58 protein-coding genes (1 of these 58 running past the window's edge) are annotated in these 55,331 nt (G+C 64.5%); 23 read left to right on the top strand and 35 right to left on the bottom strand.

Features of this window, described 5'->3' with window-relative positions; translation table 11 throughout:
* The 4 genes from gspK to LQ952_RS03610 all read left to right on the top strand — a co-directional run.
* On the top strand, positions 1-268 hold the 3' portion of the coding sequence (gene gspK / locus LQ952_RS03625) for a type II secretion system minor pseudopilin GspK (protein ID WP_238621298.1). It extends 542 nt beyond the left edge of the window; the window shows 268 of its 810 coding nt (coding positions 543-810); the start codon falls outside the window, past its left edge; the stop codon is at positions 266-268.
* A gap of 69 nt (positions 269-337) precedes the next feature.
* Positions 338-1,594 carry a type II secretion system protein GspL gene (gene gspL / locus LQ952_RS03620; protein ID WP_238621297.1) on the top strand — a complete coding sequence of 419 codons (1,257 nt, stop codon included), beginning with the start codon at positions 338-340 and terminating at the stop codon, positions 1,592-1,594.
* Entirely contained in the window at positions 1,591-2,082 is a 492-nt protein-coding gene (locus LQ952_RS03615; RefSeq protein WP_238621296.1) for a type II secretion system protein M, read from the top strand. The genes gspL and LQ952_RS03615 overlap by 4 nt, the downstream gene beginning before the upstream one ends.
* Entirely contained in the window at positions 2,079-2,849 is a 771-nt protein-coding gene (locus LQ952_RS03610; protein ID WP_238621295.1) for a type II secretion system protein N, read from the top strand. Before LQ952_RS03615 ends, LQ952_RS03610 begins: the two co-directional genes overlap by 4 nt.
* 19 nt (positions 2,850-2,868) lie before the next feature.
* On the opposite strand, the gene ppnP is transcribed toward LQ952_RS03610, so the two are convergent.
* From ppnP to LQ952_RS03590, 4 genes are read right to left on the bottom strand one after another with little or no spacing between them, the layout of a single operon-like run.
* On the bottom strand, positions 2,869-3,192 hold the full coding sequence (gene ppnP, locus LQ952_RS03605) for a pyrimidine/purine nucleoside phosphorylase (protein ID WP_238621294.1): 324 nt from the start codon (positions 3,190-3,192) through the stop codon (positions 2,869-2,871).
* A gap of 21 nt (positions 3,193-3,213) precedes the next feature.
* On the bottom strand, positions 3,214-4,626 hold the full coding sequence (locus LQ952_RS03600; RefSeq protein WP_238621293.1) for an MFS transporter: 1,413 nt from the start codon (positions 4,624-4,626) through the stop codon (positions 3,214-3,216).
* A 16-nt stretch (positions 4,627-4,642) separates the two neighbouring features.
* Positions 4,643-5,656 carry a protease SohB gene (sohB, locus tag LQ952_RS03595; RefSeq protein WP_238621292.1) on the bottom strand — a complete coding sequence of 338 codons (1,014 nt, stop codon included), beginning with the start codon at positions 5,654-5,656 and terminating at the stop codon, positions 4,643-4,645.
* Positions 5,657-5,672: 16 nt separating this feature from the next.
* A complete protein-coding gene (locus tag LQ952_RS03590; protein ID WP_238621291.1) occupies positions 5,673-6,686 on the bottom strand; it encodes an alpha/beta fold hydrolase in 1,014 nt (337 codons plus the stop codon).
* A 186-nt stretch (positions 6,687-6,872) separates the two neighbouring features.
* Between LQ952_RS03590 and LQ952_RS03585 the strand changes: the two genes are divergently transcribed.
* From LQ952_RS03585 to spoT, 6 genes are all read left to right on the top strand, one after another.
* Positions 6,873-7,316, top strand: coding sequence for a DUF4399 domain-containing protein (locus LQ952_RS03585; protein ID WP_238621290.1), 444 nt, complete (start codon positions 6,873-6,875; stop codon positions 7,314-7,316).
* Between the two features lie 133 nt (positions 7,317-7,449).
* On the top strand, positions 7,450-8,460 hold the full coding sequence (locus tag LQ952_RS03580; protein WP_238621289.1) for a class 1 fructose-bisphosphatase: 1,011 nt from the start codon (positions 7,450-7,452) through the stop codon (positions 8,458-8,460).
* Positions 8,461-8,543: 83 nt separating this feature from the next.
* On the top strand, positions 8,544-9,599 hold the full coding sequence (locus LQ952_RS03575; RefSeq protein WP_238621288.1) for a thioredoxin family protein: 1,056 nt from the start codon (positions 8,544-8,546) through the stop codon (positions 9,597-9,599).
* A gap of 78 nt (positions 9,600-9,677) precedes the next feature.
* On the top strand, positions 9,678-10,310 hold the full coding sequence (gmk, locus tag LQ952_RS03570) for a guanylate kinase (RefSeq protein ID WP_238621287.1): 633 nt from the start codon (positions 9,678-9,680) through the stop codon (positions 10,308-10,310).
* 42 nt (positions 10,311-10,352) lie between these two features.
* Complete coding sequence (gene rpoZ, locus LQ952_RS03565; RefSeq protein WP_238621286.1) at positions 10,353-10,613, top strand: DNA-directed RNA polymerase subunit omega; 261 nt, start codon at positions 10,353-10,355, stop codon at positions 10,611-10,613.
* A 57-nt stretch (positions 10,614-10,670) separates the two neighbouring features.
* The gene (gene spoT, locus LQ952_RS03560) at positions 10,671-12,866 is read left to right on the top strand and encodes a bifunctional GTP diphosphokinase/guanosine-3',5'-bis pyrophosphate 3'-pyrophosphohydrolase (RefSeq protein WP_238621285.1); all 2,196 of its coding nucleotides are present in this window, start codon (positions 10,671-10,673) and stop codon (positions 12,864-12,866) included.
* Between the two features lie 83 nt (positions 12,867-12,949).
* Here the strand turns inward: spoT and LQ952_RS03555 are convergent, their stop codons facing one another.
* From LQ952_RS03555 to LQ952_RS03545, 3 genes are all read right to left on the bottom strand, one after another.
* Complete coding sequence (locus LQ952_RS03555; RefSeq protein WP_238621284.1) at positions 12,950-13,261, bottom strand: hypothetical protein; 312 nt, start codon at positions 13,259-13,261, stop codon at positions 12,950-12,952.
* 107 nt (positions 13,262-13,368) lie between these two features.
* Positions 13,369-14,004: a thiol:disulfide interchange protein DsbA/DsbL gene (locus LQ952_RS03550; protein ID WP_238621283.1), complete on the bottom strand. Its 636-nt coding sequence runs from the start codon at positions 14,002-14,004 to the stop codon at positions 13,369-13,371.
* A 398-nt stretch (positions 14,005-14,402) separates the two neighbouring features.
* Positions 14,403-14,546, bottom strand: a complete 144-nt coding sequence (locus LQ952_RS03545; protein WP_238621282.1) for a hypothetical protein — start codon at positions 14,544-14,546, stop codon at positions 14,403-14,405.
* 150 nt (positions 14,547-14,696) lie between these two features.
* Between LQ952_RS03545 and LQ952_RS03540 the strand changes: the two genes are divergently transcribed.
* Together LQ952_RS03540 and LQ952_RS03535 are read left to right on the top strand one after the other, a co-directional pair.
* Positions 14,697-15,545 carry an alpha/beta hydrolase gene (locus LQ952_RS03540; protein ID WP_238621281.1) on the top strand — a complete coding sequence of 283 codons (849 nt, stop codon included), beginning with the start codon at positions 14,697-14,699 and terminating at the stop codon, positions 15,543-15,545.
* Positions 15,514-16,281 carry a sulfite exporter TauE/SafE family protein gene (locus LQ952_RS03535; RefSeq protein ID WP_238621280.1) on the top strand — a complete coding sequence of 256 codons (768 nt, stop codon included), beginning with the start codon at positions 15,514-15,516 and terminating at the stop codon, positions 16,279-16,281. The genes LQ952_RS03540 and LQ952_RS03535 overlap by 32 nt, the downstream gene beginning before the upstream one ends.
* A 21-nt stretch (positions 16,282-16,302) precedes the next feature.
* On the opposite strand, the gene LQ952_RS03530 is transcribed toward LQ952_RS03535, so the two are convergent.
* The 6 genes from LQ952_RS03530 to gltB all read right to left on the bottom strand — a co-directional run bounded on the left by LQ952_RS03530 (position 16,303) and on the right by gltB (position 26,188).
* A complete protein-coding gene (locus LQ952_RS03530) occupies positions 16,303-17,628 on the bottom strand; it encodes a TRAP transporter large permease (protein WP_238621279.1) in 1,326 nt (441 codons plus the stop codon).
* Complete coding sequence (locus tag LQ952_RS03525; RefSeq protein WP_238621278.1) at positions 17,618-18,169, bottom strand: TRAP transporter small permease subunit; 552 nt, start codon at positions 18,167-18,169, stop codon at positions 17,618-17,620. The genes LQ952_RS03530 and LQ952_RS03525 overlap by 11 nt, the downstream gene beginning before the upstream one ends.
* 75 nt (positions 18,170-18,244) lie before the next feature.
* Positions 18,245-19,363 (bottom strand): TRAP transporter substrate-binding protein, encoded by a 1,119-nt coding sequence (locus LQ952_RS03520; RefSeq protein WP_238621277.1) that lies wholly within the window; start codon positions 19,361-19,363, stop codon positions 18,245-18,247.
* 87 nt (positions 19,364-19,450) lie between these two features.
* A complete protein-coding gene (locus LQ952_RS03515; RefSeq protein WP_238621276.1) occupies positions 19,451-19,957 on the bottom strand; it encodes a glutathione peroxidase in 507 nt (168 codons plus the stop codon).
* A 98-nt stretch (positions 19,958-20,055) separates the two neighbouring features.
* Entirely contained in the window at positions 20,056-21,522 is a 1,467-nt protein-coding gene (locus LQ952_RS03510) for a glutamate synthase subunit beta (protein WP_238621275.1), read from the bottom strand.
* On the bottom strand, positions 21,515-26,188 hold the full coding sequence (gltB, locus tag LQ952_RS03505; RefSeq protein ID WP_238621274.1) for a glutamate synthase large subunit: 4,674 nt from the start codon (positions 26,186-26,188) through the stop codon (positions 21,515-21,517). The genes LQ952_RS03510 and gltB overlap by 8 nt, the downstream gene beginning before the upstream one ends.
* A gap of 501 nt (positions 26,189-26,689) precedes the next feature.
* Between gltB and LQ952_RS03500 the strand changes: the two genes are divergently transcribed.
* Positions 26,690-27,034 (top strand): hypothetical protein, encoded by a 345-nt coding sequence (locus tag LQ952_RS03500; RefSeq protein ID WP_238621273.1) that lies wholly within the window; start codon positions 26,690-26,692, stop codon positions 27,032-27,034.
* 95 nt (positions 27,035-27,129) lie between these two features.
* Here LQ952_RS03500 and LQ952_RS03495 read toward each other — a convergent pair whose 3' ends face one another.
* The 8 genes from LQ952_RS03495 to LQ952_RS03460 form a co-directional block, all read right to left on the bottom strand.
* Positions 27,130-27,564: a hypothetical protein gene (locus LQ952_RS03495; protein WP_238621272.1), complete on the bottom strand. Its 435-nt coding sequence runs from the start codon at positions 27,562-27,564 to the stop codon at positions 27,130-27,132.
* Positions 27,561-27,755, bottom strand: a complete 195-nt coding sequence (locus tag LQ952_RS03490; protein ID WP_238621271.1) for a hypothetical protein — start codon at positions 27,753-27,755, stop codon at positions 27,561-27,563. The genes LQ952_RS03495 and LQ952_RS03490 overlap by 4 nt, the downstream gene beginning before the upstream one ends.
* A 29-nt stretch (positions 27,756-27,784) precedes the next feature.
* A complete protein-coding gene (gene tnpB, locus LQ952_RS03485; RefSeq protein WP_274521945.1) occupies positions 27,785-28,123 on the bottom strand; it encodes an IS66 family insertion sequence element accessory protein TnpB in 339 nt (112 codons plus the stop codon).
* A gap of 22 nt (positions 28,124-28,145) precedes the next feature.
* Positions 28,146-28,487, bottom strand: coding sequence for an IS66 family insertion sequence element accessory protein TnpA (gene tnpA / locus LQ952_RS03480; RefSeq protein ID WP_238621269.1), 342 nt, complete (start codon positions 28,485-28,487; stop codon positions 28,146-28,148).
* A gap of 53 nt (positions 28,488-28,540) precedes the next feature.
* Positions 28,541-28,852, bottom strand: coding sequence for a hypothetical protein (locus LQ952_RS03475; protein ID WP_238621268.1), 312 nt, complete (start codon positions 28,850-28,852; stop codon positions 28,541-28,543).
* A gap of 225 nt (positions 28,853-29,077) precedes the next feature.
* The gene (locus tag LQ952_RS03470) at positions 29,078-29,338 is read right to left on the bottom strand and encodes a BrnA antitoxin family protein (RefSeq protein WP_430733754.1); all 261 of its coding nucleotides are present in this window, start codon (positions 29,336-29,338) and stop codon (positions 29,078-29,080) included.
* The gene (locus LQ952_RS03465; protein WP_238621267.1) at positions 29,316-29,594 is read right to left on the bottom strand and encodes a BrnT family toxin; all 279 of its coding nucleotides are present in this window, start codon (positions 29,592-29,594) and stop codon (positions 29,316-29,318) included. The genes LQ952_RS03470 and LQ952_RS03465 overlap by 23 nt, the downstream gene beginning before the upstream one ends.
* Positions 29,595-30,283: 689 nt before the next feature.
* Positions 30,284-33,817 (bottom strand): mechanosensitive ion channel domain-containing protein, encoded by a 3,534-nt coding sequence (locus tag LQ952_RS03460; RefSeq protein WP_238621266.1) that lies wholly within the window; start codon positions 33,815-33,817, stop codon positions 30,284-30,286.
* Between the two features lie 157 nt (positions 33,818-33,974).
* Between LQ952_RS03460 and LQ952_RS03455 the strand changes: the two genes are divergently transcribed.
* Complete coding sequence (locus tag LQ952_RS03455) at positions 33,975-34,892, top strand: patatin-like phospholipase family protein (protein WP_238621265.1); 918 nt, start codon at positions 33,975-33,977, stop codon at positions 34,890-34,892.
* On the opposite strand, the gene LQ952_RS03450 is transcribed toward LQ952_RS03455, so the two are convergent.
* From LQ952_RS03450 to ccmE, 6 genes are all read right to left on the bottom strand, one after another.
* A complete protein-coding gene (locus LQ952_RS03450; protein WP_238621264.1) occupies positions 34,889-36,085 on the bottom strand; it encodes a Coenzyme F420 hydrogenase/dehydrogenase, beta subunit C-terminal domain in 1,197 nt (398 codons plus the stop codon). The genes LQ952_RS03455 and LQ952_RS03450 overlap by 4 nt on opposite strands.
* A gap of 156 nt (positions 36,086-36,241) precedes the next feature.
* Positions 36,242-37,501, bottom strand: coding sequence for a c-type cytochrome biogenesis protein CcmI (gene ccmI, locus LQ952_RS03445; protein WP_238621263.1), 1,260 nt, complete (start codon positions 37,499-37,501; stop codon positions 36,242-36,244).
* A complete protein-coding gene (locus LQ952_RS03440) occupies positions 37,498-37,974 on the bottom strand; it encodes a cytochrome c-type biogenesis protein (RefSeq protein ID WP_238621262.1) in 477 nt (158 codons plus the stop codon). Before LQ952_RS03440 ends, ccmI begins: the two co-directional genes overlap by 4 nt.
* Complete coding sequence (locus LQ952_RS03435) at positions 37,971-38,507, bottom strand: DsbE family thiol:disulfide interchange protein (RefSeq protein WP_238621261.1); 537 nt, start codon at positions 38,505-38,507, stop codon at positions 37,971-37,973. Before LQ952_RS03435 ends, LQ952_RS03440 begins: the two co-directional genes overlap by 4 nt.
* Positions 38,504-40,525, bottom strand: a complete 2,022-nt coding sequence (locus LQ952_RS03430) for a heme lyase CcmF/NrfE family subunit (RefSeq protein WP_238621260.1) — start codon at positions 40,523-40,525, stop codon at positions 38,504-38,506. Before LQ952_RS03430 ends, LQ952_RS03435 begins: the two co-directional genes overlap by 4 nt.
* Before the next feature lie 2 nt (positions 40,526-40,527).
* Positions 40,528-40,983: a cytochrome c maturation protein CcmE gene (gene ccmE / locus LQ952_RS03425; RefSeq protein WP_238621259.1), complete on the bottom strand. Its 456-nt coding sequence runs from the start codon at positions 40,981-40,983 to the stop codon at positions 40,528-40,530.
* 350 nt (positions 40,984-41,333) lie between these two features.
* Between ccmE and LQ952_RS03420 the strand changes: the two genes are divergently transcribed.
* From LQ952_RS03420 to ccmD, 5 genes are read left to right on the top strand one after another with little or no spacing between them, the layout of a single operon-like run.
* On the top strand, positions 41,334-42,269 hold the full coding sequence (locus LQ952_RS03420; protein ID WP_238621258.1) for a chemotaxis protein: 936 nt from the start codon (positions 41,334-41,336) through the stop codon (positions 42,267-42,269).
* Positions 42,270-42,324: 55 nt separating this feature from the next.
* Complete coding sequence (gene ccmA, locus LQ952_RS03415) at positions 42,325-42,981, top strand: cytochrome c biogenesis heme-transporting ATPase CcmA (RefSeq protein WP_238621257.1); 657 nt, start codon at positions 42,325-42,327, stop codon at positions 42,979-42,981.
* Positions 42,978-43,655 (top strand): heme exporter protein CcmB, encoded by a 678-nt coding sequence (ccmB, locus tag LQ952_RS03410; protein ID WP_238621256.1) that lies wholly within the window; start codon positions 42,978-42,980, stop codon positions 43,653-43,655. Before ccmA ends, ccmB begins: the two co-directional genes overlap by 4 nt.
* Positions 43,656-43,667: 12 nt before the next feature.
* Positions 43,668-44,417 (top strand): heme ABC transporter permease, encoded by a 750-nt coding sequence (locus LQ952_RS03405; protein WP_347402044.1) that lies wholly within the window; start codon positions 43,668-43,670, stop codon positions 44,415-44,417.
* Complete coding sequence (ccmD, locus tag LQ952_RS03400; RefSeq protein WP_238621255.1) at positions 44,414-44,599, top strand: heme exporter protein CcmD; 186 nt, start codon at positions 44,414-44,416, stop codon at positions 44,597-44,599. Before LQ952_RS03405 ends, ccmD begins: the two co-directional genes overlap by 4 nt.
* 6 nt (positions 44,600-44,605) lie before the next feature.
* Here ccmD and LQ952_RS03395 read toward each other — a convergent pair whose 3' ends face one another.
* Positions 44,606-45,076: a NapC/NirT family cytochrome c gene (locus LQ952_RS03395; protein WP_238621254.1), complete on the bottom strand. Its 471-nt coding sequence runs from the start codon at positions 45,074-45,076 to the stop codon at positions 44,606-44,608.
* A gap of 288 nt (positions 45,077-45,364) precedes the next feature.
* On the opposite strand from LQ952_RS03395, the gene LQ952_RS03390 reads away from it, so the two are divergent.
* The 4 genes from LQ952_RS03390 to LQ952_RS03375 all read left to right on the top strand — a co-directional run bounded on the left by LQ952_RS03390 (position 45,365) and on the right by LQ952_RS03375 (position 49,221).
* Positions 45,365-46,585, top strand: coding sequence for a response regulator (locus LQ952_RS03390; protein ID WP_238621253.1), 1,221 nt, complete (start codon positions 45,365-45,367; stop codon positions 46,583-46,585).
* A 23-nt stretch (positions 46,586-46,608) separates the two neighbouring features.
* Positions 46,609-47,307 (top strand): sensor histidine kinase, encoded by a 699-nt coding sequence (locus LQ952_RS03385; protein WP_238621252.1) that lies wholly within the window; start codon positions 46,609-46,611, stop codon positions 47,305-47,307.
* Positions 47,308-47,335: 28 nt separating this feature from the next.
* Positions 47,336-48,055 (top strand): GAF domain-containing protein, encoded by a 720-nt coding sequence (locus LQ952_RS03380; protein WP_238621251.1) that lies wholly within the window; start codon positions 47,336-47,338, stop codon positions 48,053-48,055.
* 242 nt (positions 48,056-48,297) lie between these two features.
* Positions 48,298-49,221, top strand: coding sequence for a recombination-associated protein RdgC (locus LQ952_RS03375; protein ID WP_238621250.1), 924 nt, complete (start codon positions 48,298-48,300; stop codon positions 49,219-49,221).
* A 62-nt stretch (positions 49,222-49,283) separates the two neighbouring features.
* Here LQ952_RS03375 and LQ952_RS03370 read toward each other — a convergent pair whose 3' ends face one another.
* The 7 genes from LQ952_RS03370 to metK form a co-directional block, all read right to left on the bottom strand.
* Positions 49,284-50,567 carry an alginate export family protein gene (locus LQ952_RS03370; protein WP_238621249.1) on the bottom strand — a complete coding sequence of 428 codons (1,284 nt, stop codon included), beginning with the start codon at positions 50,565-50,567 and terminating at the stop codon, positions 49,284-49,286.
* Between the two features lie 213 nt (positions 50,568-50,780).
* Positions 50,781-51,143, bottom strand: coding sequence for an acyl-CoA thioesterase (locus tag LQ952_RS03365; RefSeq protein ID WP_238621248.1), 363 nt, complete (start codon positions 51,141-51,143; stop codon positions 50,781-50,783).
* A gap of 33 nt (positions 51,144-51,176) precedes the next feature.
* On the bottom strand, positions 51,177-52,460 hold the full coding sequence (locus tag LQ952_RS03360) for an NRAMP family divalent metal transporter (protein ID WP_238621247.1): 1,284 nt from the start codon (positions 52,458-52,460) through the stop codon (positions 51,177-51,179).
* 20 nt (positions 52,461-52,480) lie between these two features.
* Positions 52,481-53,062: a tRNA 5-(aminomethyl)-2-thiouridylate-methyltransferase MnmM gene (gene mnmM / locus LQ952_RS03355; protein ID WP_238621246.1), complete on the bottom strand. Its 582-nt coding sequence runs from the start codon at positions 53,060-53,062 to the stop codon at positions 52,481-52,483.
* A 26-nt stretch (positions 53,063-53,088) separates the two neighbouring features.
* Positions 53,089-53,556: an alpha/beta fold hydrolase gene (locus LQ952_RS03350; protein ID WP_238621245.1), complete on the bottom strand. Its 468-nt coding sequence runs from the start codon at positions 53,554-53,556 to the stop codon at positions 53,089-53,091.
* Positions 53,553-54,353 (bottom strand): bifunctional hydroxymethylpyrimidine kinase/phosphomethylpyrimidine kinase, encoded by an 801-nt coding sequence (gene thiD / locus LQ952_RS03345; protein WP_238621244.1) that lies wholly within the window; start codon positions 54,351-54,353, stop codon positions 53,553-53,555. The genes LQ952_RS03350 and thiD overlap by 4 nt, the downstream gene beginning before the upstream one ends.
* A gap of 153 nt (positions 54,354-54,506) precedes the next feature.
* Positions 54,507-55,331 (bottom strand): methionine adenosyltransferase (gene metK / locus LQ952_RS03340; RefSeq protein WP_238621243.1); only part of this gene is annotated, 825 nt, incomplete at its 5' end.

The raw sequence follows: 55,331 nt of genomic DNA, 5'->3' as shown, positions 1-55,331 counted from the left end.
GGTGCTGGGGGTGACGACACCCATCTGGTGGGCCGTGGTGCCTTACGTGACCGCCCTGCCGGAGACCACGTCCATCATGAATCTTCAGGTGGCCCCGGAAGTCCTGCAGCGGGCCTTCGGCACCGCCGAGGATACGACGGTGGAGTCCCGGTACTTCCGTCTGGCGGTTCGCACGGAACTGGCCGGGCGGCGCTTCCTGCTCTGCAGCGTGCTCGATACCCGGGAACAGCGGGTGGTGCTGCGGGAACAGACCGCCTGCGGTCCCTGACACACCCTGAAGATCATGGGCAAAATTTGTCATGATGATGTCCGTCAGTCCCATCACTGGAGAATTTCCGTGAATCCCAGCCAGGTCTTTTTAAGACCCACCGATCCCAATGATCCCGAGGCCCCCTGGGAGGCCCTGCTGCAGATGGCGGATGGCTCCGTGCAGATCCTGCCCCCGGAGGGGCTGGATGGACTGGCGGAACGGATTCGGGCCGGGCGCCTGATCGTGCTGGTACCTGGGGCCCGGGTCTTGCTGACCCGTGTGGAAATGCCCACCCGCAACAGCCGCGCGATGATGAAGGCTTTGCCCTATGCCCTGGAGGATCTGCTGGCCGACGAGGTGGAAAGCCTGCATTTCGTCCCCGGTGCTCGAGACCCGGATGGACGTCTGCGGGTGGCCGTGGTGTCCCGGGGTGACATGCAGTCCTGGCTGGAGGCCTTGCGCGCTCAGGGGCTGGAGCCTCATCTGCTGGTGCCGGAGACTGCTGTCCTGCCCACGCCACCGGATACCTGGACGGTCCGGCTGGAAGGGAGCATGGCCTGGCTGGCCACGGCCGACGGCGACGGGGCTGCTATGGAGCGGGACAATGCGGCTTTTCTGTTGCAGTTGCAATGGGATGAGACCCCGCCGGATCGGCGTCCCGAGCGTCTGGAGATCCATCGACATGGTCCGGCGCTGCCCGGTGACGAGGCCCTGGATCGTCTGGATCAGACGTTCGGCGCAGAGGTCAGGTGCCATGCCGCCGATGAACGTCTGCTGGTTGCCATCGTCGGGGAGTGGCCGAAATCGGTACCCTTCAATCTGGCCTGCGGCGCCTTCGGTCCCCGCGACGGCCTTGGCCAATGGTGGCGCCCGTGGCGTCCGGCGGCGATCCTGCTGCTGGCATTGGTCGTGGTCCAGTTCATCACCCTGGGCTGGGAACTGCACACCCTGCAGGCGGAGCAGGATCGGCTGGATCGGGAAATCACCCAGGTCTTTGAGCGGACCTTCCCCGGCAGTCGGGTGGTAGACCCCCGGCGCCAGATGCAGAGCGCCCTCAACAGCCTGCAGCAGGGCCAGGGCGGCGGTCCCGCGACCTCGGGCCTGGATGCCCTGCTGACGGTGGCCGGCCCGGCCCTGGCCGCCGAGCAGGGGTTGACGATCCAGAGCCTGCGCTACCAGCCGGGGCGGCTGGATCTGGACCTGCATCTGGCCGATCTCCGGAGTCTGGACCGTCTTCGACAGCAGCTGGAATCGACCGTAGGCTGGAGCGTGGAGATCCAGTCCGCCAGCACCCGGGAAGACCGGGTGGACAGCCGTATCCTGATCCGGAGCAACGATTCATGACCCCATGGTGGCAAGCACTTTCATCCCGTGACCGGCGGATCCTGGTCCTGGGCGGTCTGTTATCGGCGCTGATCCTGTCCTACGGCCTGATCTGGCTGCCCCTCAATGACCGGGTCGACGCCGCGACGCGGACCGTGGAACGGCTGCAGGGGGATCTGGGGTGGATGGAGGCGGCCTCGGCGCAGGTGCGGGCCGCCAGGGGCCAGTCCGGTCCTGCGCCCGCGGCCCAGGGCACCCAGTCCCTGCTGGGGCTGGTGGATGCCACGGCTAGGCAGGCGAATTTGGCCTCCAGTCTGCGGCGGGTCCAGCCGGAGGGGACGGGCACGGTCCGTGTGTGGATGGAGAATGTCGCATTCGATGACCTGTTGCGCTGGCTGGACGGGCTGGGGCAGCAGTACGGGATTCAGGTCAGCGGTCTGGTCGTGGACCGCCAGCCGGCCGCCGGCCGGGTCAATGCACGACTGGTGCTGGAGGGGCAGGGGGCGTGAAGTCGGGTCTGAAGTCGTGGCATTACCTGGTACTGGGGGGAATCGCCTATCTGATCTTCCTGCTGGTGACCCTGCCGGCATCCTTCGCCTGGCAACTGGCCCGGGACCGGGGTCTGGTGCCTGACGGGGTGGAATCGACGGGGATGTCCGGCACCCTCTGGCGGGGTCAGGCGCGACAGGTCCGGCTGGATGAACTGATGCTGTCGGATCTGCAGTGGCGGGTACGTCCCCTGGCGGGGCTGCGCGGGGAGTTGCGGGTGGATGTCACCCTGCGGCCGGCGGGCGGGACGGCCGCCGGCCGCCTGGGTCTTCACCCTTCGGGCCTGCGCCTGCGGGATCTGCGGGTCGATCTGCCGGCGGCGGCACTGGCCGATGCCTATCTGACCCTGCCGGTGATCGTGCAGGGGCGGGTCCTGGCGGACATCTCCAGCCTGCGGCTTGACCGGCAGGGGCGTTTCAGTCAGGTGGAGGGCGTGGTGGGCTGGCTCAATGCCGCCTCGGGACTGCCCGAACCCCTCCCCCTGGGGGATCTGCGGGCCACCCTGACCGCCACCGAGGCGGGTCATCTGGAGGCCGTCATCCGCGACCAGGGCGGGCCGTTGTTCGCGGAAGGCACGGCGGGACTGGCCCCGGACGGGAGCTATCAGCTGCGTCTGCGCCTGGGGACGCGGGAAGGAGCCCGTCGGGAGCTGTCCCAGGCCCTGGGCTTCATGGGGCGGCCGGACGCGGAAGGCAGGGTCCCCCTGAACCTGTCCGGACGCTTCTGAGGCGCCGTCGCGGCAACGATTATCCGAAGTGGCAGATGTAGTGGAAGGGCTCGCCGTCCACTTCGATATCGAAGCTGGCGTCGCCGGGCACCGAGAATGACTCTCCGGCAGCGACGCTGCGCCATGCATCCTCTCCCGGCAGACGGACCCGGCAAGCCCCAGCCACGCATTCCATGATCTCCGGCGCCCCGGTGTTGAAGGTCAGGCGGGCGGGCAGGATCACGCCCACCGACTTGCGGGTGCCGTCCGCCAGGGTGAAGCCGTGGCTGACGCACTTGCCGTCAAAGTACACATTGGCCTGGGTGTTCAGGGTGACGTTGTCGAACTGTTGGGTGATGCTCATGGAAAAGGGCTCCGAAAAAGGTCAGGTCTTGCGATCCCGCGGCCGGTGGGCCGGGTCGATCCATGGGTCCTGGGAGGTCGGCGGGGCCATGCCATCACGCTCCACCTCCACCTGGGAGATGGTCATGCCGGGGGCCTTGGCCCGGACATAGAAGCTGGCCAGCATCATCAGGATATTGATGGCACCCACCAGGACGAAGGGGGCGCGGGGATCGATCTGGTCGAACAGGCGGCCGCCGATCATCATGATCAGCAGGATGCCCAGGGCACCGCTGATGTTGAACATGGCCAGTACCGAGCCGCGGGTGGCCTTGGGGGCTTCCTGGCCGATCAGGGACTGCCCGCCCAGGAACACGCTCATCTGACCGATGCCCAGCAAGATGAAGAAGATCCAGGTGGTGCCGCCGCCCAGGGGATTGTCCATGAAGATCACCGCCAGGTTGCCCAGGGCCGCCAGGCCCATGCAGACGCCCAGGGCGGTGACCCGGTTCAGGCGATCCACCAGCGGACCCAGCAGCGGCGCCGAGAGCAGGGCCGCCACCTGGGTGATGACGAAGATGAGGGTGGCCTGCTTGATGGCCTCGGGCGCACTCATGCCCATGCCGATGCCCACCGTGGTGCCCCAGAGCACGACGAAGGCGGCATTGATGGACTGGTCGCCCCGGGCGATGAAGGCGGCGCCGTAGGCCAGCAGGATGCGCGGGTTGCGGGCCTCGGTCACCCCGGTGACCAGCAGCTTGCGCACCGGCGGCCGAGCCTCCCGGGTGGGCGGCACCCCGCCCTTGAGGCCGAAGCCGATGATGATGGCGGAGACCACCGCCAGCCCCGCTACCAGCAGATGGGTATAGAGCCCGGCATCGGTGCCGCTGACCCCGCGGGCGGTGAATACCTCCGGCAGTACCCCGAACATCTGGCCGATCATCACGATCCCCAGGCCATTGAGCATGCCGATGATGGCCACCAACTTGCCCCGGGAGCGCTCCGCCGGGTAATCCGCCAGCACCGTGGACAGGGCGCCGGCGATGGCGACGATGCCCATGGCATAAATGGTTCGGTATAGGAACAGGTCGTCGCTGGAGCCCGCCAGAGGATAGAGCACGTAGGTGGCCGCCAGCAGCATGAAGCCGGCAATGAAGATCGGCCTTCGGCCGATGCGATCGATGAGGATCCCCGCCGGGATGAACAGCAGCAGGGCCACCACCTCGGTCCAGAACACCAGATCCCCGGTGAGGGTGCCCTGCTGGTCCAGGGGGATATTCAGGTGCTCGTTGAGGATGTAGGTCTGGCCGATGGTGATGAACACCAGCAGGCCGATGGAGACAAAGCCGCCGTAGAAGAAGGTCCAGCCGTGGAGGGGCAGGATGCCCGGTGCCAGATGGATGGGGCCGATCCGGTGAGTATCCACCGCTGAAGAGGGGCTGCTGGTCTGGGTCATGGGATGGGTTGAGATCTCAGGTTCTGCCAAGAAGCCGCATCATGCGGTCCAGCGCCCCGTCAACGGCACCGCTGAAGCGCTTGCCCAGGGTCTGCTTGCGACGGTAGGTGACCTCGTACAGGTCGAACTCCCTGGACAGGCGCATGAGTTCATCGTCACTGGTGCTCAGCGCATCCACCAGGCTAAGGGGCAGGGCTTGCTCCCCGTACCAGTGTTCTCCGGTGGCCACCGTATCCAGGTGGAGCTGGGGCCGGTAACGGCCCAGGAACGCCTTGAACAGGGCATGGGCCTCGTCCAGCTCCTGCTGAAACTTGGCCCTGCCTTCCGGGGTGTTCTGTCCCAGAACGGTGAGGGTGCGCTTGTACTCGCCGGCGGTGAGCAGTTCCACGTCCACCTCGCGGCGCTTGAGCCAGCGGTGCAGGTTGGGCAACTGGGCCACCACGCCGATGGAGCCGACGATGGCGAAGGGGGCGGCGACGATGCGGTGGGCCACCGCCGCCATCAGATAGCCGCCGCTGGCGGCCACCCGGTCCACGGTCACGGTGAGATGCAGTCCTGCGTCCCGCAGCCGGACCAGCTGGGAGGCCGCCAGGCCGTAATGGGGGACCATGCCGCCGCCGCTCTCCAGGCAGACCACCACCCGGTCCAGGTCCTTGCGGGCCTGGGTCAGGATGGCGGACACCTCTTCCCGCAGGTTTTCCACCCGGGAGGCGCGAATGTCGCCGTGAAAGCGCAGCACGAAAATCCGGCTGCGATCCGGGTCCGGCGGCGGGGAGGTCTTCTTGTCATCCTGTTTCCGGCCCAGCCGTCGCAGGCGCTGACCCAGGCTGCGGGGTGTCTTGAGGTGTTCGCGCAGGGTCTTTTCCATGTCCCGGTAGCGCTGGTTGAGATGCCGGACGCCCAGGTGTTCCTGGCTCCGTTCCCGGGAGCCGCCGGCGGCAGCGGTGATGCTGCCCAGCAGGATCAGGGCGGCCACCACGAAGGTGACCGCCTTGGCCAGGAACAGGCCGTACTCGTACAGGAATTCCATCAGTGGTCAGCCCCGATCAAGCGTCGCCCTTGGTGCCCAGGGTCTTTTCCACGAAGGCGTCATAGTGCTGCACGAACTCTTCGGGCAGTTCATAGAAGGGCAGGGCGCCGGTGGCGAACTCCTCCACCCGCCAGTTGGGCAGGCGCTCCACCGCCGCCTTGCCGCGGTAGTCCACGAAGTCGCCCCGCTCGCCATGGCACATGAAGACCGGCAGGGTCAGGGATTCGTAGATCCGGGTGATGTCCTTGCTGAACAGGTTGCCCGCCAGGAAATGATAGGGCGCATGTTGGGCGCCGGGCTGCCGGGTGGTGGCCACGCTGTATTCCAGCAGGCCCAGATCAATGCGGCGGGAACCCCAGGCCTTGTTGAGGAAATAGCGGATGACGCTGCGCTTGGTCAGGGCACTGAACAGGCCCTGATTCCAGGGACCCCGGGTGAGCACGGTGTGCAGCCAGGGCATGCCTCGGGTGCTTTCCGGGGGGCCGTCCAGGCGGCCGGTGCCCCGGAAGCCGGTGGGGCTGACCAGGGCCACGGTACGAAAATCGGCGGCGGATTCGGCGGCGGCCCGGGCCAGGAATTCCGAGCCCAGGGACAGGGCGATGGCATCGATGGGGCTATCGCCCATCAGTCGCCGGATTTCCTGCACCATGGCGTGGATGGCGTCGGTCATGAGGCGGGGCGTGTAGGCCCGGTCGCTGCGGTCCGAGCCGCCGAAGCCGGGCAGTTCCAGGGCAAAGACGGGGCGCAGGCGGCTGTAGTGGTCGTACAGCGGTTTCATTTCGTAGGCGGAGCCCGCGGCATTCACGCTGTGAATGAGCAGCAGGGGCACGGCGGTCTGCTGTTCTTCACGCCGAGCCGGGCCACCCTGGTAATAGCAGAGCAGGCCTGCCTTGCTGTCGAGGGTGCGCCGCTCGCCGCTCAGGGCCGGAGGCAGCGTGGACGGCGGGGCCTGGGTGTCGGTCTTGTCGGCAGCGCCCGTGACGGCTTCGGCAAACTGGATCGAGGGCTGTGAGGTGATCGTCCTGGACATGGCGGCAACTCCTGGGGATGCGTTGACTGACCGAGGGGAATCCCCTCATCAATAATTTTGCTTTGAGCGTAGGAGTATCCATGGGTGCCGGAGGTTTCTCAAGCGACGTCGGCAAAATCAATAAAGGGGCTATAATCCTAGCGGAATGCCAGGATTTGTGGTCCGTCAACCTTGGAGGATTTTCACATGTATCGTCATTTTCCGAACAGCCTGATTACCCTGTCACTCCTGGGAGTGCTGACGCTGGGCACGGCGCAGGCGGATCTGGGGCGCATCGCACCGCCCGAGGGGGCTTCGGTGTATTTCATCAGTCCGGCCGATGGTGAGACGGTTGCTGCGCCCTTTACGGTGCGCATGGGGCTCAAGGGCGCCGGTGTGGCTCCCGCCGGTGTGGATCGCCCCGATACCGGCCATCATCATCTGCTGGTCAACAAGGATCTGTCGGCAGTGAATCTGGATAGCCCGCTGCCGTTTACCGACCACACCCTGCACTTCGGGGGTGGCCAGACCGAGGCCGAGGTGAGTCTGCCGCCGGGTCGGCATACCCTGCAGCTGCTGTTCATGGATTATCGCCACGCCAGTTTTGATCCGCCGCTGGTGTCCGAGCAGATCACGGTGATCGTGGAGTAGATGTCAGCCCGGATGGTTCTACAGGATGGTTCTGATAGTATAACCGTCAGAAAGGCGCGGCGCCCCGATAGGGGAACATCACAATAACAGTGCCGCGCCGGACGGCTTCAACACCACCAAGGGAACACCATCCATGTATATCGGCACCACGCTTACCAATTTCATCATTGAGACCCAGCGCCAGTTCGAGGGGGCCACCGGTGAGTTCACCGGGCTTTTGAACGATATCGCGGTGGCCTGCAAGAAGATCTCCGATCTGGTGAACAAGGGCGATCTGGTGGGGGTGCTGGGCACCGCCGGTTCCGAGAACGTCCAGGGGGAGCAGCAGAAGAAGCTGGATATCATCTCCAATGAAATCTTCATCGAGGCCCTGGCCCATAACGGCCACGTGGCCGGCCTGGCCTCGGAGGAGATGGATGACGTCCATCATCTGCCGGATAATGCCCCCAGGGGCAAATATCTGGTGCTGTTCGATCCCCTGGACGGCTCCTCCAATATCGACGTCAACGTTTCGGTAGGGACCATCTTTTCCATTCTCAAGGCCCCGCCGGGGGTGAAGAATCCCGCCAAGGAAGACTTCCTCAAACCCGGCACCGAGCAGGTGGCCGCCGGTTACTGCCTCTACGGCCCTTCCACCATGATGGTGCTGACCACGGGGCGGGGTACCAACATGTTTACCCTGGACCGGGATTTCGGGGAGTTCCTGCTCACCCACTCCAATGTGCAGATCCCGGCGGATACTCAGGAGTTTGCCATCAACACCTCCAACATGCGGTTCTGGGAGGCGCCGGTGAAGCGCTACATCAGCGAATGTCTGGAAGGTAAGGACGGCGCCCGCGGCAAGGACTTCAACATGCGCTGGATCGCCTCCATGGTGGCCGAAGTGCACCGCATCCTCACCCGGGGCGGCATCTTCATGTACCCCATGGACACCAAGATCCAGGCCAAGGGGCAGGGCGGCAAACTGCGTCTGATGTATGAGGCCAATCCCATGGGGTTCATCATCGAGCAAGCGGGGGGCGCCGCCACCACGGGGCGGGAGCGCATCATGTCCCTGGACCCCGAGGATATCCATCAGCGGGTACCGGTGGTGCTGGGGTCGCGCAACGAGGTGGAGCGGGTCACCGGTTATCACCAGGAATGATCCGATCAGGACCCGGCTTCGGCCGGGTCCCGTCGTTTGGGGAACATCCACCGCAACAGCCCTGAGCGGGCCAGGAGGTTGCCATGAGCCCTGTCCGATCGTTCATGTTCATCCCGGCGGTATTGTTGATGGTCGCGCTGTTCGCCTGGAGCGTTGCGCCGGCCCAGGAAGCCCGCCTGGATCCGGGCATGGTCAACCCGGGCTGGGTTGAGCCGCCGTCCTGGTTCCATGAGTCCTTTCTGGATATCCGGGAAGACGTTCAGGAGGCCACGGACGCAGGCCGTCGCCTCATGCTGTATTTCTATCAGGACGGTTGCCCCTACTGTGAAAAACTGGTGCGGGACAACTTCGGCCAGCGCGACATCGCCGACCTGACCCAGCGGCATTTCAATGTCATCGCCATCAACCTCTGGGGAGACCGGGACGTCACCGACATGGCGGGTCGCGAGACCACCGAAAAGGATTTTGCCCGGGATCTGAACGTACAGTTCACCCCCACCCTGCTCATGTTCAACGAGGATTTCCAGGTGGTGGGGCGCATCAATGGCTATTTCGAGCCCCATCGCTTCCGTGCGGCGCTGTCCTGGATCGGGGAGCGGCGGGAACACGAGATCGGCTTCCAGGCGTATTTCGAGCAACTGTCGCCGGAGCCCGCCAGCGGCGTACTACATGCCCGGGAAGGTTGGCTGCCCTCTCCCCATGACCTGGCCTCAGCCCTGAGGGAGGATGAACGGCCCCTGTTGGTGCTGTTCGAGCAGGCCCAGTGCTCCGCCTGCGATGAGTTGCACCTGGATATTCTGGCCCGGCCCGACAGCGAGTCCCTGCTGGCCCGGTTCCAGGTGGCACAGATCGATGTCGCCGGTCGTGATCCGGTCATCACCCCGGCGGGCGAGGAAACCACCGCGGCGGCCTGGGCCAGGGACAGTGGCGTGCTTTACACCCCCACGCTGGCTTTCTACACCCCCGAGAGCGGCGAGGTGATCCGTGCCGAGGGTTATCTGCGGACCTTCCATGTGCAGTCCCTGATGGAATACGTGCTGACCGGGGCCTACCGGGACGAGCCTGAGTTGCAGCGGTACCTGGATCGGCGCGCTCAGTCCCTGTATGAGCAGGGGATTGAAGTGGATCTGCTGGACTGATTGCCCTCGGGCTGCATCCGGCACCTGCCTTGAGTTACCCTAGCGGGTCATCCAGTCGTCCAGCCGGGAGTCAGCAACTTGGTCAAGGGAACCCTCTTCATCGTGTCCGCACCCTCCGGGGCCGGCAAGACCAGCTTGGTGGCCGCCCTGCTGGAAGCCCGTCCGGATCTGGTGGTATCCGTCTCCCATACCACTCGCCCGCCCCGGCCGGGCGAGGTGGACGGCACCCATTACCACTTCGTCAATGCCGAGCATTTCCTGGGTATGATCGAGGACGGGGCCTTTCTGGAGCATGCCCGGGTCTTTGACCACTATTACGGCACCTCCCGCGCTGCGGTGGAGGCGGAGCTGGACCAGGGCCGGGACGTGATCCTGGAAATCGACTGGCAGGGCGCTCAGCAGGTCCGCCGCCTGATGCCCGATTGTCAGTCCATCTTCATCGTTCCTCCCTCTCGGGATACCCTGCGCGCCCGGCTTCAGGCCCGGGGCAAGGACAGCGCTGCCGTGATCGAACGGCGTATGCAGGATGCGGTCAAAGAAATGACCCATTACGTTGAATATGACTACCTGGTGGTCAATGACCGCTTTGAGGACGCACTGGCGGACCTGAAGGCCATCTTCACCGCCAATCGTCTGCGCATGTGGCCCCAGCACCACAGCAAACGGGCGTTGCTGAGCGAATTGCTGGCATCCCGGGTTCTGAACCCCTAGTATTGACCGTTTTCCGCCGTTTTTTCAGGAGCACTGCCAGCCATGGCACGAGTGACCGTAGAAGACTGTCTCGACAATGTAGACAACCGTTTCCATCTGGTGTTGGTGGCTGCCAAGCGCGCCCGTCAGCTCGCCGGAGGCACCAATCCCCTGGTGGAATGGGAGAACGACAAGCCCACCGTGGTGGCCCTGCGGGAGATTGCCGCCGGCCTGGTGGGACCGGAAGTCCTGAACGAAGTGGCTGCCCGTGACCATGCCGGCCAGTCCAAGATCAGCGACGAGGAGGTCGGTTCGGAGATCTAGCCCCGTCTGCGGATTGCTCCGGGAACCGCAACAGGGCCACTCCGCATGACAGCCGCCATGGTCGAGAGCGCCCCCACCCCCACGATCCCCAGCCCCCAGCCGCTGGACACCACCCGTTTCATGGCCGGTGACCTGTGCGCCTACCTGGAGTGCTATCTGGAGCCGGAGCAGATCAAGGAGGTCTACCGGGCCTATCTGTTCGGTGCCGAAGCCCACGAAGGGCAGACCCGTCAGAGTGGGGAACCCTATATCTTCCATCCCCTGGCCGTGGCCAAGACCATGGCCGAGATGCGGATGGACTACAAGAGCATCATCGCCGCCATCCTCCATGACGTCATGGAGGATACCCACATCAGCAAGGAACGCATCATCGAGGAGTTCGGGGATGATGTGGCCGAACTGGTGGATGGTGTCTCCAAGCTTACCCACCTCAAGTTCCGTTCCAAGGCCGAGGCGCAGGCCGAGAATTTCCGCAAGATGATGCTGGCGATCACCCGCGATCTGCGGGTGATCCTGGTGAAGCTGGCCGACCGCCTGCACAATATGCGCACCCTGGGCGCCCTGCGGCCGGACAAGAGCCGACGGGTGGCCCGGGAGACCCTGGATATCTATGCCCCCATTGCCCAGCGTCTGGGCATGAACGCCATCCGCCGCGAGCTGGAGCTGCTCGGTTTTGCCGCCCACTATCCCATGCGCCACAAGGTGCTGGAGGCGGCGGTGAAGAAATCCCGGGGCCACCGCAAGGAAGTGATGCAGAAGATCGAGACCGCCATCTGCGGTCGCATGGAAGAGGTGGGCATTGAGGCCCGCATCGTCGGCCGGGAGAAGAACCTCTACAGCATCTATCGCAAGATGAAACAGAAGCGTCTGTCCTTCTCTGAGGTCTATGACGTTTTTGCCATCCGCATCATCGTCGCCGACGTGGATACCTGCTACCGGGCCTTGGGGGCGGTACACAATCTCTACAAGCCGGTGCCGGGGCGCTTCAAGGACTATATCGCCATCCCCAAGGCCAACGGCTACCAGAGCCTTCACACGGTGCTGTTCGGACCTCACGGCATCCCCATTGAGGTGCAGATCCGCACCGAGGAGATGGACCGGGTGGCCGAGACCGGTATCGCCGCCCACTGGCTTTACAAGGCCGGTGATCGGCAATCCGCCACTGCCCAGGATCGGGCCCAGGACCGGGCCCGGGAGTGGCTCAAAGGGGTGCTGGAGATCCAGCAGGCCGCCGGCAACTCCATGGAATTCCTGGAGAACGTCAAGGTTGACCTGTTTCCGGAGGAGGTCTACATCTTCACCCCCCAAGGGGACATCATGGAGCTGTCCCGGGGCGCCACCGTGGTGGATTTTGCCTATGCCGTGCACTCCGACGTGGGCAATACCTGTGTGGCCGCCAAGATCGACCGGCGCCTGGCGCCCCTGTCCACCCCCCTGGAGAGTGGCCGCACGGTGCAGATCATCACCGCCCCCGGTGCCCGCCCCAATCCGGCCTGGCTGAACTTCGTCGTCACCGGCAAGGCCCGCACGGCCATCCGCCACTACCTCAAGAACCTGCAGCAGGACGAGGCGGTCAGTCTCGGCCGCCGGTTGCTGGAAAAGGCCCTCTCGGTCTACGAACTCTCGCTGGAGCAGGTGCCCGAGGAACGCCTGCGGGCGTTGCTGGAGGAATTACAGTTGCCGGATGTCAAAGCCCTGCTGGCGGACGTGGGTCTGGGGAACCGCATGGCCGCGTTGGTGGCCAGACGCCTGTCCGTGGCGGAGGATGCCGATGCCTCGGCCATGGAAACCACCCCCGCAGGCATGGGACGACCCTTGGCCGTGAAGGGTACCGAGGGTATGGTGCTGTCCTTTGCCAAGTGCTGCAATCCCATCCCCGGCGATCCCATCGTCGGGGTCATGAGCACCGGGCGCGGCCTGGTGGTCCACCGGGAACACTGCCGCAACGTGGCCGATTACCGGGACAAGCCGGACAAGTGGATCACGGTGGAGTGGGCGCCGGATGGCAGTCAGGAATATGCCGCCAGCGTGCGTATCCAGACCGCCAACAAGCGGGGCGTGCTGGCCAGTCTGGCGGCGGGGATCGCGGACATGGGCTCCAATATCGAGCACGTTTCCTTCGACGAACGGGATGGTCATGCCACCACGATCACCTTCACCCTGAGTGTCCGCAACCGCAAGCATCTGGCCGACATGATGCGCCGCCTGCGTCGTATCCCCGAGGTTTTGCGTATCGTCCGCGCCAAGGGCTGACGGGACTGTCAGCGGCCTTGACGTGGATCATTCAGCGCCTTTTCGGGGCCGGGAGCCCGCCTGGCCCCGCTGCAGTCGGGTATTTACTCTCCGCCGACGGCGCCTCGGGCCGGACCCTTGGGGGCGCCGCCGGTCGGCTTTTTGAAGGTCTTTTTGGTGCGAGGACCATTTCCGCTGCTGCCTGATCTTGGCTGCCTGGCTCCACGGGCCTGACGCGGACTGCTGCGTGTTTCGGCGGCCTGCTTCTCACCGCCGGTGATCTGGTTGACGGGCGCCAGGGAGATCTCCAGTTCGATGATCTCGTCCCATTGCTCTTCGGTACGCTGGTTGTCAGGGATCGCCAGCAGGGTCTGCAGGCGTCGACGGGGGGAAATCGCTTGAGAAGAATCGTTCATGGCTAGGATGTCATGTGGTTGGGCGCCGCGGGCGCTGCAGGAAAAGACATGAACAGGACGTCTGTCATTGGTGCTGTACTCCTGTTGTCGGAAGAAAACAGCCCGGGTCAGGTGCGGGCCTTGTCGATGAGTTGTCCGGCAATATCAAGGATGTCATCGAAGCTGCGGGCCTGTTCGCCGACCACGACGAAACGGCCGTCGACCACCAGGGTGGGGACGCTGTTGATGCCGAAGCGGGTCTGCAGGCGGTCGTTACGGGCCACTTGGGCTCGAATATGGGAGGCGTTGAAGACCTGGCGGAATGCCTCGGTATCCACGTCCCTTTCCCCAAGCCAGTCCATGATGGCGGTTTCGGTGAATAGGGGTTCCCGATGCACCCCGACCGCGTCAAATACCGCTTGATCCAGCTCACCGGCCAGACCGGTTTCCTCCAGGGCCAGGGCCAGGCGGGCCAGGTTGGCCCAGGCGGTGCGGTTGAAGGAGATGGGGACGCGCCGGAACACCACGTCATCGGGCTGTTCCGCCAGCCAGGGCTTCATCACCCGGGCCAGCTGTCCGCAGAAGGGGCAGCCGTAGGAAAAGAACTTGGTCAGTTCGATCTTGCCCGCGGGCGCTTCCGACTGGGGGCGGGCGATGGCACGCCAGTCCTGACCTTCCACCAGTCCGGCCAGGACATTGGGGGTCAGGGCCGCGCCCAGCCCACCTGCAAGCAATTGGTTGAAACGGCGTCGGGTCAGGGGCATAGCATCGCTCCAGGGGCTGGTTGGGTGGTGCAAGGGTTCATCGTGCCGCCATTGTGATGTGGACGACCGGTGCCCATCGGTTGGGCTGACACCCCTGTGTCCCGGACAAGGCCGGGTCTGACTGGGAGATTCTGCTGGGGTGCCGGTGTCACCGGTATGCGGGTCTCATGACCCGCTCAGCGCCGCCGAGGCGGCAACACAGCATTTCCCGCCCAGGGAGGCGGGGCCGCATGACCGTCGAGTCCTGGACTCGACGGATTGATGATTTATGTATGGTTCCTTGTCCGAGGCCTTTCAAGGCCTGACCGGCAACGTTGCCTGATTTACAGACAAAAGGCCGGGCGGGTTATTGTGGAGGATTATAAAGACTTTGTGGAAGATTTGCCCGTTTCCCGGGGTCAGCCCTGGCTGATCTGGATCAATCGTGCGATGAAGAACACGCTCAGGAGTAGCCAGCCGACAGGGTAGGGGAACACCCCGATGTACCAGGCGGTCAATGTGCCCAGCAGCAGGGCGCCGATGATCAACAGTGGAATGTCCATGGAACGATCTCCTGCGCTTGTTATCATTGGAGCGCGTCCGGCCGGGCGTTGTTCCCCGTGGTTTCCAACATCCCTGCATGGAATCTCATGTCAGTCTTTCATGGCTTTTTTATCGTCAGTGTTCCGGTCCTTGGATTGGTGCTTGGTTTGATGGTCCTTCGGTCATGGCTGCTGCGGGCCTTTCGCATTCAGGCGCGGTCATGGGTGACCGAGCCACAGGCCCTGGGCCTGTCTCCCGAACGGGTCCGGATCATCAGTCGTCGGCGCAAGGCTCTGGCCGCCTCGTTTTTCCTGCCTCATCCCGGTGCCCCGGTCGTGGTCATGGTGCATGGCTGGGGTGCCAACAGCTCCCACCTGCTGTTCATGGTGCCCCGGGTGCTGGCCGAGGGGTTGAACGCGGTGGTCTTTGATGCCCGTTGTCACGGCCTGAGTGATGATGACGGCTTTGCCTCTCTGCCGCGCTTTGCCGAGGATGCGGAGGCCGTCATGGAGGTGCTACGCCGGCGAGGATATGGGGATATCATCCTGCTGGGGCATTCCGTGGGCGCCGGTGCGGTACTGCTGGCGGCTTCCAGAACCCCGGATCTGCGCGCGGTGATCAGTCTGTCCGCCTTTTCTCATCCTGAGCCGATGATGAACGGCTGGCTGGCGGAGCAGGGTATCCCGCGCCGGCCATGGGGGGTGGTCATCAATCGCGGCGTGGAATGGTTCATCGGCCATCGCTTCGATGACATTGCCCCCCGGACCACGGTGGACCGGATCCAGGCGCCGCTGCTGTTGGTGCATGGCGAGGACGATGACGTGGTGCCCCTGCATCATCTGCAGATCCTGGCCGGTGCAAATCCCCGGGCGACAGTGCTTACCCTGCCGGGTGTGGGGCACAATGACCCGGAAGGATTTGCCCGTCATGCCGGGCAGATCATGGACTGGCTCAGGCCCTATCTGCCGAGTCGCTCCCACTTGAAGGATGCCCATCCCCGTGCCACTGGAACTGTTTGATCTTACCCTGATCGTGACCGCCGCCTTTGTGGCCGGCATCATCAATGCGCTGGCCGGGGGAGGTAGCTTTCTTACCCTGCCGGCCCTGGTCTTCACCGGCGTACCGCCGGTGGCCGCCAACGCCACCGGCACGGCAGCCTTGCTGCCCGGCTATCTGGCCGGCGCCTGGGCCTACCGGGACCTGATCCAGGCGCCCCGGGGGATGACGGTGCTGGGGGTGGTGCTCATTGGTACGGCGGGGGGCGCGGTGGGGGCCTTGCTGCTGCTGGCGACCTCCAACGAGGCCTTCCGGGTGATCGTGCCCTGGCTGTTGCTCTTTGCCACACTGCTGTTTGCCTTCGGCCCCCGCCTGAACCAGTATCTGGCCCGGCGCAGCCGGGGCACCGGCGGTTTCTGGGGGCGGCTCGGGGTGTTGGGTGTGTGCGGCTACGGCGGCTATTTCAACGGCGGCATGGGCATTGTCATGCTGGCCATGTTCCGGCTGCTGGGCGTCAATGACCTGAACGTGGCCAACGGTCTGAAGAACCTGCTCTCCGCCGTACTCACCCTGATGGCGGTGATCATCTATGCCTGGGGCGGCGCCATCTCCTGGCCGGAGATCCCCCCCATGGCCCTGGCGGCAGTCCTGGGCGGTTTGGTGGGTGCCCGCATCGGTCGTGTACTGCCGCCGACGGTCCTGCGCAACGGCATCGTGGTGGTCGGCGCGGTGACCACGGCACTGTTCTTTTTTCAATAATCCAAGAATAAAGATCACGCCCTACCATCCGATGGCTTCCGGTAGCCACAGGGCGATCCCCGGGAACAGGATCAACAGCCCCAGGGCCATTAGCTGGATGAATACAAAGGGGATCGCCCCCCGGTAGATATCCGCAGTCCGTATCCCTTTGGGCGCCACTCCCTTCATGAAGATCAGCGACCATCCAAAGGGCGGCGTCAGGAACGAGGTCTGCAGGTTCATGGCGATGAGGATCGCGATCCAGACCATGGAGAACTCTGGATACCCCGCCAGGAACGGCATGAACAGGGGGACGGCGATGTAGGTGATCTGAATCCACTCCAGGAAGAACCCCAGCAGGAAAATCAGCAGCATCATGAACAGCAGGGTGCCGTAGGGTCCGCCGGGCACCCAGTTGAACATGGCCTCCACCAGGAACTCCCCGTCCAGCCCCCGGAACGCCAGGGCAAACACCTGGGAGGCGATCAGCACGAAGAACACCATGGCGCTGATACGCACCGTGATGATCAGTGCCTCGTTGACGACCGGCAGGCTCAGGCGCCGCATCAGCGCCGCCACCACCACCGCGCCCACCGCGCCCACCGCCGCGGCCTCCGTGGGCGCGGCGATGCCGCCGATGATGGCCCCCAGTACCGCCGCCACCAGGGCCAGGGGCGGCAGCACCGAGGTGAACAGGTCCTTCCAGAGCTGTGCCTTGCTTATGGCCGCCCGTTCCTCGGCATCGATGGCCGGCACATCCGCCGAACTGTACCAGGCCAGAAACAGCAGATAGACCACGTAGAGTCCGGCCAGCAGCAGGCCCGGCACCAGGGCGGCGGCGAACAGGCTGCCCACGGACAGGTTCATGGTGTCCGCCAGCACCAGCAGGACCAAGCTGGGGGGAATGATCTGCCCCAGGGTGCCCGAGGCACAGATGGTGCCGCAGGCCACCGACGGTTTGTAACCGCGGTGGATCAGGGTGGGCAGGGCCATCAGGGTGAGGGTGACGATGGCCGCCCCGACAATGCCCGTGGCCGCACCCATGAGCACACCCACCAGGATTACTGCCAGCGCCATGCCGCCGGGCAGGGCGCCGCTGGCGTGGCCGATCACCTCCAGCATGCGTTCCGCCACCCGGGTCTTGTCCAGCATCACCCCCATGAATACGAACAGCGGGATGGCCAGCAGGGTGTAGTTGGTGATGGTGCCGAAGATGCGGGAAGGCAGCAGCTCGAACAGCCAGCCTTCGAAACCGATGAAGCCGAACACGAATCCCACGGCGGCAATGGCGAAGGCCACCGGCATCCCGGTGAGCACGAGGACGAAGAAGGCACCCACCATCATCAGCGCGATGTACTCAAGGGGCATGGACAATCCTCCGGCGGGGTCCGGGGCGGCGATAGTGGAACAGCAGGCGTCGACCGATGCTCAGGGTCTGCCGCAGGGCCTCGCTGAGGATGAGGGCAAAACCCAGCAGGATCATGGCCTTGGGAAGGAACAGCCAGGGCATGCCGCCAGCGTTGGGCGAGCCTTCGCCGCGCACATAGGAGATGTTGACGAAGGGCCAGGTGTAGAAGAGGACCAGGGCCGCAATGGGGATGGCCACCAGCACCATGGTGATGCCGTTAAGCCAGAGCTTGCCCACCCGGCTCAGACGATGGGAAAAGACATCCACCCGAACGTGTTCATCGGCGCGCATGGCATAGGCGATGCCGGTCATCACGCTCAGGGAGAGCAGATACCATTCCAGTTCCTGCAGCCACACGGCGCCGGTACCGAAGGCGTAGCGGGCGGTCATGTTGCCGAAGATCAGCAGTATCATGGCGGCCATGGCGACGGCCGAAACCCCGCCGGCAAGGCTGGTGATCCGGTACAGCACACGCTCGAAGCGGAGGAGGAGCCGGGGCATGGCGATCTCCAGGCGATCCCGTCGGAATGAGTCGGATGAGCCCCGCTCCCGAGGGAAAGGGGCTCCGGAGCAGGCTCAGGCGAGGATCTTCCCGCCCAGGTCCCGGATCTGGGTCTGGAAGGCCGTTTCCGAGTTTTGCTGCCAGCGGTCATGGCGGGCCTTGAACCCGAAATAGCTCTCATGCACCCGGCGCACCAGCGGGTCCTTGGCGGCCCGGTCGCTGAGAATATCCCGGGTGGCTTCCAGCAGGGCCTGGATCACGTCGTCGGGCAGCGGCCCGAATTGCACCCCATGATTGGTCACCAGGTCGTCCAGGGCATCGGCGTTTCTGGCCTCCAGCCAGGCATGGGATGTGATGTTGCAGGCCGCCGCGGCGTTGCGCATGATGGCCTGCAGATCCTTGGGCAGGGATTCCCAGGCGCGGCGGTTGACCACCACCTCGGTGCTGGTGGCCGGTTCGTGCCAGCCGGAGGAATAGTAGTACTTGGCGGCCCGGTGCAGACCCAGTTCGCGGTCGGAGTAGGGACCCACCCACTCCGCGGCATCAATGGCACCCCGCTCCAGGGCCGCAAACAGTTCACCACCCGGCAGCAGGCGGGCATTGGCGCCGATGGCGTTGTAGATGTCCCCAGCCAACCCCGGCATGCGGATGTTCAGGCCGCGGAAATCCCGCAGACCCTCGACCGGGCGCCGGAACCAGCCCACCGGCTGCACCCCGGTGCAGCCCACCACCAGGGGCACCAGATCAAAGGGCTTGTAGACCTCTTCGTACAGTTCATAGCCGCCCCCCTCGTTGAGCCAGGCGTTATGACCCTGGAAGGTCATGCCGAAGGGGACGGTGGTGAAGTATTGGGCGGCGAAGGACTTGCCGGCCCAGTAATAGGCGCAGCCGTGATTGAGCTGGACCTGACGACCGGAAGAAGCGGCATCGAAGCCCTCGAAGGCGGGCACCAGTTCATTGGCGGAATAGACCCGGATGCGGATACGGCCGCCGGACATTTCCTCCACTCGCCGGGCGAAGTCGGTGGCACTGCCGGGTCCGGTCTGGAAGAAGGGCAGGCCGGCGGGCCAGGTGGTGGTCATGCGCCAGTTGAAACGCTCTTGGGCCTTGACGATGGCCGGTGCCCCGATGATGGCGGCCCCGGTGGCCACGGCGGTGCCGGCCTTGAGAAAATCTCGACGCTTGATGGACATGGCCTTGATGCTCCTCGGTGGTGGGTTCGCTTGATGTTGTTTTTGGAATATGAACCAAACCGGTTATGCGTGACAACCTTGTGCCGATTAGGTTGGTGGCATCTCAAGCAGGCGCTCGATCTCCCCAGCGATGGCTTCCGGCGGGACATTGGGGGCATAGCGCCGGACCGCCCGACCATCTCGACCCACCAGAAACTTGGTGAAATTCCACTTGATGCCCTGGGACCCCAGCAGACCGGGCGCGGCGGCCTTGAGGTGACGAAACAGGGGATGGGCGTCAGCGCCGTTGACCTCCACCTTGGCAAACAGCGGGAAGCTCACCCGGAAGCTTGTGGTGCAGAAATCGGCGATCTGGTCCTCGCTGCCCGGTTCCTGGTTGCCGAACTGATTGCAGGGAAAGCCCAGCACGTCGAACCCCCGGTCGTGGAAACGATCCTGCAGGGCCTGCAGGCTGCTGTACTGTTTGGTGAGGCCGCAGCGGCTGGCCACGTTGACGATGAGCAGAACACGACCGGTGAATTCGGCCAGGGTGCGGGGTCGGCCCTGGATGTCGGTGGCCTCGAAAGTGTGGATAGTGCCTGGGTCGGTGGCCATGGCGTGTGCTCCAGTGGTGGGGCGGCGGGGGTTCACCGCAGAGTATCCCGGCCCCGGAACGAAAAAAAGCCCGGCAAAGCCGGGCTTTTTTCATGGCGTCACCGCGGCAGATCGGAACTTCCCATCAGCCACTGATCCACTGCCCGGGCGCACTGGCGCCCTTCGCGGATGGCCCAGACCACCAGGGACTGGCCGCGGCGCATGTCGCCGGCGGCGAACACGCCGTCCACGCTGGTGTGATAGGCCTTGGCGCCTTCGGTCACACCCTTGACGTTGCCCCGGGGATCCAGCTCCAGGCCGGATGCCTGCTGCAGTTGGGCCAGCATGCCCTCCTGTACCGGATGCACGAAGCCCATGGCCAGCAGCACCAGATCACAGCGGATTTCCCGCTCGGTGCCCGGTACTTCGCTCATCTGGAAACGGCCCTCGGCATCCTTCTCCCACTTCACCGTCGCCACCCGGGCGGCTTTGACCCGGCCGTGGCCGTCGTCGATGAAGGCCTTGGTGGCCACGTTCCACTCCCGGGTGCAGCCCTCTTCCTGGGAGCTGGAGGTGCGCATGCGGTTGGGCCAGTTGGGCCAGGTCAGCCCCTTGTTCTCCTTTTCAGGCGGCTTGTCCAGGATCTCCACCTGGGTGACATGGACCGCGCCATGACGGTTGGAGGTGCCGATACAGTCGGAACCGGTATCGCCGCCGCCGATCACCAGCACGTGCTTGTCCTGGGCGCTGAGGAAGTCCTCGTCGGGTACGAACACGCCCTGGACTCGCTTGCTGTTGCGGGTGAGGAAATCCATGGCGTAATGCACGCCCTCCAGTTCACGGCCGGGCACCGGCAGATCGCGGGGCTTTTCGGCCCCCCCTGCCAGCACCACCGCATCGAACTCCGCCTGCAGTTTCGCCACCGGGATGTCCACGCCGATATGGGTCTGGGTGTGGAACTGCACCCCTTCCGTGCGCATCTGCGCGATACGGCGGTCGATATGCGTCTTGCTCAGCTTGAAATCGGGGATGCCGTAGCGCAGCAGGCCGCCGATGCGGTCCGCCTTCTCGAACACCTCCACGCTGTGACCGGCACGGGCCAGCTGCTGGGCGGCCGCAAGACCCGCGGGGCCGGAGCCCACCACCGCCACCCGCTTGCCGGTGCGGCGCTGGGCCACCTGGGGCCGGATCCAGCCTTCTTCCCAGGCCCGGTCGACGATGGCGCACTCGATGGTCTTGATGGTCACCGGGGTGTCGTCGATGTTCAGGGTGCAGGCGGCCTCGCAGGGGGCGGGGCAGATGCGGCCCGTGAACTCGGGGAAGTTGTTGGTGGAATGCAGCACCTCGATGGCCTGCTTCCAGTCGTCCTTGTACACCAGGTCATTCCAGTCCGGGATGATGTTGTTCACCGGGCAGCCCTGATGGCAGAAGGGGATGCCGCAGTCCATGCAGCGGGCCCCCTGCTCACGCACCTGTGCCACGTTCAGCGGGATGACGAACTCCCGATAGTGAACGATACGGTCACTCACCGGCGCATAGCGCCGGTCGCTGCGTACAAATTCCAGGAATCCGGTTGGCTTACCCATGAGCGGCGCTCCCCTCAAGCGGCTGGTTGGCGGTCAATGGTCGGTTGGCACCCGGCGGACGGGCCTTCTGGGCCTGAAGTTCTTCCAGGGCGCGACGGTAATCCACCGGCATCACCTTGACGAAACGGGGCAGGAAATTATTCCAGTCCGCCAGGATGCGTTTGGCCTGGGCCGAGCCGGTGTAGGCCAGATGACGCTCGATAAGGGTCTTCAGGCGCCGGGCATCGTGGTTGGTCATGTCGTGGCTCAGGTCCACCCGGCCGTGGGTTTCCAGATCCCCGCCCTGGTGATCCAGGGCTTCCAGGGCATCGTCCTCGGCGGCGATGGGCTCCAGTTCCACCATGGCCAGATTGCAGCGCTGGGCGAAGTCACCGTCCTCGTCCAGCACGTAAGCCACCCCGCCGGACATGCCGGCGGCGAAGTTGCGGCCGGTGCGGCCCAGGCACACCATGATGCCGCCGGTCATGTACTCGCAGCCGTGGTCGCCCACGCCTTCCACCACGGCGGTGGCGCCGGAATTGCGCACGCAGAAACGCTCACCGGCCACGCCGCGGAAGAACACCTCGCCATTGATGGCGCCGTAGAGCACGGTGTTGCCGACGATGATGTTGTCCTCGGCCCGGTCGATGGCGGCATGGGCCGGCGGATAGATGATGATGCGACCGCCGGACAGGCCCTTGCCCACGTAGTCGTTGGCTTCACCTTCCATCTCGATGGTCACGCCCTTGGCCAGCCAGGCGCCGAAGGACTGGCCGCCGGTACCGCTGGCCTTGATGTGGATGGTGTCGTCCGGCAGGCCGGCATGGCCGTAGCGGGCCGCCACCTGACCGGAGAGCATGGTGCCCACGGTGCGGTGGAAGTTGCGGATCCGGGTTTCGATCTTCACCGGCTTGCCCTCGGTCAGGGCTGGCTGGGCCTGCCGGATCAGTTCGTGATCCAGCGCCTTGTCCAGACCGTGATCCTGGGTCTCGGTGTTGTAGATGGCCACCTCGGCCGGCACCTGGGGCCGGGCCAGCAGACGGGTGTAGTCCAGCCCCTTGGCCTTCCAGTGGCTGATGGCCTTGCGCATCTCTAGCAGATCGGCACGACCGATCATCTCCTTCATGGTGCGGAAGCCCAGCCTGGCCATCAGGCGGCGGACTTCCTCGGCCACGAAGAAGAAGTAGTTGATGACGTATTCCGGCTTGCCGGTGAATTTCTTGCGCAGTTCCGGATCCTGGGTGGCCACGCCCACCGGGCAGGTGTTCAGGTGGCACTTGCGCATCATGATGCAGCCTTCCACGATCAGCGGCGCGGTGGCGAAGCCGAACTCATCGGCCCCCAGCAGGGCGCCGATGACCACGTCGCGGCCGGTGCGCAGGCCGCCGTCCACCTGCAGCGCCACGCGGCCCCGCAGGCGGTTGAGCACCAGGGTCTGCTGGGTTTCGGCCAGGCCGATCTCCCAGGGACTGCCGGCGTGTTTGATGGAGGTCAACGGGCTGGCCCCGGTGCCGCCGTCGTAACCGGCGATGGTGATGTGGTCCGCATGGGCCTTGGAGACGCCGGCGGCCACGGTGCCCACACCCACCTCGGAGACCAGCTTCACGGAGATGCGGGCCTTGGGGTTGGCGTTCTTCAGGTCGTGGATCAGCTGTGCCAGATCCTCGATGGAATAGATGTCGTGGTGGGGCGGCGGCGAGATCAGGCCCACGCCGGCGGTGGAATGACGCACCCGGGCGATCTGGGCATTGACCTTGTGGCCGGGCAGCTGGCCACCTTCGCCGGGCTTGGCGCCCTGGGCGATCTTGATCTGGATGTCGTCGGCGTTCACCAGGTACTCGGTGGTGACGCCGAAGCGGCCCGAGGCCACCTGCTTGATGGCGGAACGTTCCGGATTCATGGAGCCGTCCGCCAGGGGCAGGAAGCGTTCCGGCTCTTCACCGCCCTCACCGGTGTTGGACTTGCCGCCGATGGCGTTCATCGCCTTGGCCAGGGTGGAATGGGCCTCGTAGGAGATGGAGCCGAAGGACATGGCACCGGTGGCGAAGCGCTTGACGATCTCGGCCGCCGGTTCCACCTCGTCCAGAGGGATTTCGGTATCGGCGAACCTGAAGTCCATCAGACCGCGCAGGGTCAGCAGGCGCTCGGACTGCTCGTCGATGAGCCGCGAGAACTCGGCGAAGCTCCCGGCGTCGTTGGCGCGGGTGGCGTGCTGCAGCTTGGCGATGCTGTCCGGGGTCCAGATGTGATCTTCGCCGCGGATGCGGAAGGCGTAGTCGCCGCCCACGTCCAGCTGCTTGCGGTAGATCTCCGCATTGCCGTAGGCCTGCCGGTGCCAGCGCACCGCCTCTTCGGCCACTTGGGACAGGCCGATACCCTCGATCTTGCTGTGGGTGCCGGAGAAGTACTGGTCCACGAACGGCGTGTTGAGGCCGATGGCATCAAAGATCTGGGCGCCGCAGTAGGATTCCAGGGTGGAGATGCCCATCTTGGACATGACCTTGAGCAGCCCCTTGCCGACGGCCTTGATGTAGCGCTTCTGGGCCTCTTCGAAGCTCAGCCGCTCCGGCAGACGCGGCAACATGGACTGGATGGTGTCGAAGGCCAGATAGGGGTTGATGGCTTCGGCGCCGTAGCCTTCCAGGGTGGCGAAATGATGCACTTCCAGGGCGGCCCCGGTTTCCACCACGATGCCGGAGGCGGTACGCAGCCCCTTCTCGATCAGGTGATGGTGCACGGCCGAGGTGGCCAGCAGCATGGGGATCGGAATCCGGTCCCGGTTGGTGTCGCGGTCGGACAGGATAAGGATATTGAAGCCATCCAGAACCGCCTGTTCCGCCTCGGCACACAGGCGATCCAAGGCGGCGCCCATGCCTTCGGCGCCTTCGACGGCGGGGTAGCACACGTCCAGGGTGCGGGTACGGAAGGCGCCGCCGGAGTGGTACTCGATGTGGCGGATGCGCTCCAGGTCCTGGTTGGTGAGCACCGGCTGGGGGGTTTCCAGGCGCCAGTGCCGGCCGGCCTCGTTGATGCCCAGCAGGTTGGGGCGGGGACCGATCATGCACACCAGCGACATCACCAGTTCCTCGCGGATCGGGTCGATGGGCGGGTTGGTCACCTGGGCGAAGTTCTGCTTGAAATAGGTGGACAGGTGCTTGGGCCGGGCCGACAGCACCGAGGGCGGGTTGTCCGCGCCCATGGAGCCTATTGCCTCCTGGCCGGTGAGGGCCATGGGGGTGAGCAGGAACTTCAGGTCTTCCTGGGTATAGCCGAAGGCCTGCTGGTGATCCAGCAGGGTGGCGTCATCGGGGGCCATGGGACCGACGCCGGTGGGCAGGTCTTCCAGACGGATCTGGGTCTTCTTCAGCCATTCGCCGTAGGGGCGGGCTGCGGCCAGTTGGGTCTTGATCTCGTCATCGCTGATGATGCGGCCTTCCTCCAGGTCGATCAGCAGCATCTTGCCCGGCTGCAGGCGCCACTTCTTGACGATCTGCTCTTCGGGAATGTCCAGCACGCCCATCTCGGAACCCAGGATTACCAGGTCATCCTTGGTGACCAGGTAACGGGCGGGGCGCAGGCCGTTGCGGTCCAGGGTGGCACCGATCTGGCGGCCGTCGGTGAAGGCCATGGCGGCGGGGCCGTCCCAGGGCTCCATCAGGGCCATGTGGTATTCATAGAAGGCGCGACGCTTCTCGTCCATCAGGGTGTTGCCGGACCAGGCTTCGGGGATGAGGATCATCATGGCATGGGCCAGGGAATAGCCCCCCATCACCAGCAGTTCCAGGGCGTTGTCGAAGCAGGCGGAGTCGGACTGGCCTTCCGGGATCAGCGGCCAGATGGTGTCCAGGTCGTCGCCCAGGATCTCGGAACGCATGGTGTGACGGCGGGCGGCCATCCAGTTGACGTTGCCCCGCAGGGTGTTGATCTCGCCGTTGTGGCAGATCATGCGGAACGGCTGTGCCAGGTCCCAGGTGGGGAAGGTGTTGGTGGAGAAGCGCTGGTGCACCAGGGCCAGGGCGCTGACGAAGGTTTCGTCCTGCAGGTCCAGGTAGTAATGGCCCACCTGGCCGGCCAGCAGCATACCCTTGTAGTTCACCGTGCGGGAGGACATGGAGGCGATGTAGCAAGCCTCGAAACCGTGACCGGCATCGCGGATCTCGTTATCCATGCGCTTGCGGATGACGAACAGTTTGCGCTCGAAGGCATCCTGGTCGGCACAGTTGTCGCCCCGGCCGATGAACACCTGGCGCACCCTGGGTTCGCTGGGCAGCACGCTTTCGCCCAGGTCGCTGTTGTCGGTGGGCACGTCGCGCCAGCCGAGCACGGTCTGACCGCTTTCCAGAATGTGCTTTTCGATGATGGCCTGCATCCGGGCGCGGATGTCCGCATCCTGGTGCAGGAAGATCATGCCCACGCCGTAGTGTCCGGTCTCGGGCAGGTCGAAGCTCACCTGGGCGCGGAAGAAGGCCTCGGGGATCTGCACCAGGATGCCGGCGCCGTCACCGGCCTTGGGGTCGGCACCGACGGCGCCGCGATGATTGATCCGCTCCAGAATCTCCAGACCCTGCTGGACGATCCGATGACTTTTCTGATTCTTGATATGACAGACAAAGCCGATGCCGCAGGCGTCGCGCTCGTGGGCTGGATCATAGAGGCCCTGCTCGGGCGGTAAGGCATGAAAGCTCATCATTGACCTCGCTGGTATCTGGTCGCTGGCCGGCATCCGCGGCAGTCTGGTGTCGGGGGATCGGGCGGTTTTACCGTCGCCGACCTCCTGCTATTGACTTCCGTGAATATCGCCGAATTCCGGCGGGTTGGGGAGATTAAAGGGAAAGTGTCCGCGACGCCAGAGGGCGAGGGGCGCTTCCTTCAAGAACTTGTAAAAATGCACTGATTTGGTGCGCTTATGAACTGTTTTGGGGCGTTTTTATGTCGGTTTTTGTGTTTTTCTACGGTTTTTCGTAATGATCAGGGCGTCTTATTCCTGCGCTGCTGTTTCATATCAATCTGCGTGCCAATAATTGCGATGGCTTTGCGGACACGAGGCCGGATGAAGCACGGTGAGCGGGCATTTGCAGTACGGGTGCACCAATGCCGGGCAATCTTTGCGGGATTCGGTGCAGGTGGTATGGTCCTCACATGACCTCTCTACCTTCGGGGTGCGCGGCCGGGCGCAGGAGAGGGCCGGTTGTTGGTTCAAGAGGGCGAGGGCATGGGCAATGCACTACTGGTGGCGGTGGTGGCGGACGAGTTCGAAGAACAGGCCCTGGCCATCGCTGCCCGCGAGGGGGCTCTCCAGGCGACCACGCTGGCAGGCCGAGGCATCAACTTTCCCGAACACGTCACCTTTTTCGGTCTCACCTATCAGGGGGTGGAGCGGGTCTGCCTCTGGATCCTTGAGGAGGAACGGGCCACCCATGTGGCTGAGTGCCTCAACCGGGAGCTGGATCTGCTCAAGCCCTTCAAGGGGCTGGCGTTCTCAGTCCGGATCGACGGGCCGGGACCCCTCCCGCCAGATCATCTTCCCGACTGAGTTGCTTCGGGTCGCAGGCGTGCAGTAGGAAAACGGACAGATTAAGGGAGCCAGAGGCCGGCCTGGGTTTTAAGCCCCCTCCGTCATGTAAGCGATCATTCTAAGGCGTAGTTGCCCAGCCGCTGCACGTCTGATCGTAGTGGGTTATCGGCGAAGTGCTCTTTCCAGAGCCGTGGCGTGAGTTCGATGACCCTGTTGGCTGGATGCTGGCCCACGCGCAGGAGTACGTCGACCAGATAAGCGAACTTGTCCACCATCATCCCGGCCACGAGGCTGACGTCAGCGATGCTCTTTTCCAGCACGGTTTCCGGGGTCGGCGGGCTGGTCAGGGTCTGTTGCTGCTTGTGCTTGAGGACCGGGCGGCGGTGTTCCAGGATCACGTAGCTCCCAGGGCGCTGCGCCAGACGGTGCGTGACCTTGTGATCGATGACCTCGTAATCCTGGGCATCCGGCCCTTCGAGTTCCTTGGCGGGGACATCGATGACTTCCTTGGGCACCGTCTCGTCAAAGCGCAGGCCGCTGTCGGTCACGGCATTGTCGCGGGTCTTCTTGCGGCGGGTGTAGGTGACTTCCTCGGTCGACCAAACAGCTCGCGGTGGAAGAAGGCCAGTTGGTTCTGCGCGTCCTTGAGCTGTTCCGCGAGCAGCACCACCTGTTCGCGCAGTTGCTGATTTTCCTTGTGCAGCTGCTGCGGATTCAGGCTGTGGGCGGGCGTGTTCACGAGGTGTTATCTGGTTGATCAGATGGGGGTTATTGTACCATCACCTGCTCCGCGAAAGGCCTGTTGCGCCAACGTTTTTGGCGTTTTTCCACGGCAATCTGCAGCCCTTCAATCAGGGCCGAAAACTCGGTCTGCGACAGTGCCATCTTGGCCTGCGCTGGCCCCCCCAGGCGTCGGAACCGCCCCTGCTCCAGGCGCTTGCACCACAGACAGTAGCCGTCTTCATCGAAGTACAACACCTTGAGCTGGGTGCGACGCCGGTTGATGAAGATGAAACCCTGGCCACTGAGGGGATCCATGCCCAGATGCTGCTTCACCAAGGCCACCAGACCATCATAAGAGCGCCGCATGTCCGTGGGTTGGTGCATAGCCACAGGCGCGGCAGGGGTCTCAGCATGGCTGCCCTCGACGCACCCGCAGGACCATGCCTGGGCCCAGGGTCAATTCCACGTCCCAGCCGGTGGACAGGGGTGGCGTCACCTCCGCGGGCCCATGCGAATCCACGGACAACTCGGCAAACCGGGGCGACCCTTCCGCATCCCCGCTGCCGTTCACGGGTTTTACTTCCGCAGCGGCGGCGCTCAACCGGGATCGCCATGCCTCGAACCGATGCGCCGGCAACTGCCGCTTCTGGCAGAACACTTCTGCCGTGAGGCCGCTGGACTGGAACTCATCCACCAGGGCTTGCCACTGGGCACGGGAACGGCGTGGACGAGGGGTCTCTTGGGGCATGATGGGTCTCTCCTGTCGGAAGTGAATACAGGTGAGACGGTACGCGCGAGGAATCAGGGAAGGAATGACGGTCTAGTTTGACCGGTTACGTCCGTGACGATCACCGGGCGGACTCCGGCGGGCAAGACCTCCGAGAGGCGCTTCAAAAAGTCCTCCTGGATCTCGCGGTTAGCGTACTTGGACTGAGGGTGGCACTCCTGGTACAGGGTTCTTCCCTGGCCGCCCACGGGCACCGAGGCGCGCAACACGTGAATGCTCTCATCCACCGCCACCGGCGACCAGTCCACCAGAATCACCTGGCGCTCTTCCTGCCCCAACAACCAGTGGGCCATGGCCTGATAAACCGTCATTGCCTCCCGATGCATGTCCACTCCCACCTCCCTTTATCTCACTGTTTCACAAGGAAATCCCTGGCGAAAAACGTGGGGATAGCCCAGACGCTGAACGATGAAAGCGATGCCTTGCGCATCGAGGATCAGGCCAACAGCGAGCGGATTCTGAATGCTTACGGCACGCTTGCAAGGGCAATTCATCGGCCCGCCAACCCGGCTTGAGAGTTCTTCATCACGTCAGGTCATGGGAGTTGTTCATCACCGTGGCGGGTGGTTCTGCTGGGCCTGCATGTAGTGGCGCAGCAACTGGTTGATGCGCGTCTGATAGCCCGCACCCTGCCCCTTAAACCACTCCAGCACATCGGCATCGAGGCGGATGGTCACCGCTTGTTTCACCGGCACGCGCAGTTCGGCGCGGAGAAAGAAGTCATCGCCCAGCTCGGACATGTCGCCGGTATCGATGTCCTGGTCGTCCAGCTTGGCCAGGCGTTCCCAGTCAGTTTTCGATGCTTTCGACATAGCGTTCAGCCTCCTGTTTGGTGGCTTTTCGGGCGGAGATGATCCGGATCACATCACCCCGCCGCTCGGTGTACACAACCACGCCGATCAGCACCTTGATCCAACCGATGCTGATCCAGCGCTCTTCGCCGCAGTCCGTTCGGTCATCACGCAAAGCCAGCATCGGATGCTGGAAGATGTCCGGCACGTCGTTGAAGTCGATGCCATGCTTGCGGATGTTGGCCTGGTTCTTGGCTTCGTCCCATTCAAACCGCATGGGGCATCCTGTATTTACTTATGTACATACACAATACGCCCCTGATTGGAAAAACACAGCCCCTGGTGTTGCGGTAGCTTGCCGCCGTGCCGCCAGGGGCCAACAAGCGCAGCGCGTTAGGCCTTGGCCTTTCGACACGTGCGACGGTCTGCTCGGGTTGCAAAGGGGCACCCTTTGGCACGGGAGGTGTATACCTCCTTAGCGTGCCTGTATGTTTTGCCGTTGCTTGAGGCCGCTTCGCGGTCTGCACGGATGTCAGGCGTTTGCAGGGTGATTGTCGGCGTTTGTCATGACTTCAGGTACCTCGCTGCTGACCGCCACGGCGGCGGCTCTGGACGGGCAGACCACCTCGGTCACCGGTCTTGGCCGGGCATCGCAGCGGAAGATCGCGGAAAAGGCGAGCATCAAGCAGATGGATCGGCTCGTTGGTAACCCCACCAGGATGCATCGAGAGGCGGCGACGGTTTATCAGGCCATGGCCCACTGGCTGGTGGGGCAGGAAGAGCGCCCAGTGATCTTGGTGGACTGTCGGCCTTGGCCTTCCGGAACGCGAAAAAGAGGTCTATCAGATCCACATCCTGCCAAGTGCAAATTGCCTTCGTTTTCATCGCCAGTTCGCCCGGTGGCTGCAGCGGGGATTGTCGAAGTCGGTGAGCAGCTTGCCGATTTTCTTGAGGATGTCGAGAGCATCAGTCACTGCGTTCTCCCGGTTCAGTGCCCAAGGAGGGCTCGGAGTCCGGATTTTCAGGCCCCGGTTCCGGTAGCTCCAGGCCCGGGTCCATGTCCGCCGCGCCTCGGGCGCGGGGCGGCTGGCCGGCGGCCGGCGACTGGGTGGGGCCACCGGGCGCGGGGACCATGTCCCGTATATGCAGATCCATCTGCGGGAAGGCGATCTCGATGCCCAGTGCCCGGAAACGCTTGATGATGGTGGTGTGCAGTTCGCTGGTGGTCATCAGCCGTTCCCGCAACTGGCTCACGTAGACCCGTAGCTCGAAGTTCAGGGCGCTGTCACCGAAGTGGATGAAGAACACGCTGGGGCCCGGTTCCTTGAGTACCTGGGGGTTTTCCGCCGCGATCTGCAGCAGAGTCTCCCGCACCAGGTCCACATCCGCCGAGTAGCTGACCCCCACCGGGATCACCAGTCGGGTGACCGTGTCCGACAGGGTCCAGTTGATCAGTCGTTCGGTGATGAAGTTTTTGTTGGGAATCACCACCTCCCGGTTGTCCCAGTCCACGATGGTGGTGGCGCGGGTGCGGATACGGGCTACGGTACCGCTGTATTCACCGATCGTGATGGTGTCGCCCACCCGCACCGGGCGTTCGAACAGCATGATCAGACCCGACACGAAGTTGGCCACCACCTCCTGCAGACCGAAACCCAGGCCCAGGGTGAGGGCCGCCACCATCCATTGCAGTTCACTCCAGCGCAGCCCCAGCAGGGAGAATACGCTGATGATGGCCACCACGGTGAGGGCATAACGCAGCAGCATGGTGACGGTGTAACGACCGGAGGCATCCATCTGAGTGCTGCGGGAAAGCAAGATCTCCACCAGGCCGGGCAGGTTGCGGGCCGCCAGAGTGAAGACCACCCCCAGGAAGATGGCCATCAGGAAGTTCAGCAGACTGACGCGGCTGAGCACCTCGGCCTCGCCCACCATGATGGTGCGCGACCACAGGGTGATGCCGTCCAGCCAGGTGAGGGCCGGCAGGACATCGGACCAGGCCCAGAACAGGGCCAGGGCCACGGCCGCCCACACGGTGATGCGCATCAGGGTGCGGGTCTGCAGGTTCACGTCTTCCATGCTCAGGTGGGGTTCCGGGATATCCAGCCCACCTTCCGCGCCGGTGCCGGCACTGCTGCTTTCCATGGTCGCCGCCTTGGCCCGCTGCTCACGCATGCGCCGCACCCGCAGGCGTGTTTCGCTCAGGATCAGTGCCCGGGCCGAGAGGTTGTAGCCCAGCCAGACGATGCCCACGATCACCAGGGTGTCGATGCTGCGGCTCATGAGTTCGGCCACCGTCAGCAGGTAACCCGCCAGGGTCAGTCCCGCCAGCGTCAGTACCGCCACGCCGATCACCGTCCGCAGCATGCGCCGGCGGCGTTCCTTCAGGGGAGGCTCCTCGCCTTCGGGGAAGGGACTCAACAGCCACCAGCCGAACAGGGCGCTGACCACCACCGCGGCCAGCAGGGCCATGCGACCGAAGACGTCGAAGACTTGGTCGGATGGATGGCTGAAGGTCAGGGCCAGGAGCAGGATCAGCAGCAGTTGGGTGGGCAGGAACCAGGTCAGGTGGCGCCGCAGGCGTCTGACCATGAGCGGGTTCCACTTGAAGTGGGCGGTGCCGACACCGTTCTTGTGGGTGAGCAGGATCAGAAGATGGCCCGCCAGCCACCAGATCGAGGTGCTGAAGAAGATGGTGGCCAGGGCTTCCACTCCGTGGCCCACCTCCGGGATGGCCTCCAGGCGCAGGGACGTGGCCATCAGCAGGACAGGGATCGGCAGGACCCGCAGCAGACTCCAGCCCAGGGCTTGCAGGGTCAGTTTGATGCTGTCGGTGAAGCGGTGCCGGGTCCGGGCCGCCAGATCTTCCAGGTGACTGGGTGTTCTCCGTCCCGGCACGTAAAGAGACAGTGCCAGCAGCAGGGTCAATCCCAGGGCGATGGGGCTACCCACGGTCACGTCCCACAGGACCTTGTAGACTTCCTGCCAGGCGGTGGGGTCCAGCAGGGCCAGGGTGGCCGCCGGGATGCGGACGGACCAGTCCACGCCCACGGGGACATGGCTGGGCCACCAAAGCAGGGTTTCCCTCAGGATCTGGTCCAGCTCATCCACCAGGACCACTACGGTCCGCAGGCGCAGCTCGGTCTGGCGGAGTTGGTCGGCCAGGGTGTCTTCGGCGTGGAGCTGGATGGTCAGGGCCTGCTCCTGCAGTCGCCGCAGTTCACCCTGACCCAGGTCGTCGCCGTTGAGGATCACCGCCCTGGGCTGAGTACTCAATTGCTCCCGCAGGGTGATGGCTCGCAGCCGGGACTGGGCCAGTTCCCGTTCGATGCCCCGGACCGCATAGCGGGCTTCTTCCAGATCCCGCAGTCGCCGCTGCTCTTCCAGAAACAGGCTGCCCAGGGCCTCGGTGAGTCCTCCCACTTCCAGACGTTCACGTACGTTGGCCAGGGTCTGGGTCAGTTCCCGTTCGATGCGTACGTAGCGATCCCGTTCCTGTTGCAGGGTACGAACGCGGGCCTGGGTCTCGGCGATCCGGTCGAAGCGGACCCGCAGGGCCTGGATCTCGCCGGCAAAGCGGGTCCTGGCTTCCGGCTCCCGTTCTACCAGCCGCTGCAGCCCCTGTTGCAGGGTCCTCAATTCCTCCGATGAGCGTTCGCCGAGTTCCCGTTCCAACTCGGCCAGGCCGGCCCTAAGCCAGCGCAGCTCCAGTTCCAGAGCGGGAATCTCCAGACGCAGGACCTCGATGCGGGGTGTCAGACTCTGACCATCCAGCTGGGCGGCAATAATGCGGGCATCGGCGCGTCGGGTGATGGCGTGGCGGGCGGCCTCCACGGCATTGCTTAGCTCTGCGTCTTCCGGGGTGGGCGGCAAGGCCTCCAGTTCCTCGGTACGCTGGTGCTGCAGGCGCTCCAGGGTTTCGGCCTGGGTCCGTGACTGTTCCTCCAGGCGGGAGAGGGTGACACGCCGCTGGTCCAGTTCCAGGGCTGTCTGTTCTCGACGCCGTTCCAGTAGGCCGATGTCATCCTCGATCTGGCTGATGCTGCGGTCTTCGCCGGGGCTGTAGGGTTGGCGCAGCGACTGATCCAGCCGCTGACGCGCTTCCTGAAGGCGATCGGTGGCCGCCTTGGCGATGCCTGCCCGATCCAGGGCGCCACGCAGGCGCTCCACTGCAGACCGCTCCTGTTCCAGGGCCGTCTGCCACAGGGTGCGCTCCGTCTCGGACAGTTCCCCATCGCCGGCCCGCTGGCTCAGGCGCTGTTCGGGACTGGTTCGCAGCCAGGCCTCGGCCGGCGCGGTATCGACGGCCTCTGCCAGCGAGCGAATGCGGGCGATGCTTTGATTGAGGCTGTCCCGCTGGGTATCCAGCTCCGTCTGGCTGACAGGCGCGGGTCCTGTGGGCGGCGCCACACCCGCTTCTTGGGCCGGAACAGGCATCCCGAGCCCAAGGTACAGGGCAAGCATGAGCAATAGCCGGATTGTCAGGCGTTGGGTGGACATGGGGAAATCAACCTCTGGATATCCGGCGGGGGTACTGGATATGGTGATGTGATGTGCTGGACAATGGCACTGAAGCGCCCGCCCCCGGGCGTCCATTGTGCCTCAGTTGGGGGCCATGCGTCAGTTCGGTGGCCGGGGCCAGACTTGTGGAAAGTTCATGACAGAGAAAGACGGACGGGATCATCGCACCGTGTCGCTGGTGCTGGGCTCGGGCGGGGCGAGAGGGTTGGCCCATATCGGTGTGATCCAGGAGCTGGAAGCACGAGGGTATGAGATCAAGGCCATTGCCGGCAGTTCCATGGGGGCGCTGGTGGGCGGGATCTATGCCCTGGGGGAACTGGATACCTATGCCGACTGGGTGAAGGGTCTGGATCAGACGGACGTGCTGGCCTTGGTGGACTGGTCTTTGTCGGGCGGAGGGATCATCCGCGGTGACAAGCTGATCCGCAAGCTCAAGGACCTGGTCGGCTGCCGAGACATAGAACACCTGCCCATCAGCTACACCGCGGTGGCGGTGGACATCGAGCGGGGCAAAGAGGTTTGGATGAGTGATGGTCCGCTGTTCGATGCCATCCGTGCCTCCATCGCCATCCCGGCGGTGTTCACGCCCCATCGTTACCGGGGGCGGACACTGGTGGACGGCGGCCTGCTCAACCCGGTGCCGGTGGCCCCCACCTTGCGGACGCTGACGGATCTGACCATCGTGGTGGATGTGAATGGGCCGGCGCTGGAACCCGGTGAGGATGCCCCTGAGTCCGAGCAGGAAAGTCGGGCCTCGGAAGAGGGTCGGTCCGGCTTGCTGCGACGCATGCGGGGGTATGTGGAATCCTTCGGTGGCGACAGCGGGGGAAAGGAGGACGGGCTGGCCCTGACGGAGGTTTTGATGCGCTCCCTGGAAACCATGCAGGCGGCCATCACCCGTCAGCATCTGGCCGTGTTCCGGCCGGACGTGGTCGTCAGCGTGCCCAAGAATATCTGTATGATTCATGAGTTTCATCGTGCCGGCCCCGTGATCGAGCTGGGGCGGCAGCTGGCGCGGGAGCGCCTGGATGCCTTGCCGGGAAAGGAGGGCTAAGTTCCCCGCTCCCCCGACTGTGGTTCGAGTTCATAGGGCTTTACCAGTTGCCACACATGGTCCGGGATCATGTGTTTCATCCGTCCGGGCTGAGCCCGGCGCAGGTGCAGCACTGTCTCCACCGCCTTCATCTCCACCCGCGCCCGGGCAAACTCCAGTCCCCGGGGGCCGATGCGGGGCATGAGAAAGGCCGCCAGGGGGCGAGCCCAGTCGGGCATGCTGCGCAGGGGCAGGCCGCCCGCCGCCCGCTCGGTATTCTTCAGAAATCCCTTCACCGGCCCCTGCCGCTTGCCGGCGCTGGTGCAGGGTGCGGTACGCACTTCATCGCCCAGGAGATCGAGCAGGGCCTCGCCCTTGTCGTTGCGCACCACCAGCCACTGTTCTCCCCGTCCCGCCATGTAGCCCACGGTGATGTCCGCCAGGACGTTGGTGTAGTCCACGCAGGTCTGACAGGTGAGGGGGAAGAAATCCCGGGGCAGCTTGGAGATGGGCAGTTTGAGGAAGGGGATGGTCTGTACCCGGCCATCCTCGAATCGTAGTTCCACACGGTAATCGGCGCGGAATTCCAGGTAGGTCACCGTCTCCGGCCGGTCCGCCAGCAGGGCCAGGAAGTCATGGAAGTGCTCGGTGGTGGTGTTGTCGGAGCAGGGGGTCCCGATGACGTGGAGTGCATCCAGATCCAGTTCCGGCTCGATGGCGCGCAGGGCGTAGATCTGACAGGGCAGGCCGATCACCGCCAGGCGTCGGTAGCCCCGGGCCAGGGCCGGTTCCAGGTGGGCCAGCAGGGGGGCATAGCCCATGCGCATGCCCCGGCACCGGGCCATGTCCTCGGCCCGGGTGACCAGAATGGGCTGTGGGCGCCAGCGGTCCTGGGGATCGGCCGTCATGGTGAGGACGGCATCCACCTGACCGGTCTCCAGCAGGCGTTCGCCGATGCGGGTGGTGATGCCGGTCCACTGGGCGCCTTCTTGCGGGGTGTTCATGGCCGCCTGCAGCATCCGACGATAGGGGCCGAAGAACAGTTCGTCTTCCTGGTCCGGGTTCCGTGCCCGACCATGGACCTGCGTCTCCAGCCGGTCATATCGGGGGTGGATGAACTGGCAGGCCCGGCCGCAGCGCCTGGGGTCGGCGGTGCGGGACAGACCACAGTCGGTACACAGGTCGCGGTGGGGAATGGCGGCGGCTTCGGTCACGGCACTGGATCTCTGGGTTTTCGTGTTTCAAAAACAAAACCGCCCCCGGGTCATGGGGGGACGCCGTGAATACATCCCTGTAGGCTTGACGGTCGCATCCCTGCGGCCGACACATGCCTATGGCATCACCCTATGACCCGGGGTCTTCTCATCAAATCAAGGCAGAACGCGGTCAATGGTCAGCCTGACCTTCGGCGCGGGGGTGTCGGCACTGACGGTGACCGCCTCGCTGACGCCTTCCATGTCGCCGCTCTCGGCCTGGGCCATGCCGGTGCGGCTGAGGCGGGCCACCACTTGCACTTCGCCGAACTCGCGCATGGACATGCCTTCCACCATGCCGCCCTCGTCTTCCAGGCGCAGGTTCAGGGGGAAGGACTCCGCCCTGGCGCGCACGATGGCCAGCGGCATGCGAGGACCCTGGGCGGGGCGGGCAAAGACCATGATGAACTCCTCGCCGGTTACACGCCCTGCCAGTGACTCGTCCAGTACCACCTCCACCTCAATGGCCAGGGCGCCGGCATCGGTACCCGCATCGGCCGTGGGGGTCTGCTCACCGGCCATGCCGCCGGTCATGGTCCGGACATCACGCAGCGCCTCGGCCACGGAGCGGGCGGCGTCACTGCCTTCCGGCAGCCGACTCAGCAAATGGTCCAGACGCTGCGCGGAGCGCGGGTAATTCTCCTGCTGGAAATCCGCGATGGCGCCCAGCCAAAGACCATTCTGGTGGTCGGGGTCCAGCTCCAGGGCACGATCGAGCAGGCGGCTTGCCTGGCGGCTTACCCGACCGTCGGTGGCCAGCATCAGGGATTCGGCGTAGTCCACGTTCAGATCCGGCTCATCTCCCGTGCGTCGATAGGCCTCGTCAAAGGCGGCAGCCGCGTCCTCGAACCGTTCGACGAAGCCGTAGGTGCGGGCCAGGAACAGCCAGTTCTCCGTGTTGTCCGGGTCTACCTCCAGGCGCTCCCGCAGCTGCACGATCATGCGTTCGATATCCATCATGTCGTGACTGGGTTCCTGGCCCATGGCCAGGGTCTGGGCGGGCGACATGCGCGGGGCCGTGTCCAGCTGAAAATAAATCAGCAGGGCCGCCACCGGCACCAGCACGGCGGTAATGCCCAGGAGGATCATCCCCTGACGGGGAGCGGGTGTGGGGACCGCCGGGGTTTCCTCCGGCTGTTCCACGTCGGTGATGAGATTGTCTTCCAGCTCCGCCTTGGCGGCCTCGTACTGCTCACGGGTGAGCAGGCCGTTGGACAGTTCCTGATCCAGCTCGGCCATGCGCTGGCGGTAGATGGTGAGATTGAGCCCGCGGAAGGCCACGTCGGCCTGTTGCCGGCGGCGGATGAAGGGCCAGAGGATCACCAGCGCCGCCAGCGAGAACAGCAGAACGGCACCGATCCAGAATCCAGTACTCATGCATCTTTTCCTTCATTCAGCAGGCGGCGGGCACGCTCCCGCGCGGCGGCGTCGGCAACGGGCTGCTCATCCCGGCGATGACTACGGCGGGCGGTGAGGTAGAGGGCCGCCAGGCCGATCAGGAGCAGGATGAACGGACCTGCCCAGAGCAGGAAGGTGGCGGCGGAGAGGGGCGGGCGATAGAGCACGAACTGACCGTAGCGGGCCACCATGTAGTCGATGATCTGCGCATCGGTGGCGCCGGCCCGGAGCTGGTCGCGCAGCTCCCGGCGCAGGTCCCGCGCCAGCCCGGCGTCGGAATCCGCCAGGGACTGGTTCTGGCATACGGTACAGCGCAGTTCGTGGAGCATGGCCCGGTAGCGCTGTTCCAGCACCGGATCATCGAAGTCGGTGGGATCCAGCCCGCCGGCAAGACTCAGTCCGGGCAGACAGAGTGTCAGACACAGGCCCAGGGCGGTCAGCAGCGATTTCACAGGGCCTCCCTCCGCAACTGTTCAACCATGGGCAGGACCGTGTCCCGGGCATCCTGCCAGCTCAGGGGGCCGACGTGCTTGTAGCGGATCCGACCCTGGTGATCAATGACGAAGGTCTCCGGGGTGCCGTAGACCCCCCAGTCGATCCCCACTCGCCCTTCCAGGTCATGGGCGTTCCAGACATAGGGATTGCTCATGCTGCGCAGGTAGGCCAGGCCATCGCCGCGCTCATCCTTGTAGTTGAGGCCATAGATGGGTACGCCCTGGTTGGCCAAGGCCACCAGCACCTGATGCTCCTGTCGGCAGGAAACGCACCAGCTGGCCCAGATGTTCAGCAGCACCACCTCGCCATCGAAGTCGTTGCTGCCCACCACCCGCTCGGGGTCTTCCAGGGCGGGCAGCTGGAACCGGGGGGCGGGCTGATCCACCAGCGGCGAGGGCACCCGGCGGGGGTCCAGGCTCAGTCCGATCATCATGAATCCCCCCAGGACCGCGACGATGATCAGGGGCAACAGATAACGCAGACGCTTCATGAGGCGGAACTCCGGCCGGCGGCTTCGGGCAGGTTGTCGGTGTCGGCCTTGCCGGCGGCATCGGCACGGCTTTCGCTGGTACGGCGGGCGAACACCCGGTAACGACGATCCGCCGCGGCCACCAGACCGCCCAGAACGATGAGGGTGGCACCGATCCACAGCCAGACCTGGAACGGGTTGTGATAGAGACGCAGGGACCAGGTATCGCCCGGCAGGGGCTCACCCAGGGCGACGAAGATGTCGCGGGTGAAACGGGTCTGGTAGGCGGCCTGGGCCATGGGTTGGGTCTGTACCCGATAGACCCGGCGCTGGGGGAATAGCTCGGTGACGAACTCGCCGTCCCGGGTCACCACCACCCGGGCCTCGACGGCCTCGTAGTTGGGGCCGCGCACGCCGTAGGTCTCCCGCAGTTCATAGGTGTAGCCGGCCAGGGTGTGGCTCTGGCCGTAGCCCAGGCGCACGTCCTGTTCTTGCTCGAAGGCCATCAGCAGGGTGATGCCGATCACCAGGACGGCAAACCCCAGGTGGCTGACGGTCATGCCGTAATAGCCGGCGGGAGTCCTGCGCAGGGCGGTCAGCGGGTTGCCGCCCCGCTGGGTGGCGCGACCGTAAAGATCGCGGGCGATGGTGAAGAGGATCCAGAAACCCATGGTGGTGCCCAGGATCACCATCAGGGTGACGCTGCCCTGCATCGCCAGGGGGAACACCACTCCGGCCACCAGGGCCGCCAGCAGGGTATGCCACAGGCGCCGGGTCACCTCCAGGGGCGAGACATGCTTCCAGCGCAGCAACGGCCCCAGGCCCACCAGGAAGATCAATGGGACCATGAGGGGGGCAAAGACCGAGTTGAAGTAGGGCGGACCCACGGAGATCTTGCCCATGCCCAGGGCATCCAGCAGCAGGGGATAGAGGGTACCCAGCAGCACGGCGGCCAGGGCCACCATGAGGATGACGTTGTTGGCCAGCAGGGCGCCTTCCCGGGAGACCGGGTCAAATTCCGCATGACTGCGCACCGTGGGGGCGCGCCAGGCATAGAGGGCGAAGGAGATCCCCGTCACCGCCAGCAGCAGCATCAGGATGTAAACACCTCGAGTGGGGTCGGTGGCAAAGGCATGTACGGACACCAGGACCCCGGAGCGGACCAGGAAGGTGCCCAGAAGGCTCAGGGAGAAGGCCAGGATGGCCAACAGCACGGTCCAGCTGCGGAAGGCACCGCGCTTCTCGGTCACCGCCAGGGAGTGAATCAGGGCGGTGGCCGCCAGCCAGGGCATGAGGGACGCATTTTCCACCGGGTCCCAGAACCACCAGCCGCCCCAGCCCAGGGTGTAGTAGGCCCACCAGCTTCCCAGGGCGATACCTGCGCCCAGGAAGGCCCAGGCGGTGGTGGCCCAGGGACGGGTCCAGCGTGCCCAGGCGGCGTCCAGGCGGCCGCCGATGAGGGCGGCCACGGCGATGGCGAAGGGCACGGCCAGACCCACGTAGCCCATGTAGAGCATGGGTGGGTGGATCACCAGGCCCGGGTCCTGTAGCAGGGGGTTGAGATCCCGGCCGTCCGCCGGGATCGGAAAGATGGGCTCGAACGGGTTGGAGGTGAACAGGGTGAAGGACAGGATACCGACGCTCACCAGGCCCATGACCGCCACGGTGCGGGCGGCCATCACCGCCGGGAGCCCCTTGCTGAACAGAGAGACCGCCAGTGACCAGCCGGCCAGCATCAGCGCCCACAGGACCAGGGAGCCTTCATGGCCGCCCCAGACACCGGAGATGCGGTACATCAGCGGCAGGGCGGAGTTGGAATGGTTGGCCACGTAGGCCACGGAGAAGTCATGGGTGATGAAGGCGTAGGTCAGCGTCAGATAGGCGATGGCCAGGAACAGGAACTGGCCGGCCACCGCAGTATGGGCGGTGGCCATCCAGGTGGTGGTGCCGCGGTGGGCGCCGATCAGGGGGATGGTGCCCTGGACCAAGGCCATGAGCAGGGCGAGGATGAGGGCGAGCTGACCGATTTCGGGCATCATGCTCAGTACGCCTTCTTGCCGGGGTGTTCTTCATAGCCCGCCGCCTTCAGGGCTGCGGCCACTTCCGGCGCCATGTAGTTTTCGTCATGGCGGGCCAGGACCCGTTCGGCGCGGAAGACGCCGTCCGGCCCCAGGCGGCCATGGGTGACCACGCCCTGGCCTTCGCGGAACAGGTCGGGAAGCAGACCCACGTACTCCACCGGGATGCTGTTCTTGGTGTCGGTGACGTGAAAGAAGACCGTCAAGCCTTCCTCGGCATGACGGATGGAGCCGTCCTCTACCAGACCACCGAGACGGATGATGCGTTCACCGGGCGCCTCGCCTTCCACCAGCTGGGTGGGGCCGTAGAAATACATGAGGTTTTCCCGGAAGGCGCTCAAGGCCAGGGCGGAAGCCCCGGATACCGCCAGGACTACCAGCGCCACGCCGGCCATCCGTCTCTTCTGTCGAGGTGTCATTGCACTCTCCTGCCTGCTGAGGGGTCTTGCGATGGGAGCCTGTGCCCCGGTTGCCGCCGGGCAGCGCGCCATTGATATCACCGATCCGGGTGGAGCCGCAACCGCGCTCAGGGTGCCGGACGGCCGCTTCACGGGGCTTTCCTAGTGACAGCCAAACATTGTTCCGGTTCTAAACCAGTGGGTCGGATCTTGATTTGCGTCAAGCCAAGAGTGGCCGATGTTCACCGATGCGGGAGGGGCCCCGGCTGTGAGCGGGGAACCTTGTCATGTCGCCCACCCTGATGAATTCATCCAAGTGAGTCCCGATTGCCTTAACATGTAGTCAAACTCAGATCATCGGGAGTCTGCTCATGGTGGATCAGCACTGGGGATCATCCCTGGAGTCCAATCGGGTTGCCGGCACCCGCCTTGAATTGCTGCTCTTCCAACTGGAGGGGCGGCAGCTTTACGGGATCAATGTCTTCAAGGTGCAGGAAGTCATCCCCTACCAACCCCTGTCGCGGTTGGCGGGAGCCCATCCGCTGGTGAAGGGGATCGCCACCCTGCGCGGTATCACCATGCCCATCATGGACCTCTCTCTGGCCATCGGTGGCCCTGCGCTCAAGGCGCCTGAAAAGGGCAACATCATCATCACCGAGTACAACCGCTCCGTACACGGCTTCCTGATCCGACGCGTGGATCGCATCATCAACACCCAGTGGGATCAGGTGCAGCCCCCGCCGCGCAGTACCGGACGCAATGCCTATGTGACCGCTGTGACCCTGATAAACGATCAGATCATCGAGATCCTGGATGTGGAAAAGGTACTGGACCAGGTGGTGCACGCCAGTACGGAGGTCTCTCGTGCCCTGAGCGAAACCGTACGGGCGCAGGACTGCAAGGTACTCGTGGTGGATGACTCCAGTGTGGCCCGCAACCAGATCCGTGCCTCCCTGGAGCAGCTGGGGGTGCAGTGTTCCCTGGTCACCGACGGCAAGCACGCCATGGAACTGATCCTGCGCCTGCAGGCGGATGGTGTGGATGTGGCGCGGCACTTCACCATGGTCGTCTCCGACATCGAGATGCCGGAGATGGATGGTTATCAGCTCACGACGCGCATTCGACAGGACCCACGGCTCAAAGACCTCTATATCCTGCTGCATTCTTCCATCAGCGGCGTCTTCAATGTGGACATGGTGCGGCGCACCGGCGCCAACAAATTCATCCAGAAGTATCACCCGGACGATTTGGCCCAGGCCGTTCGTGATCGTCTGGCGCAGATCGGCGCCGCTCTCGCGGAAGGCTGACAGCCCGTGGACCTGCGTGTACCATCAGCCGTTCGCCGAGTCACCCGTGCCGTCCATGAGTCATGCTGCCCGTGTCGTCTTTCCGGCCCATCGGCTGGAAGTGGAAGGCCTCGTCGCCGAACGAGGTGAACGCCTGTTGATTCAGGATCTGGGGTTTTCCCTGGCGGGCGGGGAACTGTTGCAGGTGGCCGGTCGCAATGGTGCCGGCAAGACCAGCCTGCTGCGCATCCTGTGCGGGCTCTCCCGCCCCCTGGAAGGCCGCATCTGTTGGGACGGCGTGCCCGTGCAGCGCCGGGAAGAAGGCCCCACCGCCCATCTGGCCTATCTGGGCCATACCAACGCCCTCAAGGATGAACTGTCCGGCGAGGAGAACCTGCGCATCCAGTCCGCGTTGCAGGGGCGCCGGCTGGGGCGGGACGAAGCCTGGGAAGTGCTCGGACGCATGGGATTGGGTGGTCATGAAGACCTGCCGGTGAAGTTTCTCTCCCAGGGCCAGAAACGGCGGGTGGCCTTGGCGCGCCTGCTGCTGGTGCGCCGCCCGCTGTGGATCCTGGACGAACCCTTTGCCGCCCTGGACGTACAGGTCATCGAGGTGCTGCGCTCGGCCCTGGAAGCCCATCTGGCCGCCAACGGCATGATCATCCTGACCACCCATCAGGCGGTGCCGATTCAGGGTCGGCAACATACCCTGACCCTGGGGAAAGCATCATGAACGGCCTGGCAACCGCCCTGTTCACCCTGCTCCGGCGTGACCTGATCCTGGCCCTGCGGCGGCGTCAGGATGCCTTGGTGGTGCTGGGGTTCTTCGTCGTCGTGGTGTCCCTGTTTCCCCTTGGTGTCGGCCCCGACCCTCAGTTGCTGCGCAGCATGGCGCCGGGGGTGTTATGGGTATCCGCCCTGCTGGCTACCATGCTTTCCCTGGAACGACTGTTTTCCGATGACTTTCGCGACGGTTCTCTGGAACAGATCCTGCTGGCACCCCAGCCCCTGAGCCTGATGGTGATGAGCAAGATCCTGGCCCACTGGCTGATTACCGGTCTGCCCCTGGTGCTGATTTCCCCGCTGCTGGGCATGCAGCTCAATCTGGACGGCACGGAAATCCTCACCCTGATGGCGGCGCTGCTGCTGGGGACCCCCATTCTCAGTCTGGTGGGCGCGATCGGCGCCGCCCTGACCCTGGGCCTGCGGGGCGGCGGCGTGCTGATCTCCTTGCTGATCCTGCCCCTGTATGTGCCGGCCCTGGTGCTGGGTGCCGGGGCGGTGGATGCGGTCATGTACGGATCCAGCGCCCAGGCCCATCTGTCCCTGATGGCCGCCTTGCTGATCCTGACCCTGTTGCTGGCGCCCTGGGCCATTGCCGCGGCGCTGAGAATCATGTCGGATTGATGGAGGAATAACGTGGCTGAACAGCGCGTGCAGTGGTTCAAGTTCGCATCACCGCCCAATTTCTATGATCTGGCCGGGCGTCTGGCCCCCTGGTTCGGGGGGCTGGCCGCTATCCTGTTCGTGGTGGGGCTTTATGTCGGTTTCGTCCTGGCACCCCCGGACTATCAGCAGGGCAACAGCTACCGGATCATGTTCATCCATGTGCCCACGGCCTGGATGTCCATGTTCCTGTATGTGCTGATGGCGGTGTACGCGGCCATCGGCCTGATCTGGCGGGTGAAGACCGCCGAGGTGATGGCCAAGGCCATCGCCCCCACCGGTGCCCTGTTCACCTTTCTGGCCCTGTGGACCGGTGCCCTGTGGGGCAAGCCCACCTGGGGGACTTACTGGGTCTGGGACGCCCGACTTACCTCGGAGCTGATCCTGCTGTTCCTCTACCTGGGTTACATGGCCCTGCATGCGGCCATCGAGGACCGTCAGCGGGCCGCCAATGCCAGTGCCATCCTGGCCTTGGCCGGGGTGGTGAACGTGCCGATCATCTACTTCTCGGTGGTCTGGTGGAACACCCTGCATCAGGGGGCGTCCATTACCGTGACCAGTGCGCCGACTATGGAGACGGTGATGTTCAGCGCCCTGATGCTCATGACTTTCGCCTGCTGGATGTATGCCATCGCCGTGGTGCTCTGGCGGGCACGGCTGGAACTGCTGGAGCGTGAGCGACGGGCCGCCTGGGTGCTGGAACGCATGGGAGAGAAGGCATGATCGAATTTCTTGCCATGGGGGGGCATGGCCCCTATGTCTGGGGCTCCTATGGGGTGGCCCTGGTGGTGCTGGTGGCTGAACTGGTGCTGCTGAGCCGCCGCCGTACGGCGATGAACCGGCGTCTGGCCCGTCTGGCCCGTCTGAACCGGGAGAACGGCGCTGAGCCGTCCCCGGATTCCTGAGCAGTCTTACTGAGCGTAGCGCGGCGCGGTGAAGCGCATCGCCTGCAGGTCCCGGTCATGGCCGGTGTTACGGTGGCATGTCAGGCAGCTGTATCGCCCCTCCATGATCTCGGTATGCTCCTGATAGAACTCAGGGTCGTTTTCGCGGACGCGGTCACTCAGATGGCATGCGCTGCAGTTTTCCGAGATCCTGACCGGATGGGTCTGTGAGGGGGCGTCATGGTGGGGGTTCACCTGACCGCTGAACATCAGGTAGACCTTGCGTGCGCCGTGGATCTTGTCGGTGACGAAGCCCTTGGTATGACAGGTCAGGCAGTCGACTTCGGGGTGGTCGCCATGATCCCAGGAGACCTTTTCATAGGCATGGCAGGTGATGCAGAAGTCATTCTGGGTGGAGATGTGATGCCCCCCCACGCCGCCGGCGGCGACCAGGCCCAGGGCCAGCAGAATGATCAGGGTAATCCAGAGTTTGCCCATGGCGACATGTTCCCGGCAGTCGGTCTTGAGTGAATCCGTGGACGAGCCCGTTTGTGGACGTGATCATTTCAACGCTGTCCCCGGATGCTGTGATCTCTTACAAAATGTAGCAAAATTGCGCAGGCATGGGTGGCGGTGAAGTTGACCCAGTCCCGGAAACCCTCATTTTCCGGTGTTTTCCGTCGCATGTGGGCTGGTTACCCGATCCTTAAGGTCTCGTGCTAATGTCAATCTAATGGCGATTCATCCGGAGCACTTCCCGAGCCGTACGCCCTAGCCGGAAACACCATGGACATCACCCTGGGCCGCAAGGCGGTACTAATCATTGATGACTTCCAGAACATGCGGGCGCAGCTTTCGCAGATGCTCGGGTCTCTGGGTGTGCAGCGCAAGCCTGATGTGGCCGGTTCCGCCGAAGAGGCTTTGGAGCTGCTGCGTTCCCGCCGCTATGACATCGTCCTGTGTGACTACAATCTCGGCGAAGGGATGCACGGCCAGCAACTGCTTGATCTGGCGCGCCGTGAGGGGTGTGTGGATGTGGCCACCGTGTTCATCATGGTCACGGCGGAAAATTCCACGGAGATGGTCATGGGGGCCCTGGAAAGCGGGCCGGATGCCTACCTGGCCAAGCCCATCAGCAAGGAACTGCTTAATGCGCGTCTGCTCAAGGCCCTGCGGCGCCGTGTACCCATGTCGCCCGTCGCTCAGGTACTCAGGCAGGGGGACACTGAACAGGCCCTGCAACTGCTGGATACCATGCTGGCGGCAGGGCGGGGGGAACGTGCTGACATCTTGCGCCTGAAGGCTGAGCTGGCCCTGGAGACGGGGGCGCTGGATCTGGTGCAGGAGGTCTGTGAAGCCGTCATCAGGGAGCGGCCGGTGGCCTGGGCCATCACGTCCCTGGGCCAGGCGGCCATGGCGCGAGGCGAACTGTCCCGGGCGGAGACCCTGTTTCGGCAGGCGATTGTGGTAACACCGTATTTCATGGCGGCCCATGATCACCTGGCGGCGGTGCTGGAACTCCAGGGCCGGTCCCGGGATGCGCTGGAAGTGCTGGAGCAGGCCGTGGTTCGCTCTTCCCGCTCCCTGTCCCGTCAGCGACGTCTGGGCTGGCTGTCTATGCAGCAACGGGAATGGGAGCTGGCGCGATCCGCTTGGCGGCAGGTGATCGAGTTGGGGAAGCCCATGGAGTCAGTGCGCGCCGAGGACTACTTCAACCTGGTCTGCGCCTTATTGGAGATGGGGGAGTCGGCCAGGGCCGCCAAGGCGCTGGAGGAGATGCAGCAGTCGGTGGCGGCGGACCCCCTGTTGCGGTGGTGGTTCATGCTGGGACGGCTCCATCTGGCCATCCGTGATCGCGATGACAAGGAGGCGGCCCTGGATGCCCTGGACGGGCTCATGCTCAAGGCGATCCCCCCCCTGGAGGTACACAAGGCGCTGATCGAAGTCCTGGGGCGCTTGGGCGAGGTGACTCGGGCGGAGCTGTTGCGCCAGCAGCTTCCAGACTGACAGTGGACCACCAAGGAGGAGACTTGAGCAAGCTGGACTTCAATACGGTGCTGGCCATCAGCATCCACGACATGAAAAATTCCCTCAACCTGCTCCTGGGTTCCCTGGATGATCTGTTACAGAGGGAGGAGCAGCGGCCTTCGATGGACTCCGATCGCTTGGCGCTATTGCGTTACGAGGCCCGGCGTGTCAATGACACCCTCATCCAGTTGCTGGCCCTGTATCGCAGCGTCAAGGGTCTTTACCACCCCTATTTCACGCCGGTCTCCATCCATGACTTGCTGGAAGAGTACTGGCTCAACAACAAGATACTGATGGATCACCGAAACGTGGAATGCCATCTCACCTGTGACGAAGATCTGGTCTGGGTCCTGGACCGGTATCTGGTGAACAGCCTGCTGGAAAACGTGGTCAATAATACTGTGCGCTACACTCGAAGCAGGATCCACATGTCTGCCCGGTCGGATGGTGACTGGCTGCTGGTGCAGGTCGCCGACGACGGCCCGGGTTTCCCCCGGTCCATGCTCGGGCGTCAGGCCATTCGTGAAGGGGTCCAGCTGGACCCTCAGCGCGGGCGGACCGGGCTGGGACTCTATTTCTGCGCCCTGGTCGCCGATATGCACGGCGGTAATGGTGATCGTGGATTCGTCGAATTGTCCAACGGGTGCGAACTGGGTGGCGGCTGTTTCACTTTGCATCTCCCCAAGTTGCCGCTTAACTGAAGTACCCCTGATCCTGGAGTCCAGGCCCATGTCTGATGACGATTTCATCAATAAGCTCTCGGAGTTGGCCAACTTTGTGGAATCCACCCGTTCCCTGGAAGCGGGGTTGGAGCGTCTCACCTCTCTGGTTGCCCATGCCATGGCCTGTCGGCATTGTTCCATCATGCTGGTGTCTGAGGAGGGCCACACCGCCGAGCCTCACCTGCGGGTGGAGGCCCATTCCGGCGGCCTGCCGGCGGAGGCGAAAGATCATCGCCAGCCGCTGGGATCGGGGATCGCCGGCCAGGTGGCCGGTACCGGCAAACCCCTGTTGATCCTGGATCTGCACCGCTCCGTCTATGCCGGTCTGGCCCGACGTGATGAACCCGGTACGGTGGACGTGATCTCGGTCCCCCTTCGCCTGGAAGCGCAGGTGATCGGGGTGATCAATGTGGACAGTCCTCTGGATCGCCCGCGCTTGAGCTTGGCGGATCTGCGTCTGGCCACCATCCTGGCGCTGGTGGTCTCCAAGTCGGTGCAGATCCATCGTCTCAAGGGATTGCTCAAGACCAATTTCATGCAACTTGCCCTGGCCCGGGAGGCCCAGCGCACGGGCGGGGCCATTACTCAGGACCCGGCCCGGGTCGCCCGTCTCATGGCCCATACCCTCTATGACGAGATGATCCAGGCCGGTTTTGCCCGGGATCACGTCCTGATGGTGGCCACCGAGATCCTGTCCCAGGTCCACGACGCCTTGAGTCATCGCTGACCCCTTCCCTTGAGGGGGCGGGCAAGTCATTCCCGCGCAGGCGGGAATCCAGTCGCGGGCCGGGCATTCCGGACTTCCGCGTGCGCGGGAGTGACGGCAGGAGAATGATTCGGTGCTTCCCCTGTGGGGATGGCCTGTGTGCCTCCCTCTGTGGGAGCGGCTCTCGGCCGCGAAGGGGGAGAAGCCCCCCGCCAGTCCCGCAGAGAGTACAATCCCCCCTTTTTGCCGCCATAGGAATTTTCATGTTCAAGAATGCCCGCCTGTTTCGTCTCGAGGATGCCCTGGGCCTAGATGCCATGGCCCTGGAGCAACAGCTCACCAACCGGCGTTTCCAGCCCTGCGGCCCCCTGACGCTGTCCACCATGGGCTGGTCCGAGCCTTTGGGCGGCGAGACGCAGGCCCTGGTCCATGAAGCCGCCGGTTGCCTGCTGATCTGCGCCAAGCGCCAGGAACGCCTGCTGCCCGCGTCGGTGGTGGCAGAGGTGCTGGAAGAGCGGGTCTCGGACATCGAGACCGCCGAGGGCCGCACGGTGGGCCGCGCGGAACGCCGTCAGCTCAAGGAGGCGGTGACGGCCGAACTGCTGCCCCAGTCCTTCACCCGCTCGCGACGCATCTTGGCCTACGTGGACACGGTGGCCCACTGGGTGGTGGTGGATGCCGCCAGCGAGCGCATGGCCGAGGATCTGGTGAGCCTGCTGCGGGAGACCCTGGGCACGTTGCCTGCCAGTCTGCTGCGTCCCTCGGTACCGCCGCCGACCCTGATGACCCGCTGGGTCTCCGAAGGTCGCGGCGAGCAGGGCTTCGAGCTGGGGGATGCCTGTGAACTCAGAGACCCCAAGGACAAACAGTCGGTGGTGCGTTGCCGCGGCCAGGATCTGGCCGGGGACGAGATCGCCACCCATCTGCAGGCCGGTAAGCAGGTCACCCAACTGGCCCTGGAGTGGGAACAGCGTCTGAGCCTGGTGCTGGCGGAGGATCTGTCCCTCAAGCGTCTGCGCCTGACCGATGAGCTGATCGAGGACAGCGGCGTGCTGGAGGCCGATGATCCGGCCGCCCGGTTCGATGCCGAATTCACCCTGCTCATCCACGAGATGCGCGGACTGCTGGAACGTCTGGACGGACTGTTCGGGCTCTCCAGCTCGGAGGCCGCCGAAGTCCCCTGGTGACGGGCTGGAGGGGCCTGTGGGAGCAGCTTCCACAGGCCCCTTTGGACACCAGTGCCTGAGGCCTAGAAAGTGTATTCCACGTTGGCTCGCAGGAAGTGGGCGTCTGAAGTCCCGGACGGGTAGTAGTCCCCCGTATCCAGATACTCCGCCCACAGGTGCGCTCTGAGGCTGGGGCTCAGGTTGATGCCCAGCACGGCGGTGAACAGATCTCCCCGATGATCGCCGTCGCCATTGCCGTCTTTCTCATCGGCGTACAGCCGGTGGGCACGCAGCTTCAGGGCGGTGTTGTCGGAGGGATTCAGGTCCAGGCCGATGAAGGGGGCCTTGAGGTTGGTCCAGCCGGCGATGCTGAACTGGGTGCCCACATAGGAGTAGACATACAGTTCACTGAACTGGGGCCAGCGGGAGAACACCGGATACCAGGCTTCGTTGTTGCCGGTGCCTGCCTCATTGCCGGACAGGTAGTAATAACCGGCGGTGAAGGCCGGGCGGGTCTGACCCCAGATCGCCGGGCGCAGGGTCAACGAGGCATCCAGCAGGCGCCCTTTGAGGTTGGCATCGCCATGGCTGCCGTCCTGGGCCGCCAGCTCCAGGTTGGCCGAGATGGGGCCGTTCCGGGGCATGAAGCGGACACCCAGGGTATGGAAATCTGCGTCGGCCTTGCCGCCGTCCGCCGTGCCGGAACCCAGCTCCTCCTTGTAGATCCAGTAATACTCGAACGGCATGGCTTCGGACTGACTGTTCCTGCCATAGACACCCATGGCCCGTTCATTGTGCTCGATGAGGCTCAGCCCGGACTGCCGGTTGATGGTCAGGGCATCCTGCCTGGCGTTGTAGATCGCCAACAGGTCCAGGGTGTGACCCTCGTTCACCGTGAGGGCGGCCTTGACGGCATTGAAGAACAGGGAGCGGGAACCATCCAGGGGCGTGCCGTTGAGGATGATGTTGCCGGTGCCGTAGATCAGCTCCTGGCGACCGATGCGCAGATCCAGCAGGCCGTCGGCCAGATTGTTGAAATCCATGTACAGCAGGTCGGGCACCACCTCGCTGAGGAATTTCTGATCATCGTACTGATTCCGGTCTTCGCCCCGCTCATAGATGCGGAACTCGTTCATCAGGCGCCCGCGAAAGGCGACGTCCTCATTGAATTGGTAGCCGGCCCAGAGGCGGGTGCGGGTGCGGTTGAAGAGCAGATCGAACTGTAAGCTGCCGGCTTGAGTGGGAATGCTGTCCAGGTCCGTGACCCGGACCCGCAGGTCCCCACCCCAGTCCCACCCGGCCTGTGCACTGCCCATCCCCATGAGCAGTGCCAGCGCGCTGGCCGATAACGTCGTCTTTTTCAGCATGACTCCCCCTGACAGGTCTTTGTGTATGACGGTTTAACCCTTGTAAAAGGAGGATTATCCCGTCTTTGCCGGTGGATGTCCTGAAAAAACACGCTTGGGGAACGCTGAGCAACTCTCCTGCCGTCACTCCCGCGAAGGCGGGAGCCCAGAATGCCCGGTCCGTAGCTGGATTCCCGCCTGTACGGGAATGACTGACTCAGAGTATCCCTTGCTTCACGGCGTCATCGGCAGGGGGATCTTGTTGCCTTCGTTGTCCAGGCGCACGAAGGTGATGCAGGTGGAAAAGATGGGTTCTTCCGTGCCGCTTTCCAGGTCATCACAGAAGACGCTCACGGCATACTGCACCGAGGTGTTGCCGCGCGTGTGCTCACGGCTACTGAAGCGCAGCACCGTGCCCTGATGTACCCCGCGGTGAAACTCCACCCCGTTCATGGCTACGGTCACGAAGCGGCAGCCGGGATGGTCACGGCTGGCGGCGATCCAGGCGATCTCATCCACCCACTTGAGCAGGAAGCCGCCGAAGAGATAGCCGTAGTGATTCAGGTGTTCGGGTCTTACCAGTTTGAAGGTATCCAAGGGTCACTCCTTGTGGAATCCGGTGGGGAGGCTTCAGCCCAGCAGGCGCCATCCCAGCCAGACCAGGGAAAAGCTCAGCAGAAAGATCAGCCCCGCCCAAGCCAGGCCCAGCAAGCCCCGGCCCGGCTGGGCGGACACCGGGACATGTTCATGGGTGACCACCCGCAGGGTGAGCCAGGCCAGGATCGGGGCCGAGAGGAAGGAGATGGTGGTGGCAAAGTCGATGAACTGGGTAAAGCGCGTCCCGGCAAAGTGGATCATGAGCAGTGCGCCGCTCAATACGACGATCAGGCTGATCAAATAAGGTCCGCGCCGGTGTTCCTCGGGACCGGGGGTGCGGCCCCGGTCGCCGGCCCGGGCGGCGGCGAACAGGGCGCTGATGACCCGGGGATAGGCATCCGTCACCGCCAGGGTGGTGCTGAACATGGCGGTCAGTGCCGCCACGGCGATGATGGGGCGGCTCCATTCACCCAGGGTGCCCGCATAGAGGTCCACCAGCTGGGCGGAAAAGCCCACCGCGGAATCGGCAAAGCTCATGCCGCTGGCGTGCATGGTCAGGGCGCCCAGCAGCAGGAACGCCGCGGCCATCAGGGTGGCAGCGACATAACCGATGCGAAAGTCCGTCAGCGCATGGCGCAGACTGGGTTGGGTCCGGGTCTCCCTGGCCCGTTCCAGGGTCCAGAGGGAGTGCCAGGCGGCTACATCCAGGGGGATGGGCATCCATCCCAGCAAGGCCAGCAGAAAGGCAAAACCGGCCGCGCTCCAGATCAGCCCCGCATCCTGCCAGCCGGAGAGCCGGGACCAGTCCGGCTCTCCGCCGAAGGCCAGCGCCACGGTGGCCAGGGTGGACACGGTCAGGGCGGCCATGATGAGCTTCATGCCCAGGTCCAGTCCCCGGTAATTGCCGATGGCCAGAAGCAGCAGACAGGCCCCCATGATCCATGCCGACAGGGTGGCCGCGGAGGCCTCCAGTCCGAACACCAGACCGAACAGACCCGCCGTGACCACGGTGACCACGGCCTGGATGATGAACATGGTTCCCAGGGTGACCAGGGCGAACAGGCCCAGGGCCCAGCGCCCGAGCCGGCGGTAGCCCACCAGCAGGTTCTCTCCGGTGGCGGCGGCATAGCGGGGGCCGAATTCGATGAAGGGGTACTTGAGCAGACAGGCCAGCAGCACCACCGGCAGCAGCAACAGGCCGAATTCGGCACCGGCCCGGGTGGACTGTACCAGGTGAGAGACACCGATGGCCGCGCCGGCCATGAGCAGGCCGGGGCCGATGGCATGGCGCAGGGTACTGCCGCGAAGTTCATTCATCAGGAGGGAATCTCAATGAGTCAGCAATCCGGACAGGGCAGGCTGTTGCCCAGCAGTACCAGCACCGGGCCGTCATCTCCGGCGGGTTGATGGGGGAAACAGTGCAGTTCCGGATGAACCTGTTGCAGCCAGGCGCGGATGGCTTCGAACTCATCCAGGCCACCGCTGTGGCCGCGATAGATCATCAGGCTGATGATTCCGTCCGGCCCCAGCACGGCGCGAGCCGCTTCCAGGGCGGCCAGGCTCGTCTCCGGCCGGGTGATGATGCCATGATCCCCCCCGGGCAGGTAGCCCAGGTTGAAAGTCACCGCCCTGATCCGGCCTCGGGCCTGATCGGGCAGGTGGCGCTCCAGGTGCTGGTGTCCATCCTGGATCAGGGTGACCCGTTCCGCCACGCCGGCGGCTTCCAGGCGCTTGCGGGTGGCGTCCAGCGCGGTGGCCTGGATGTCGAAGGCCCAGACATGACCGGCATCACCCACCGTCCGGGCCAGGAACAGGGCGTCATGTCCATTGCCGGCGGTGGCATCCACCGCCAGATCGCCGGGCTTGAGAATCTCGGTCAGTTGTTCGTGGGCAAGGCGGGTGAGGGGCTTGGGGTACATCTGTCAGGTCCTTCTGCTGATGAGGCTCAAGGCGCAACGTGGTTTTCACAGGCCCGCTGCATGGTTTGTAGGGAGTCCGGGTCTGCCAGGCGATGATCCGAGCCGACCGTGATCAGGGTGACGGCCGCGGGCCGGCTGTTGTCGACCAGGCATCGGGAGTCGGCGAAGGGGATGACTTCGTCCGTCGGGGAATGGAGGATGATGGTTCCCGTCTTCACTCGGTCGACGGTGCCCCAGCGCCGCCATGCCGGGCAGAGCAGCACCAGCGGGATCCGGTGGCTGTCCAGGGCCATGGCCACGGCACCGCCGCGGGAGGAACCGACGATGACCTGGGGGCGATGGATTTCCAGGGTGGATTGCGCCGTGTCGACGGCGGCCTCGAAGTCATCGTCGTCCAGCAGCGGGTTGATGACCTCGTGACCCCGTGACAGCAGGTATGACGGTTTGAGGCCTCCGGGTGTGGATTGCCAGCCGTGGAGAAAGAGGATCTTCATCGGGTCTCCGTGCAGGGGACGTGCATGTTGACCGGCCCATGCCCGTGTCCCAAGCCAGGTGCGCTCCGGATGGCCCGGTGGATGAAGGACTTGGCCTGCCGGGCCGCGCCTTCCACGTCCTTGCCCAGGGCCAGGCCGGCGGTGACGGCGGCGGCAAAGACGCAGCCGGTGCCGTGGGTGTGGGGCGTGTCCTGATGGGCGGCGGGCAGTCGGGTGACGCGGCCGTTGCTGAACAGGATGTCCGTGGCGGCATCGACCAGAGCGCCGCCGGTGATGACCACATGGGCCGCTCCCAGGTCGGCCAGGGCCGCGGCGGCCTCGATCATGGTCGCTTCGGAATCCACCGTCAGGCCGGTCAGGGCAGCGGCCTCGTGCAGGTTGGGAGTGACCACGTCGGCCAGCGGGAGCAGCCGCCGACACAGGGCCTGGCGGGCGGCCTCATCCACCAGCGGGGCGCCATGCTTGCTGACCATGACCGGGTCCAGCACCAGGGGGAAATCCGCGGCATCGGGCCGTGACAAGCGTTCGACCACGGCCTCCACCATGGCGGCACTGCCCAGGGCGCCGATCTTGACGGCCTTGGGCGGGATGTCTTCCAGCACCGCGTCGATCTGTCTCAGCACGAAGGCGGGGTCAATGCCCAGCACGCCGGTGACGCCCCGAGTGTTCTGTACGGTCAGCAGGGTCACCACGCTCATGCCGTAGAGCCCGAACTGATGGAAGGTCTTGAGATCCGCCTGCAGTCCCGCGCCCCCGGAAGGGTCGGAACCGGCGATGGTGAGGGCAGGCGCTTGCATGATGGTCACTCCTGATCTGCCCGCGGCAGGGATGGATGATCCGGGCCTGTTTGCGGTGACCGAGGCACGGGAATGTCTCGCGGGATCATGCCCCGGCGGGGGCCATGCCGGGAAGACCCGCGCCCCCCGAGGGGACGCGGGTGGTCGGGACGATCAGAGACCGGCCGCTGCCTTGAGGGTATCCGCCTTGTCGGTGCGTTCCCAGGGCAGGTCCACGTCTTCACGGCCGAAGTGACCGTAAGCCGCCGTCTGCCGGTAGATGGGGCGCAGCAGATCCAGCATGCTGATGATGCCCCAGGGGCGCAGATCGAAGTGCTCGCGCACCAGGTCGACGATCTGCTGGTTGGAGATCCTGCCAGTGCCGAAGGTGTCGACACTGATGGAGGTGGGGCGGGCCACGCCGATGGCGTAGGAGACCTGGATCTCACAGCGCTCCGCCAGACCGGCGGCAACGATGTTCTTGGCCACGTAGCGGCCGGCATAAGCGGCGGAACGGTCCACCTTGGAGGGGTCCTTGCCCGAGAAGGCACCGCCGCCGTGACGGGCCATGCCGCCGTAGGTGTCGACGATGATCTTGCGGCCGGTCAGGCCGCAGTCGCCCACGGGGCCGCCGATGACAAACTTGCCGGTGGGATTGATGTGGATGTTGTCATGGCTGCAGGTGGACAGCCACTCGGCGGGCAACACCGGCTTGATGATGCAGTCCATCACCGCTTCGCGCAGGGATTTCTGGTCGATCTCCGGGGCGTGCTGGGTGGACAGCACGACGGCGTCGATGCCCACCGGCTTGCCACCTTCATAGCGGAAAGTGACCTGGCTCTTGGCGTCGGGGCGCAGCCAGGCCAGTTCGCCGGACTTGCGCACGTGGGCCTGACGGCGTACCAGCTCATGGGCATAGTGAATCGGGGCGGGCATCAGCGCGCCGGTTTCGTTGCTGGCGTAGCCGAACATCAGGCCCTGGTCGCCGGCACCCTGTTC

The organism is Ectothiorhodospira lacustris (genome assembly GCF_022227785.1).
Taxonomy (GTDB): Bacteria; Pseudomonadota; Gammaproteobacteria; order Ectothiorhodospirales; family Ectothiorhodospiraceae; genus Ectothiorhodospira; species Ectothiorhodospira lacustris.
Note: the sequence above shows the minus strand (reverse complement) of the source record. Positions and strands in the feature narration are given on the sequence as shown.

What these genes read in the sequence shown, in the direction of transcription:
- LQ952_RS03615 (WP_238621296.1), top strand. Translation starts at nt 1,591, where the DNA reads ATGACCCCATGGTGGCAAGCACTTTCATCCCGTGACCGGCGGATCCTG.
- ppnP (WP_238621294.1), bottom strand. Translation starts at nt 3,192, where the DNA reads ATGAGCATCACCCAACAGTTCGACAACGTCACCCTGAACACCCAGGCC.
- LQ952_RS03600 (WP_238621293.1), bottom strand. Translation starts at nt 4,626, where the DNA reads ATGACCCAGACCAGCAGCCCCTCTTCAGCGGTGGATACTCACCGGATC.
- sohB (WP_238621292.1), bottom strand. Translation starts at nt 5,656, where the DNA reads ATGGAATTCCTGTACGAGTACGGCCTGTTCCTGGCCAAGGCGGTCACC.
- LQ952_RS03590 (WP_238621291.1), bottom strand. Translation starts at nt 6,686, where the DNA reads ATGTCCAGGACGATCACCTCACAGCCCTCGATCCAGTTTGCCGAAGCC.
- LQ952_RS03585 (WP_238621290.1), top strand. Translation starts at nt 6,873, where the DNA reads ATGTATCGTCATTTTCCGAACAGCCTGATTACCCTGTCACTCCTGGGA.
- LQ952_RS03580 (WP_238621289.1), top strand. Translation starts at nt 7,450, where the DNA reads ATGTATATCGGCACCACGCTTACCAATTTCATCATTGAGACCCAGCGC.
- LQ952_RS03575 (WP_238621288.1), top strand. Translation starts at nt 8,544, where the DNA reads ATGAGCCCTGTCCGATCGTTCATGTTCATCCCGGCGGTATTGTTGATG.
- rpoZ (WP_238621286.1), top strand. Translation starts at nt 10,353, where the DNA reads ATGGCACGAGTGACCGTAGAAGACTGTCTCGACAATGTAGACAACCGT.
- spoT (WP_238621285.1), top strand. Translation starts at nt 10,671, where the DNA reads ATGGTCGAGAGCGCCCCCACCCCCACGATCCCCAGCCCCCAGCCGCTG.
- LQ952_RS03555 (WP_238621284.1), bottom strand. Translation starts at nt 13,261, where the DNA reads ATGAACGATTCTTCTCAAGCGATTTCCCCCCGTCGACGCCTGCAGACC.
- LQ952_RS03550 (WP_238621283.1), bottom strand. Translation starts at nt 14,004, where the DNA reads ATGCCCCTGACCCGACGCCGTTTCAACCAATTGCTTGCAGGTGGGCTG.
- LQ952_RS03545 (WP_238621282.1), bottom strand. Translation starts at nt 14,546, where the DNA reads ATGGACATTCCACTGTTGATCATCGGCGCCCTGCTGCTGGGCACATTG.
- LQ952_RS03540 (WP_238621281.1), top strand. Translation starts at nt 14,697, where the DNA reads ATGGTCCTTCGGTCATGGCTGCTGCGGGCCTTTCGCATTCAGGCGCGG.
- LQ952_RS03535 (WP_238621280.1), top strand. Translation starts at nt 15,514, where the DNA reads ATGCCCATCCCCGTGCCACTGGAACTGTTTGATCTTACCCTGATCGTG.
- LQ952_RS03530 (WP_238621279.1), bottom strand. Translation starts at nt 17,628, where the DNA reads ATGCCCCTTGAGTACATCGCGCTGATGATGGTGGGTGCCTTCTTCGTC.
- LQ952_RS03525 (WP_238621278.1), bottom strand. Translation starts at nt 18,169, where the DNA reads ATGCCCCGGCTCCTCCTCCGCTTCGAGCGTGTGCTGTACCGGATCACC.
- LQ952_RS03520 (WP_238621277.1), bottom strand. Translation starts at nt 19,363, where the DNA reads ATGTCCATCAAGCGTCGAGATTTTCTCAAGGCCGGCACCGCCGTGGCC.
- LQ952_RS03515 (WP_238621276.1), bottom strand. Translation starts at nt 19,957, where the DNA reads ATGGCCACCGACCCAGGCACTATCCACACTTTCGAGGCCACCGACATC.
- LQ952_RS03510 (WP_238621275.1), bottom strand. Translation starts at nt 21,522, where the DNA reads ATGGGTAAGCCAACCGGATTCCTGGAATTTGTACGCAGCGACCGGCGC.
- gltB (WP_238621274.1), bottom strand. Translation starts at nt 26,188, where the DNA reads ATGAGCTTTCATGCCTTACCGCCCGAGCAGGGCCTCTATGATCCAGCC.
- tnpB (WP_274521945.1), bottom strand. Translation starts at nt 28,123, where the DNA reads ATGCACCAACCCACGGACATGCGGCGCTCTTATGATGGTCTGGTGGCC.
- tnpA (WP_238621269.1), bottom strand. Translation starts at nt 28,487, where the DNA reads ATGCCCCAAGAGACCCCTCGTCCACGCCGTTCCCGTGCCCAGTGGCAA.
- LQ952_RS03475 (WP_238621268.1), bottom strand. Translation starts at nt 28,852, where the DNA reads ATGCATCGGGAGGCAATGACGGTTTATCAGGCCATGGCCCACTGGTTG.
- LQ952_RS03470 (WP_430733754.1), bottom strand. Translation starts at nt 29,338, where the DNA reads ATGTCGAAAGCATCGAAAACTGACTGGGAACGCCTGGCCAAGCTGGAC.
- LQ952_RS03465 (WP_238621267.1), bottom strand. Translation starts at nt 29,594, where the DNA reads ATGCGGTTTGAATGGGACGAAGCCAAGAACCAGGCCAACATCCGCAAG.
- LQ952_RS03460 (WP_238621266.1), bottom strand. Translation starts at nt 33,817, where the DNA reads ATGTCCACCCAACGCCTGACAATCCGGCTATTGCTCATGCTTGCCCTG.
- LQ952_RS03455 (WP_238621265.1), top strand. Translation starts at nt 33,975, where the DNA reads ATGACAGAGAAAGACGGACGGGATCATCGCACCGTGTCGCTGGTGCTG.
- ccmI (WP_238621263.1), bottom strand. Translation starts at nt 37,501, where the DNA reads ATGAGTACTGGATTCTGGATCGGTGCCGTTCTGCTGTTCTCGCTGGCG.
- LQ952_RS03435 (WP_238621261.1), bottom strand. Translation starts at nt 38,507, where the DNA reads ATGAAGCGTCTGCGTTATCTGTTGCCCCTGATCATCGTCGCGGTCCTG.
- LQ952_RS03430 (WP_238621260.1), bottom strand. Translation starts at nt 40,525, where the DNA reads ATGATGCCCGAAATCGGTCAGCTCGCCCTCATCCTCGCCCTGCTCATG.
- ccmE (WP_238621259.1), bottom strand. Translation starts at nt 40,983, where the DNA reads ATGACACCTCGACAGAAGAGACGGATGGCCGGCGTGGCGCTGGTAGTC.
- LQ952_RS03420 (WP_238621258.1), top strand. Translation starts at nt 41,334, where the DNA reads ATGGTGGATCAGCACTGGGGATCATCCCTGGAGTCCAATCGGGTTGCC.
- ccmA (WP_238621257.1), top strand. Translation starts at nt 42,325, where the DNA reads ATGAGTCATGCTGCCCGTGTCGTCTTTCCGGCCCATCGGCTGGAAGTG.
- ccmB (WP_238621256.1), top strand. Translation starts at nt 42,978, where the DNA reads ATGAACGGCCTGGCAACCGCCCTGTTCACCCTGCTCCGGCGTGACCTG.
- ccmD (WP_238621255.1), top strand. Translation starts at nt 44,414, where the DNA reads ATGATCGAATTTCTTGCCATGGGGGGGCATGGCCCCTATGTCTGGGGC.
- LQ952_RS03395 (WP_238621254.1), bottom strand. Translation starts at nt 45,076, where the DNA reads ATGGGCAAACTCTGGATTACCCTGATCATTCTGCTGGCCCTGGGCCTG.
- LQ952_RS03390 (WP_238621253.1), top strand. Translation starts at nt 45,365, where the DNA reads ATGGACATCACCCTGGGCCGCAAGGCGGTACTAATCATTGATGACTTC.
- LQ952_RS03380 (WP_238621251.1), top strand. Translation starts at nt 47,336, where the DNA reads ATGTCTGATGACGATTTCATCAATAAGCTCTCGGAGTTGGCCAACTTT.
- LQ952_RS03375 (WP_238621250.1), top strand. Translation starts at nt 48,298, where the DNA reads ATGTTCAAGAATGCCCGCCTGTTTCGTCTCGAGGATGCCCTGGGCCTA.
- LQ952_RS03370 (WP_238621249.1), bottom strand. Translation starts at nt 50,567, where the DNA reads ATGCTGAAAAAGACGACGTTATCGGCCAGCGCGCTGGCACTGCTCATG.
- LQ952_RS03360 (WP_238621247.1), bottom strand. Translation starts at nt 52,460, where the DNA reads ATGAATGAACTTCGCGGCAGTACCCTGCGCCATGCCATCGGCCCCGGC.
- mnmM (WP_238621246.1), bottom strand. Translation starts at nt 53,062, where the DNA reads ATGTACCCCAAGCCCCTCACCCGCCTTGCCCACGAACAACTGACCGAG.
- LQ952_RS03350 (WP_238621245.1), bottom strand. Translation starts at nt 53,556, where the DNA reads ATGAAGATCCTCTTTCTCCACGGCTGGCAATCCACACCCGGAGGCCTC.
- thiD (WP_238621244.1), bottom strand. Translation starts at nt 54,353, where the DNA reads ATGCAAGCGCCTGCCCTCACCATCGCCGGTTCCGACCCTTCCGGGGGC.